The 56819-nt window shown below is 73.7% G+C and carries 51 protein-coding genes, 1 pseudogene and 1 riboswitch (2 of these 53 only partly in view); of the genes and pseudogenes, 32 read left to right on the top strand and 20 right to left on the bottom strand.

From position 1 onward, the window contains the following. Nucleotides 1–65, top strand: the end of a protein-coding gene (locus tag AB0K92_RS15415; protein ID WP_365922991.1) for a VOC family protein. The gene continues 349 nt to the left of window position 1, outside the view; the window shows 65 of its 414 coding nt (coding positions 350–414); its start codon lies off the left edge, out of view; the stop codon is at nucleotides 63–65. A 64-nt stretch (nucleotides 66–129) separates the two neighbouring features. On the opposite strand, the gene AB0K92_RS15420 is transcribed toward AB0K92_RS15415, so the two are convergent. The 3 genes from AB0K92_RS15420 to AB0K92_RS15430 form a co-directional block, all read right to left on the bottom strand. Further along, nucleotides 130–1566 (bottom strand): hypothetical protein, encoded by a 1437-nt coding sequence (locus AB0K92_RS15420; RefSeq protein WP_365922993.1) that lies wholly within the window; start codon nucleotides 1564–1566, stop codon nucleotides 130–132. Between the two features lie 229 nt (nucleotides 1567–1795). After that, nucleotides 1796–2923, bottom strand: coding sequence for a hypothetical protein (locus AB0K92_RS15425; RefSeq protein ID WP_365922995.1), 1128 nt, complete (start codon nucleotides 2921–2923; stop codon nucleotides 1796–1798). 234 nt (nucleotides 2924–3157) lie between these two features. After that, a complete protein-coding gene (locus AB0K92_RS15430; RefSeq protein WP_365922997.1) occupies nucleotides 3158–3913 on the bottom strand; it encodes a class II aldolase/adducin family protein in 756 nt (251 codons plus the stop codon). A 377-nt stretch (nucleotides 3914–4290) separates the two neighbouring features. On the opposite strand from AB0K92_RS15430, the gene AB0K92_RS15435 reads away from it, so the two are divergent. Then, nucleotides 4291–5550, top strand: coding sequence for an inorganic phosphate transporter (locus tag AB0K92_RS15435; RefSeq protein WP_365922999.1), 1260 nt, complete (start codon nucleotides 4291–4293; stop codon nucleotides 5548–5550). A gap of 35 nt (nucleotides 5551–5585) precedes the next feature. Further along, complete coding sequence (locus tag AB0K92_RS15440; RefSeq protein WP_365923001.1) at nucleotides 5586–5807, top strand: hypothetical protein; 222 nt, start codon at nucleotides 5586–5588, stop codon at nucleotides 5805–5807. Between the two features lie 111 nt (nucleotides 5808–5918). Here AB0K92_RS15440 and AB0K92_RS15445 read toward each other — a convergent pair whose 3' ends face one another. Beyond that, nucleotides 5919–6800 (bottom strand): serine protease, encoded by an 882-nt coding sequence (locus tag AB0K92_RS15445; protein ID WP_365923003.1) that lies wholly within the window; start codon nucleotides 6798–6800, stop codon nucleotides 5919–5921. Between the two features lie 233 nt (nucleotides 6801–7033). After that, nucleotides 7034–7109: riboswitch (cobalamin riboswitch) on the top strand. 121 nt (nucleotides 7110–7230) lie between these two features. On the opposite strand from AB0K92_RS15445, the gene AB0K92_RS15450 reads away from it, so the two are divergent. The 7 genes from AB0K92_RS15450 to cobI are packed head-to-tail and all read left to right on the top strand — an operon-like array spanning nucleotide 7231 to nucleotide 18093. Next, nucleotides 7231–8226 (top strand): cobalamin biosynthesis protein, encoded by a 996-nt coding sequence (locus AB0K92_RS15450; RefSeq protein WP_365923005.1) that lies wholly within the window; start codon nucleotides 7231–7233, stop codon nucleotides 8224–8226. Continuing rightward, on the top strand, nucleotides 8223–9767 hold the full coding sequence (locus tag AB0K92_RS15455) for a cobyric acid synthase (RefSeq protein ID WP_365923007.1): 1545 nt from the start codon (nucleotides 8223–8225) through the stop codon (nucleotides 9765–9767). Before AB0K92_RS15450 ends, AB0K92_RS15455 begins: the two co-directional genes overlap by 4 nt. After that, nucleotides 9764–13426 carry a cobaltochelatase subunit CobN gene (gene cobN, locus AB0K92_RS15460; protein ID WP_365923009.1) on the top strand — a complete coding sequence of 1221 codons (3663 nt, stop codon included), beginning with the start codon at nucleotides 9764–9766 and terminating at the stop codon, nucleotides 13424–13426. Before AB0K92_RS15455 ends, cobN begins: the two co-directional genes overlap by 4 nt. Continuing rightward, nucleotides 13423–15414 (top strand): putative cobaltochelatase, encoded by a 1992-nt coding sequence (locus AB0K92_RS15465; protein WP_365923011.1) that lies wholly within the window; start codon nucleotides 13423–13425, stop codon nucleotides 15412–15414. Before cobN ends, AB0K92_RS15465 begins: the two co-directional genes overlap by 4 nt. Further along, nucleotides 15414–16013 carry a cob(I)yrinic acid a,c-diamide adenosyltransferase gene (cobO, locus tag AB0K92_RS15470; RefSeq protein ID WP_365760607.1) on the top strand — a complete coding sequence of 200 codons (600 nt, stop codon included), beginning with the start codon at nucleotides 15414–15416 and terminating at the stop codon, nucleotides 16011–16013. Before AB0K92_RS15465 ends, cobO begins: the two co-directional genes overlap by 1 nt. Then, nucleotides 16010–17365 carry a cobyrinate a,c-diamide synthase gene (locus AB0K92_RS15475; RefSeq protein WP_365923113.1) on the top strand — a complete coding sequence of 452 codons (1356 nt, stop codon included), beginning with the start codon at nucleotides 16010–16012 and terminating at the stop codon, nucleotides 17363–17365. The genes cobO and AB0K92_RS15475 overlap by 4 nt, the downstream gene beginning before the upstream one ends. Continuing rightward, nucleotides 17362–18093, top strand: a complete 732-nt coding sequence (cobI, locus tag AB0K92_RS15480; protein WP_365923013.1) for a precorrin-2 C(20)-methyltransferase — start codon at nucleotides 17362–17364, stop codon at nucleotides 18091–18093. Before AB0K92_RS15475 ends, cobI begins: the two co-directional genes overlap by 4 nt. 20 nt (nucleotides 18094–18113) lie before the next feature. Here the strand turns inward: cobI and AB0K92_RS15485 are convergent, their stop codons facing one another. Beyond that, entirely contained in the window at nucleotides 18114–18842 is a 729-nt protein-coding gene (locus AB0K92_RS15485; protein ID WP_365923015.1) for a ZIP family metal transporter, read from the bottom strand. Nucleotides 18843–19011: 169 nt separating this feature from the next. Between AB0K92_RS15485 and cobM the strand changes: the two genes are divergently transcribed. The 7 genes from cobM (at nucleotide 19012) to AB0K92_RS15520 (ending at nucleotide 26227) form a co-directional block, all read left to right on the top strand. Further along, complete coding sequence (gene cobM / locus AB0K92_RS15490) at nucleotides 19012–19830, top strand: precorrin-4 C(11)-methyltransferase (protein ID WP_365923017.1); 819 nt, start codon at nucleotides 19012–19014, stop codon at nucleotides 19828–19830. Further along, nucleotides 19827–21065 carry a precorrin-6y C5,15-methyltransferase (decarboxylating) subunit CbiE gene (cbiE, locus tag AB0K92_RS15495; RefSeq protein WP_365923019.1) on the top strand — a complete coding sequence of 413 codons (1239 nt, stop codon included), beginning with the start codon at nucleotides 19827–19829 and terminating at the stop codon, nucleotides 21063–21065. The genes cobM and cbiE overlap by 4 nt, the downstream gene beginning before the upstream one ends. Beyond that, the gene (gene cobJ, locus AB0K92_RS15500; protein WP_365923021.1) at nucleotides 21062–22753 is read left to right on the top strand and encodes a precorrin-3B C(17)-methyltransferase; all 1692 of its coding nucleotides are present in this window, start codon (nucleotides 21062–21064) and stop codon (nucleotides 22751–22753) included. The genes cbiE and cobJ overlap by 4 nt, the downstream gene beginning before the upstream one ends. After that, nucleotides 22750–23340 (top strand): precorrin-8X methylmutase, encoded by a 591-nt coding sequence (locus tag AB0K92_RS15505; protein WP_365923023.1) that lies wholly within the window; start codon nucleotides 22750–22752, stop codon nucleotides 23338–23340. Before cobJ ends, AB0K92_RS15505 begins: the two co-directional genes overlap by 4 nt. Continuing rightward, nucleotides 23337–24278, top strand: coding sequence for a sirohydrochlorin chelatase (locus tag AB0K92_RS15510; protein WP_365923025.1), 942 nt, complete (start codon nucleotides 23337–23339; stop codon nucleotides 24276–24278). The genes AB0K92_RS15505 and AB0K92_RS15510 overlap by 4 nt, the downstream gene beginning before the upstream one ends. After that, nucleotides 24268–25326 (top strand): Rv2231c family pyridoxal phosphate-dependent protein CobC, encoded by a 1059-nt coding sequence (gene cobC, locus AB0K92_RS15515; RefSeq protein WP_365923027.1) that lies wholly within the window; start codon nucleotides 24268–24270, stop codon nucleotides 25324–25326. Before AB0K92_RS15510 ends, cobC begins: the two co-directional genes overlap by 11 nt. A gap of 163 nt (nucleotides 25327–25489) precedes the next feature. After that, nucleotides 25490–26227 carry a dienelactone hydrolase family protein gene (locus AB0K92_RS15520; protein WP_365923029.1) on the top strand — a complete coding sequence of 246 codons (738 nt, stop codon included), beginning with the start codon at nucleotides 25490–25492 and terminating at the stop codon, nucleotides 26225–26227. 68 nt (nucleotides 26228–26295) lie between these two features. On the opposite strand, the gene AB0K92_RS15525 is transcribed toward AB0K92_RS15520, so the two are convergent. The 5 genes from AB0K92_RS15525 to AB0K92_RS15545 all read right to left on the bottom strand — a co-directional run bounded on the left by AB0K92_RS15525 (nucleotide 26296) and on the right by AB0K92_RS15545 (nucleotide 30925). After that, nucleotides 26296–27159 carry an SCO1860 family LAETG-anchored protein gene (locus tag AB0K92_RS15525; protein WP_365923115.1) on the bottom strand — a complete coding sequence of 288 codons (864 nt, stop codon included), beginning with the start codon at nucleotides 27157–27159 and terminating at the stop codon, nucleotides 26296–26298. A 162-nt stretch (nucleotides 27160–27321) separates the two neighbouring features. Then, nucleotides 27322–28413 carry an amidohydrolase family protein gene (locus AB0K92_RS15530; protein ID WP_365923031.1) on the bottom strand — a complete coding sequence of 364 codons (1092 nt, stop codon included), beginning with the start codon at nucleotides 28411–28413 and terminating at the stop codon, nucleotides 27322–27324. Between the two features lie 21 nt (nucleotides 28414–28434). Further along, nucleotides 28435–29226 (bottom strand): amino acid ABC transporter ATP-binding protein, encoded by a 792-nt coding sequence (locus tag AB0K92_RS15535; RefSeq protein ID WP_365923033.1) that lies wholly within the window; start codon nucleotides 29224–29226, stop codon nucleotides 28435–28437. Next, complete coding sequence (locus AB0K92_RS15540; protein WP_365923036.1) at nucleotides 29223–30083, bottom strand: amino acid ABC transporter permease; 861 nt, start codon at nucleotides 30081–30083, stop codon at nucleotides 29223–29225. Before AB0K92_RS15540 ends, AB0K92_RS15535 begins: the two co-directional genes overlap by 4 nt. Then, the gene (locus AB0K92_RS15545) at nucleotides 30080–30925 is read right to left on the bottom strand and encodes a transporter substrate-binding domain-containing protein (protein ID WP_365923038.1); all 846 of its coding nucleotides are present in this window, start codon (nucleotides 30923–30925) and stop codon (nucleotides 30080–30082) included. Before AB0K92_RS15545 ends, AB0K92_RS15540 begins: the two co-directional genes overlap by 4 nt. A gap of 228 nt (nucleotides 30926–31153) precedes the next feature. On the opposite strand from AB0K92_RS15545, the gene AB0K92_RS15550 reads away from it, so the two are divergent. The 5 genes from AB0K92_RS15550 to thpD all read left to right on the top strand — a co-directional run bounded on the left by AB0K92_RS15550 (nucleotide 31154) and on the right by thpD (nucleotide 35968). Continuing rightward, nucleotides 31154–32254 carry an aminotransferase class V-fold PLP-dependent enzyme gene (locus AB0K92_RS15550; protein ID WP_365923117.1) on the top strand — a complete coding sequence of 367 codons (1101 nt, stop codon included), beginning with the start codon at nucleotides 31154–31156 and terminating at the stop codon, nucleotides 32252–32254. Between the two features lie 409 nt (nucleotides 32255–32663). Next, on the top strand, nucleotides 32664–33206 hold the full coding sequence (ectA, locus tag AB0K92_RS15555) for a diaminobutyrate acetyltransferase (protein ID WP_365923040.1): 543 nt from the start codon (nucleotides 32664–32666) through the stop codon (nucleotides 33204–33206). Between the two features lie 13 nt (nucleotides 33207–33219). Further along, complete coding sequence (gene ectB, locus AB0K92_RS15560) at nucleotides 33220–34491, top strand: diaminobutyrate--2-oxoglutarate transaminase (RefSeq protein WP_365923042.1); 1272 nt, start codon at nucleotides 33220–33222, stop codon at nucleotides 34489–34491. A gap of 133 nt (nucleotides 34492–34624) precedes the next feature. Then, nucleotides 34625–35029 (top strand): ectoine synthase, encoded by a 405-nt coding sequence (locus tag AB0K92_RS15565; protein ID WP_165997302.1) that lies wholly within the window; start codon nucleotides 34625–34627, stop codon nucleotides 35027–35029. A gap of 6 nt (nucleotides 35030–35035) precedes the next feature. After that, entirely contained in the window at nucleotides 35036–35968 is a 933-nt protein-coding gene (thpD, locus tag AB0K92_RS15570; RefSeq protein ID WP_365923044.1) for an ectoine hydroxylase, read from the top strand. A 67-nt stretch (nucleotides 35969–36035) separates the two neighbouring features. On the opposite strand, the gene AB0K92_RS15575 is transcribed toward thpD, so the two are convergent. From AB0K92_RS15575 to AB0K92_RS15585, 3 genes are all read right to left on the bottom strand, one after another. Next, a complete protein-coding gene (locus AB0K92_RS15575; RefSeq protein ID WP_365923046.1) occupies nucleotides 36036–37097 on the bottom strand; it encodes an aminotransferase class V-fold PLP-dependent enzyme in 1062 nt (353 codons plus the stop codon). 135 nt (nucleotides 37098–37232) lie between these two features. Beyond that, a complete protein-coding gene (locus AB0K92_RS15580) occupies nucleotides 37233–37949 on the bottom strand; it encodes a DsbA family oxidoreductase (RefSeq protein ID WP_365923048.1) in 717 nt (238 codons plus the stop codon). Nucleotides 37950–38111: 162 nt separating this feature from the next. Then, nucleotides 38112–39641, bottom strand: coding sequence for an aldehyde dehydrogenase (NADP(+)) (locus AB0K92_RS15585; protein WP_365923050.1), 1530 nt, complete (start codon nucleotides 39639–39641; stop codon nucleotides 38112–38114). Nucleotides 39642–39757: 116 nt separating this feature from the next. On the opposite strand from AB0K92_RS15585, the gene AB0K92_RS15590 reads away from it, so the two are divergent. The 10 genes and pseudogenes from AB0K92_RS15590 to AB0K92_RS15635 all read left to right on the top strand — a co-directional run. Continuing rightward, entirely contained in the window at nucleotides 39758–40531 is a 774-nt protein-coding gene (locus AB0K92_RS15590; protein WP_165997308.1) for an IclR family transcriptional regulator, read from the top strand. A gap of 2 nt (nucleotides 40532–40533) precedes the next feature. Next, the gene (locus AB0K92_RS15595) at nucleotides 40534–41007 is read left to right on the top strand and encodes a GNAT family N-acetyltransferase (protein WP_365923052.1); all 474 of its coding nucleotides are present in this window, start codon (nucleotides 40534–40536) and stop codon (nucleotides 41005–41007) included. 350 nt (nucleotides 41008–41357) lie between these two features. Then, nucleotides 41358–42269 (top strand): hypothetical protein, encoded by a 912-nt coding sequence (locus AB0K92_RS15600; RefSeq protein ID WP_365923054.1) that lies wholly within the window; start codon nucleotides 41358–41360, stop codon nucleotides 42267–42269. After that, complete coding sequence (locus AB0K92_RS15605; protein ID WP_365923056.1) at nucleotides 42266–43516, top strand: histidine kinase; 1251 nt, start codon at nucleotides 42266–42268, stop codon at nucleotides 43514–43516. Before AB0K92_RS15600 ends, AB0K92_RS15605 begins: the two co-directional genes overlap by 4 nt. Before the next feature lie 56 nt (nucleotides 43517–43572). Continuing rightward, nucleotides 43573–44181, top strand: coding sequence for a response regulator transcription factor (locus AB0K92_RS15610; protein ID WP_365923119.1), 609 nt, complete (start codon nucleotides 43573–43575; stop codon nucleotides 44179–44181). 53 nt (nucleotides 44182–44234) lie between these two features. Then, nucleotides 44235–45686, top strand: coding sequence for a penicillin-binding transpeptidase domain-containing protein (locus tag AB0K92_RS15615; RefSeq protein WP_365923121.1), 1452 nt, complete (start codon nucleotides 44235–44237; stop codon nucleotides 45684–45686). Nucleotides 45687–45838: 152 nt separating this feature from the next. Beyond that, nucleotides 45839–46405: a SigE family RNA polymerase sigma factor gene (locus tag AB0K92_RS15620; RefSeq protein ID WP_365923058.1), complete on the top strand. Its 567-nt coding sequence runs from the start codon at nucleotides 45839–45841 to the stop codon at nucleotides 46403–46405. Beyond that, complete coding sequence (locus AB0K92_RS15625; RefSeq protein ID WP_365923060.1) at nucleotides 46402–47268, top strand: hypothetical protein; 867 nt, start codon at nucleotides 46402–46404, stop codon at nucleotides 47266–47268. Before AB0K92_RS15620 ends, AB0K92_RS15625 begins: the two co-directional genes overlap by 4 nt. A 161-nt stretch (nucleotides 47269–47429) precedes the next feature. Next, complete coding sequence (locus AB0K92_RS15630; protein ID WP_365923062.1) at nucleotides 47430–48263, top strand: pectate lyase; 834 nt, start codon at nucleotides 47430–47432, stop codon at nucleotides 48261–48263. A 163-nt stretch (nucleotides 48264–48426) separates the two neighbouring features. After that, nucleotides 48427–48758: pseudogene (locus AB0K92_RS15635) on the top strand (family 43 glycosylhydrolase); the annotation flags it as partial. Nucleotides 48759–48761: 3 nt separating this feature from the next. Here AB0K92_RS15635 and AB0K92_RS15640 read toward each other — a convergent pair. From AB0K92_RS15640 to AB0K92_RS15670, 7 genes are all read right to left on the bottom strand, one after another. Continuing rightward, on the bottom strand, nucleotides 48762–49799 hold the full coding sequence (locus AB0K92_RS15640) for a dienelactone hydrolase family protein (protein WP_365923064.1): 1038 nt from the start codon (nucleotides 49797–49799) through the stop codon (nucleotides 48762–48764). A gap of 43 nt (nucleotides 49800–49842) precedes the next feature. After that, nucleotides 49843–50976, bottom strand: coding sequence for a pectinesterase family protein (locus tag AB0K92_RS15645; protein ID WP_365923066.1), 1134 nt, complete (start codon nucleotides 50974–50976; stop codon nucleotides 49843–49845). A 122-nt stretch (nucleotides 50977–51098) separates the two neighbouring features. After that, nucleotides 51099–52421, bottom strand: coding sequence for a pectate lyase (locus AB0K92_RS15650; RefSeq protein ID WP_365923068.1), 1323 nt, complete (start codon nucleotides 52419–52421; stop codon nucleotides 51099–51101). A gap of 39 nt (nucleotides 52422–52460) precedes the next feature. Next, entirely contained in the window at nucleotides 52461–53258 is a 798-nt protein-coding gene (locus AB0K92_RS15655) for a rhamnogalacturonan acetylesterase (protein ID WP_365923070.1), read from the bottom strand. Nucleotides 53259–53332: 74 nt separating this feature from the next. Next, nucleotides 53333–54676: a sugar ABC transporter substrate-binding protein gene (locus AB0K92_RS15660; protein WP_365923072.1), complete on the bottom strand. Its 1344-nt coding sequence runs from the start codon at nucleotides 54674–54676 to the stop codon at nucleotides 53333–53335. A gap of 93 nt (nucleotides 54677–54769) precedes the next feature. Further along, on the bottom strand, nucleotides 54770–56392 hold the full coding sequence (locus AB0K92_RS15665) for a right-handed parallel beta-helix repeat-containing protein (protein WP_365923074.1): 1623 nt from the start codon (nucleotides 56390–56392) through the stop codon (nucleotides 54770–54772). A gap of 34 nt (nucleotides 56393–56426) precedes the next feature. Then, nucleotides 56427–56819, bottom strand: partial view of a family 43 glycosylhydrolase gene (locus AB0K92_RS15670; protein ID WP_365923076.1) — the end only. The gene runs 1122 nt beyond the window's last position; 393 of the gene's 1515 nt are visible here — the last part of the coding sequence; its start codon lies off the right edge, out of view; its stop codon occupies nucleotides 56427–56429.

The raw sequence follows: 56819 nt of genomic DNA on the forward strand, positions 1-56819 counted from the left end.
TGGCCCGGGACCTGGAGGGCAACATCTGGTCCTTCGGCACCTACGCCCCGCAGATACCGGCCTGAGCGACCGCCCCGGCCGCCGCCCGGGCCGGCACCGGTCACCGCCCGGGCCGGCCCGGTCACCGTCTCAGCTGCCCCCGGTGTGCACCTGGAAGGCCGCCCGCCGCACCGCCTTGGCCAGGGCCGGGTCGGGGTGGGCGGCGGCCAGGGCGACCAGTACCTGCACGGTGCGGGGGTGGCCGACGGCGCGCACCTCGTCGAGCAGCGCGGGCACGGTGGGCTGTACGGCGGACTCCAGATGCCGGACGAGCAGCGGGGCCTCGCCGTGGTCGGCCAGCGCGGCGGCCGTGTCGACCCACAGCCAGGTGGCCTCCTCGCGGGTCAGCACCTCGTGGGCGTCCTCGGGGTCCTTGCCCTCGTGCTCGGCGAGCCACAGCAGCGCGTAGGGGCGCAGCGTCGGCTCGTCCAGTACCCCCCGTACGTCGGGCTCGGCGGGGGCGCCGACCACGCGCAGCGCCTCGAAGGCGAGGCCGCGCAGCAGGGCGTCGTCGCCGCGGGCGGCGTCCAGCAGCTCGGTGACGGCGCTGCCCACCGGCCGGGCGGCGAGCCAGGCGCGGTACTCGGCGCGGGCCGCGTTGGGCCGCAGCTGGGCGCAGCCGCGCAGCATGTCCTCGGCGGCGGCCTCGATGTTCCCGGCGGGGCTCTGCGCGGCGACGCAGATCTGCTCCAGCTTCACCCACACCGCCCAGCTGCCCAGCGGGGTGAGGGTGGCTTGTCCGTCGCCGCAGGTGAGGGCGCCGACGGAGGCGAGGGCGTGCAGGGCCCAGTCGAGCAGCGGGGCGAGTTCGGCGTCGGCGGGATCGGCGGGGGCGGCGGGTTCCGTGACGCCGGGGGCGGGTGCGGGGCAGGCGGGTTCGCGCTGCGGGCCGTAGGGGACCTCGCAGCGCGCGGTGCGCAGTTCCCGCACCCGCTGCTGGAGCAGGTCGAGCAGCTGCTCGACGGGGACCGGTCCGGCGGACAGCTGGAGGAAGGAGAGCACCTGCGGCATGGCCGAGACGACCTCGGCGACGGCGGCGGGCTCGTGGTCGGCGGGCTCCGGATAGGCGAGCGACCAGGCGTCGAACAGGGCGACCCAGCCGCGCAGCACGGCGGTGTCGTCGCGGTCCCAGGCGCGCAGCCGCCAGCCGGAGCGGGCGCTGTCGCCGTGCACCTCGACGAGGCCGGCCAGCCGGGCCGTGTCCCAGTCGGCACGGACCTGGGCGGGTGTGAGGCCCAGCTCGGCGGCCGCGCGTTCGGCGGTCGCGTCGGCGAGGGTGGCCTTTCCGTCGGAGCTGCCGACGGATCTGCCGGGGCGCAGGGCGGTGTCGGCCCAGCGCGCCACGCGGGCGGCGCCGGCCAGCCTGGAGCGTGCCATTCCGGCCAGTGCGGAGGGGGCCGGGGTGCCCTCCGGAGGGCGCGGTGCGGGGCGGCGCGCGGGCCGCTGGTTCATCGCTCGGGGGGCGGCGGCCAGGGGTCGCGGGCGGACGAGTCGAAGCCTGGAGTCGCGCGGGATACGGGACGTCACGGGTGCAGTCTTCCGGTTGACGGTCCGAAAACCCAAACGGAATGTCACGGGGGGCTACGGGACTGGCCAAGGGGCTGGGGCCTTCAGGGGCGGAAGGCCGTGAACCGGACAGTGGTACGGCGTTAAACGGAATCTCCGCGACCGGATGGCGAAGGGGGCGTTTCAGACAGATGGCCGAAGAGTGTCGGGCAGGTGGCCGGGGCCGCGCGGCGGTCCCGCGGCGGCGGTCTCACATCAGGGGGGTGAGGAAGCGGCGGAGGGCTTCCTCGTAGGCCGTGGGGTCGGCGTTCCACATGGCGCCGTGCGGGGCACGCGGGACCGTCTGGAGGGTGACCAGGCCGGGGCGGCGCGCGGCGAACCGCCGGGAGAACTCCCAGGGGGCCACCGCGTCGTCCGGGCCGTGGAAGATCAGCACCGGGATCGTGAGGCCGTCGGCCCGCGCGGCCTCGCCGACGCGGTCGCCGAGCAGGCCGGTGCGCCCCTGGGCGGCGCGCACCGCGAGCGGCAGGAGGGCGCCCGGGGTGCGGCGCGCGGAGGCCAGGGCGCGCAGGGTGGACTCCCAGTGCAGCACCGGGGAGTCCAGGACGAGCCCGGCGATCCGGTCGCGGACGGCGGAGTGGGCGGTGGCGCGCAGGGCCATGGTGGCGCCGGTGGACCAGCCGTGCAGGACGACGCGTGCGGCGCCGTAGCGGGTGGCGTAGCGGATCGCGGCGTCCAGGTCGCGCCACTCGCTCTCGCCGAGGTGGCTCAGGCCGTCGGCGGGCCGGGGCGCGCCGAGGTCGCCGCGGTAGGCGACGTCGAGGACCGGGAAGCGGTGGCGGTGCAGGAACTCCATGACGTTCATGGGGTGTTCCCGGGTGGTGCCGAGGCCGTGCACGGTGATGACCCAGGTGTCCCGGTCGCCGGGCACGAACCAGGCGGGCAGGCCTCCCAGCTCGCCGGGGATGTCCACGTCGGCGTGGTCGAGGCCGAGGGCGGAGTGCGGGTCGCCGACGTAGGCGTTCGGGGTCAGCCAGACCTTGTCGCCGGGCTCAAGGGTGCCGTGGGTGACGCGGTGCAGCCGTCGTACGACGGTGTCGGCGGGGTGCGGGGTGGCGTCCAGGACGGGGCCGACGACCGCGTGCGTTCCGTCGCCGGCCAGGCCGTAGATGCCGGGGCGCAGGGAGGCGAGGTCGCGGGTGAGGGTGATCTGCCCGGCGGCCGTGCCGTGCACGGTGAGCCGGGGTTCGGTGGGCAGCGGGCGGCCCGGCGGCGCCTTGAGCGCGGCGTCGCTGGCGAACCGGCTGGCGGCCACCGCGGCGGCACCGGCGACTGTCAGGGCGGTGACGGCAGCGGCCGTCGCTGTGACAGGGCGCACGGGTCCAGTGTCCGGGCGCGGAGGGCGCAGGGCCAGTGGGCGGCGGGTTCCGGGTGACGGGCGTGGCCGTTTCACCGCCGGGACGCCGCCCGGCCGGCCCGCGGTCACGCGGCGGCCGCGGCCGTGCCCCACCCGCGGTCGTCCGTCGCCACGCCCTACCCGCGGTCGTCCGTCGCGCCGCACCCGCCGTGGCGCCGCGCCCGCCGTGGCTCCGCGCCCGCCGTCGCGCCGGCGTCAGCTCCGCTGGCCGTAGCCCCGCAGTCGTTCCGTGACCTCGTCGAGCCGGCTTTCCGACAGCAGGGTCGGGGTCAGGCCCGGCACGGAGGAGGCGGTGAGCCAGAGGCGGCACATCCACTCCAGCTGGGCGGTGCGGTCGTAGGCCTGGTCGAGGGTGGCGCCGTAGGTGATCGTGCCGTGGTTCTGGAGGAGGCAGCCGGAGCGGCCGTCGAGGGCGCGGAGCATGTTCCCGGCCAGCTCCTCGGTGCCGTAGGTGGCGTACGGGGCGACGCGGATGGGTCCCCCGAGCGCGGCGGCCATGTAGTGGATCAGGGGCAGCTCGGGGACGAGGGTGGAGACGGCCGTCGCGTGGACCGCGTGGGTGTGGACGACGGCGCGGGCGTCGGTGTGGCGGTAGACGGCGAGGTGCATGGGCAGTTCGCTGGTCGGGGCGAGGGTGCCGCGGACCTGCCGGCCGTCGAGGTCGACGGCGGTGAGGTCGGCGGGCGTCAGCCGGTCGTAGGGCACGCCCGACGGCGTGACCAGGACGATGTCCCCGGTCCGTACGGACACGTTGCCGGAGGTGCCGACGACCAGCCCGTCGGCGACGGTCCGCCGGGCCGTCGCGACCAGCGCGTCCCAGGCGCGGGCCTCCTCCTCGCCCGTGCCGCTCCCCCGCGGCCACGCCCCCTCTCGCGCGCCCTCGGTTGCGTCCTCCGGTGCGCCCTCGTGGCCGCCTCGTCCGTCCTGCCGGTCCTCTCGCTGCTCAGCCATGGCGCGATCCTGCCAGGCGGAGCCGGGGCGGGCGCCGGGCCGGGACACGGCAGGCCGAAAGCCGACGGTGGCGGCGGCAGCGACAGCAGAGATGGGGAAGAAGGCGGCGACCCGCGGGTGACAAGAATCTCTTCGGCGGGTCCGCGGACCGGCCGAGGGGATCCGCGGAACGGCTGCCCTCAGCAGCACCGGCCGCCCGGGGGCCGTGCGGCGCAAGGCACCGGGGCCCCAGGGGAGCTGATCGTTCCGCCGACGAATCGACGGCGGAACCACAGTCCCCCTTCAGTGACACCGTGATGCCCTTCCCAGTTCACCTTTCGTTCACCTGGGTTACCTACGTTCGACCAGCCAACGACCTCGAACGATTGCCTGGGTAAATGGAAGGCATCTCGCTGATCCTCGCGATTGTGGTGATAACCGCTCTCGCGTTCGATTTCACGAACGGTTTCCACGACACCGCCAACGCGATGGCCACCACCATCTCGACCGGTGCGCTCAAGCCGAAGATCGCGGTGGCCATGTCCGCCGTCCTCAACCTCGTCGGCGCCTTCCTCTCGGTGGAAGTCGCCAACACCATCTCCAAGGGCCTGGTCGACGAGAGCGGCATTCGTCCCGAGGTCATCTTCGCGGCACTGGTCGGCGCCATCCTGTGGAACCTGCTGACCTGGCTGGTGGGACTCCCGTCCTCCTCCTCGCACGCCCTGATGGGCGGCCTCATCGGCGCCACCGTCGCCTCGGCGGGCTTCGGCGCCGTCCACGGCGACGTCCTCGTCACCAAGGTGCTCATCCCCGCGATCGCCGCCCCGCTGGTGGCCGGCATCGCCGCGATGATCGCGACGCGGCTGACCTACACCCTCGGCAAGAAGGCCGACGGCCAGGCCTCCGCCAAGGGCTACCGGGCCGGGCAGATCGCCTCCGCGGGCCTGGTCTCCCTCGCCCACGGCACCAACGACGCCCAGAAGACCATGGGCATCATCACCCTCGCCCTGGTCGCCGGCGGCACCCTCGCCCCCGACTCCGACCCGCCCATGTGGGTCATCCTCTCCGCGGGCATCGCCATCGCCCTCGGCACCTACCTCGGCGGCTGGCGCATCATCCGCACCATGGGCAAGGGCCTCACCGACCTCCAGCCGCAGCAGGGCTTCGCCGCGCAGACCAGCGCCGCGACGGTCATCCTGGCCTCCTCCCACCTCGGCTTCTCCCTCTCCACCACGCACTCGGTCTCCGGTGCGGTGATGGGCGCCGGTCTCGGCCGCAAGGGCGGTGTGGTCCGCTGGTCCACCGCGACCCGCATGTTCGTCGCCTGGGGTCTGACCCTGCCGGCCGCCGCGCTGGTCGGCGCGCTCGCCGAGTGGGTGACGAACTTCGGTGACTGGGGCACCGCGCTCGTCGCCGTCTTCCTGGTGACCTCCAGCTTCGCCATCTGGAAGATCTCCCGGCGCGAGATCGTCGACCACACCAACGTCAACGACGTGGACGACACCGACGACGCGGAGTCGCCCGGCGTGGTCACCACCGCCATGGCCGCCGTGACCCCGCCGCCCACCGCGGCCGTGGCCGAGGAGCTGGCCGCCACCATCCCGGCCCCCGCCGGGGCCACCGACCCGGACCCGAAGCCCACCCAGGCCGCGGTCTGAGCCCCGCGCACCCAGGTACGTAAGGAATCAGCAGCATGAAGATCGACTGGGCGGCCCTCGGTTCCGTCTTCGGCGTGAGCCTCGTGGTCACCGTGGCCCTCGTGGCCCTCTTCACCCTCGGCATCACCGGCCTCTCCCGCCGCGAGCGGGCGGCGGAGCGGGGCGGCACGGCGGTCCTCGCGGTCACCGGCGCGTACGCGTGCTTCGCGGCGTGCGCGGCGGCGGTGGCGTACGGGATCTACCTGATCGTGGCCTGAGCCGCCGCGCTCCGGCACACGGCGACACGTACGGCAGCACCACACACGGCACGGCGACGGGCGGTGCGGGGGCGAGGTTCCCCGCACCGCCCGTCGCCGTTTCCGGCCCGGTCAAGGGCAGGGTGAGTCGGTGACCGCTCCCGCGTCGCGGAGGATGCGCAGTTCCTCCGGGGTGTACGCGGTCCAGCGGCGGCACAGGGTGTCGTGCCAGGTGCCGGGGTCCAGGGGGATGGCCAGCCGGGAGTCGGCCTGGTGGACGGTGAGGCGGTCGGCCCTGAGCCGGAGGTCCTCCGGTTCGGCGGTGAGGGGGAGCGTGAGGTAGGGCTCCTTCGTGTCCTCGGACCGCCACAGGGTGAGTCCGTTGTCGCCCAGGGCCCTGGTCAGCAGGGTTCCGTCGTCCGCCAGCGTCACCAGCCACACGGGTCCGGCCGGCTCGACGGCCGGTGCCAGGCGCTCGCCGGTGTCCACATCCCAGCGCTTGCAGCCGGGCCCGATCCGGTGTCCGGTGCCGTCGGTCTTCATGGAGATCCAGCCGTGGCCGACCTCCCCGGGCAGCCGTCCGCCGATCCAGGCGCCGTGCTCGGCGGCGGCGGGGAAGCCGAGCAGGCGGAAGCGGTGGTGCCAGACGTCGGCGGCGCCCGCGAGGGGAACCGCGCCGCCGGGCGCGCCCTCCGGCAGCCGCAGCAGGGCGATGTCCCCGCCGCCGTCCGGCCCGACCGGCCGCCACGCCGTCACCGACGCCTCGTACGTCAGTGCGCCGGGCAGCAGCGGGAACTCGACCGTCACGGGGGACGCGGGCGGTGTCGGCGAGTCCGCGTCGGTGCACAGCGCGTCCGCGACGGCATGGGCGCAGGTGGCCACCGTGCCGGGCGCCAGGAGGAAGCCGGTGCCCACGCGGCGCCCGTCACCGGCGCACACCCGGTCCACCGCCGCGCCGAGCCCTTCCGGGGACCGCGTGGACGCCCCCGGTACGCCCGTTTCGTCAATGCTCATACTTTTTCGCCGAGTTCCCCATGTCCGGTCCGTCTCGTGCCACTTCGCACGTCGTATGGGAGACAGCCCCCGCCTCCCCCGCAACCGGCTTCACGGAAGGCCACCCGCACGGGGAGGAGCGGGGCGGGGACCGGCCATGTGGGGTTCTGCACACTCCCCCCTCGCAGGTCAACGGCAAGTTGACGGCTGTTCCGGCCCCGTGGTGGACTGCCGGAGCCATGTACGGCGGCAGGAGAGGAAGCCCGGTGTGAATCCGGCGCGGTCCCGCCACTGTGACCGGGGAGGAACGGCCCCGGGAGCCAGGAACTCTCACCGCCGGTCTCGTCGAACCAGGGCGTGGACACCCTGAGTGAGGACATAACGCGATGCTCGGCTGCCGATCGAGGAACTCCAGAAGGCTCCTGCCCGTCCCCGCGGCCGGCTGAGTCCCATGCGTGCCGACCGCGTCCACGCGTACGGCGCCGCCGCCGGTCTTCTCGGTGATCTGCTCCTCGGCGATCCGCGCCGCGGGCATCCGGTCGCCGCGTTCGGGCGGGCCGCGGCCGCCGTCGAGCGTGTCCTGTACCGGGACGACCGGGGCCGGGGCGCCCTGCACACCGTGGTGTGCGCCGGTGGCGCCCTCGCCGTCGGGGCTCTGGCCGCCCGTGCCGTACGGTCCTCCCCCGCCGCTTCCGTCGCGCTGACCTCCGTCGCCACCTGGGCCGTCGTCGGCGGGACGTCGCTCGCGCGCGAGGCCACCGCGATCGGGCGGGCGCTGGAGGCGGGCGATGTCGAGGCCGCCCGGGCCCGGCTGCCGCATCTGTGCGGGCGCGATCCGCAGGCGCTGGACGCCGACGGGATCGCCCGCGCGGTCGTCGAGTCGGTCGCCGAGAACACCTCCGACGCCGTCGTGGGCGCCCTGGTGTGGGGTGCCGTCGCGGGGGTGCCCGGGCTGCTCGGGTTCCGGGCCGTCAACACCCTGGACGCCATGGTGGGCCACAAGTCGCCCCGCTACCGCCGCTACGGCTGGGCCTCCGCCCGCCTCGACGATGTCGCCGGGTGGCCGGGCGCGCGGCTGACCGCCGTGCTCGCCGCGCTGTCGGGTGACGACCCGCGCGGTGCCGTGCGCGCGTGGCGGGCCGACGCCCACCGGCATCCGAGCCCCAACGCCGGTCCCGTGGAGGCCTCGTTCGCGGGGGCGCTCGGGGTGCGGCTGGGCGGCACGTTGTCGTACGGGGGGCGCGTGGAGCACCGGCCGGTGCTGAACGGGCAGGGGCGCGCCGTCCAGGTCACCGACATCCGGCGGGCCGTACGGCTCTCCCGGCGCGTGAGCTGGCTGGCGCTCGGCGTGTGCGCGGGCGCACGCCTCATCGGCAAGGGACGTGAGCCACGTCCCGTCGGGAAGGGACGTGGCTCACGTCCCGTCGGAAAGGGGCGCAAGCGATGAACGGCGGTCTCCTCGTCGCCGGTACCACCTCCGACGCCGGCAAGAGCGTCGTCACGGCCGGGATCTGCCGGTGGCTGGTGCGGCAGGGGGTCAAGGTCGCGCCGTTCAAGGCGCAGAACATGTCCCTCAACTCCTTCGTCACGCGCGAGGGTGCCGAGATCGGCCGGGCTCAGGCCATGCAGGCGCAGGCCTGTCGGGTCGAGCCGACCGCGCTGATGAACCCCGTGCTGCTCAAGCCCGGTGGCGAGCAGAGCAGTCAGGTGGTGCTGCTGGGCAAGCCGGTGGGCGAGCTGAGCGCGCGCGGGTATCACGGCGGGCGGCAGCAGAAGCTGCTCGGCACGGTGCTGGACTGTCTCGCCGAACTGCGGGGCACGTATGACGCGGTGATCTGTGAGGGGGCCGGTTCGCCCGCCGAGATCAATCTGCGGCGGACCGACATCGTGAACATGGGCATCGCGCGGGGTGCCGGGCTGCCCGTGCTCGTCGTCGGCGACATCGACCGGGGCGGTGTGTTCGCCTCCTTCTTCGGGACCGTCGCCCTGCTGTCGCGGGAGGACCAGGAGCTGGTCGCCGGGTTCCTCGTCAACAAGTTCCGCGGGGACGTCTCCCTGCTGGAGCCCGGCCTGGACATGCTCCACGGCCTGACCGGGCGGCCCACGTACGGCGTGCTGCCGTTCCGGCACGGCCTCGGCATCGACGAGGAGGACGGGATGGGGGTGCCCCCGCGCGAGCGAAGCCGAGCGTGGGGGAGGGTCTCGCTGCGCGGGACGGTCCGCGAGTCGAACACCGCGCCGCCGGTCGGCGAGGACGTGCTGCGGGTCGCCGTGTGCGCGATCCCGCTCATGTCCAACTTCACCGACGTGGACGCGCTCGCCGCCGAACCCGGCGTCGTGGTGCGGTTCGTGGACCGGCCCGAGGAACTGGCGGACGCGGACCTGGTGGTCGTGCCGGGCACGCGCGGCACCGTGCGCGCCCTGGAGTGGCTGCGCGAGCGCGGGCTGGCGGACGCGCTGCTGCGCAGAGCGGCCGAGCACCGGCCCGTCCTCGGCATCTGCGGCGGCTTCCAGCTGCTCGGCGAGCACATCGAGGACGACGTCGAGAGCCGCCGTGGCCATGTCGACGGGCTCGGGATCCTGCCCGTGCGGGTGCGGTTCGCCCGCGAGAAGACCCTCACCCGGCCCGAGGGGGAAGCCCTCGGCGAGCGGGTGGCGGGCTACGAGATCCACCACGGCGTCGCCGAAATCCTCGGCGGGGAGCCCTTCCTGGACGGCTGCCGGGTCGGCCAGACCTGGGGCACCCACTGGCACGGCTCCCTGGAGTCGGACGGCTTCCGCCGCGCCTTCCTGCGCGAGGTGGCCGCCGCCGCGGGCCGCCGCTTCGTGCCGGCCCCCGACACCTCCTTCGCCGCGCTGCGCGAGGAACAGCTCGACCGGCTCGGCGACCTGATCGAACAGCACGCGGACACGGACGCGCTGTGGCGGCTCATCGAGTCCGGTGCGCCGCAAGGACTGCCCTTCATTCCCCCGGGAGCGCCCGCATGACCACTGGCACTGGCACTGTGTTGTTGTTGTCGACCGCCGATACCGATCTGCTGGCGGCCCGTGCCTCCGGCGCGCCCTACCGGATCGGCAACCCGACGCGCGTCGACGTCGCCGAGGACCTTCCGGCGCTGCTCGACGGCTCCGACATCGCCGTCGTACGGCTGCTCGGCGGCAAGCGCGCCTGGGAGGACGGGCTCGCCGCGCTGAAGGCGTCCGGCATCCCGACCGTGCTGCTGGGCGGCGAGGCGGTGCCGGACGCCGAGCTGATGGCCGAGTCGTCGGTGCCCGCCGGTGTGGTGGCCGAGGCGCTGAAGTACCTGGTCGAGGGCGGGCCCGCCAACCTCACCGAACTCGCCCGGTTCCTGTCCGACACGGTGCTGCTGACCGGCGAGGGCTTCGCGCCGCCGCAGCGGATGCCGGAGTACGGCGTGCGCGGCGAGCGTCCCCTGGCCGAGGGCCGCCCGACCGTCGGCGTGCTCTTCTACCGGGCCCACGAACTGAGCGGCAACACCGCGTTCGTCGACACCCTCTGCGACGCGATCGAGGCGCAGGGGGCGAACGCCCTGCCCGTGTACTGCGGTTCGCTGCGCGGTGCGGACCCCGGGCTGTACGAGATCCTGGGGCGGGCCGACGCCCTGGTCGCGACCGTCCTCGCCGCGGGCGGCACCCACGCCTCGCAGGCCTCGGCGGGCGGTGACGAGGAGTCCTGGGACGTGGGCGCGCTCGCCGAGCTGAACATCCCCGTGCTGCAGGGCCTCTGCCTCACCTCCTCGCGGGCCGCGTGGGAGGAGTCCGACGCGGCGCTCTCCCCGATGGACGCGGCGATGCAGGTCGCGATCCCCGAGTTCGACGGCCGGCTGATCACCGTGCCGTTCTCGTTCAAGGAGCAGGGCGCGGACGACGTGCCCGTGTACGTCGCCGACCCGGAGCGGGCCGCGCGGGTGGCCGGGATCGCCGTACGCCACGCCCGGCTGCGGCACAAGCCGAACGCGGACAAGCGGATCGCGCTGGTCTTCACCGCGTACCCGACCAAGCACTCGCGGGTCGGCAACGCGGTCGGCCTCGACACGCCGGCGTCGGCGGTCCGGGTCCTGGACGCGCTGCGGGACGCCGGTTACGTGGTCGAGGGGTACCCCGACAACGGCGACGAGCTGATCCACCGGCTGATCGAGGCCGGCGGCCACGACGTGGAGTGGCTGACCGAGGAGCAACTGGCCGCGGCGCCCGCGCGGGTGCCGCTCGCCGACTACCGGGCGTGGTTCGAGAAGCTGGACCCGGAGTTGCGCGAGGCCATGCGGGAGGCGTGGGGCGAGCCGCCGGGCTCCCTCTACGTCGACGGCGACGACATCGTGCTGGCGTCGCTGCGGTTCGGGAACGTCATCGTCATGATCCAGCCGCCGCGCGGCTTCGGCGAGAACCCGATCGCGATCTACCACGACCCGGACATGCCGCCGTCGCACCACTACATGGCGGCCTACCGCTGGCTGGAGAACAGCTTCGGCGCGGACGCGATCGTGCACATGGGCAAGCACGGCACGATGGAGTGGCTGCCGGGCAAGGGCCTCGGCCTCAGCGGCGGCTGCGCGCCGGACGCCGTCCTCGGCGACCTGCCGCTGGTCTACCCCTTCATCGTCAACGACCCCGGCGAGGGCACCCAGGCCAAGCGGCGCGGCCACGCCACGGTGGTCGACCACCTGGTGCCGCCGATGGCCCGCGCCGACACCTACGGCGACCTGGCGAAGCTGGAGCAGCTGCTCGACGAGTACGCGCTGGTCTCCGACCTGGACCCGGCGAAGGCCCCGGCGGTCCGCGCGCAGATCTGGACCCTCGTCAAGGCCGCCGAACTGCACCACGACCTGCACGTGGACGAGCAGCCGGACGACGACGAGTTCGACGAGTTCGTCATGCACATCGACGGCTATCTGTGCGAGATCAAGGACGTGCAGATCCGCGACGGCCTGCACATCCTCGGCGGCGGCCCGGTCGGCGAGCCGCGCGTGAACCTGGTGCTCGCCGTGCTGCGCGCCTCGCAGGTGTGGGGCGGGCAGGCGAACGCGCTGCCGGGCCTGCGGGCCGCGCTCGCGGCGCACTTCGGGCTGGACGAGAAGGAGCTGCTGGCCGAGCCGGGCGCGCCGGTGAAGGTGCCGGTGGAGCTGACGGACCTGGTGGACGGTCCGGCGCGGACGGCCTCGGACGCGATCGACCTGCTGGAGCAGTTGTGCCGGCGGATCGCGGAGGGCATGGAGGAGCGCGGCTGGGACGTCTCCGAGAGCACCGCTCTCGTCCGGGACGTGCTCGGCACCGCACTGCCCGATGCCGTCGCCGTGCTGGAGTTCGCCTGCACGGAGGTCGTGCCGCGCCTCGCCCGCACGACGGACGAGATCGGCCACATCCTCCGGGCGCTGGACGGCGGTTACGTCCCCGCGGGCCCCTCCGGCTCCCCCACCCGCGGCCTGGTCAACGTCCTCCCCACCGGCCGGAACTTCTACTCCGTCGACCCGAAGGCGATCCCGTCCCGGCTGAGCTGGGAGGTCGGGCAGTCGCTGGCGGACTCGCTCGTGCAGCGCTACCTCGCGGACAACGGGGAGTACCCGAAGTCCGTGGGCCTCACGGTGTGGGGCACCTCGGCCATGCGCACCCAGGGCGACGACATCGCCGAGATCCTGGCGCTGCTGGGCTGCCGCCCGGTGTGGGACGAGGCGTCCCGGCGCGTGACCGGCTTCGAGGTCATCCCCCTGGCCGAGCTGGGCCGGCCGCGCATCGACGTCACGGTGCGCATCTCCGGCTTCTTCCGGGACGCGTTCCCGCACGTGGTCGGGCTGATCGACGACGCGGTGCGGGCGGTGGCCGAGCTGGACGAGCCCGCCGAGTCCAACTACGTGCGCGCGCACGTGGACGAGGACACCGCCGGACACGGCGACCGGCGGCGCGCCACGGCCCGTATCTTCGGCTCGAAGCCGGGGGCTTACGGCGCCGGTCTGCTGCCGCTGATCGACGCGCGGAACTGGCGCAGCGACGCGGACCTCGCCGAGGTGTACGCCGTCTGGGGCGGCTACGCCTACGGGCGCGGGCTCGACGGGCGGGCGGCGCGCGGGGACATGGAGACCGCGTTCCGGCGGATCGCCGTCGCCGCGAAGAACGTGGACACCCGCGAGCACGACCTGGTCGACGCGGACGACTACTTCCAGTACCACGGCGGCATGGTCGCCATGGTCCGCCATCTGACCGGCGCCAACCCCGAGGCGTACGTGGGCGATTCGGCGACCCCGGACCAGGTGAAGACCCGCACCCTGGGCGAGGAGACCCACCGGGTCTTCCGCGCCCGCGTGGTCAACCCGCGCTGGATGGCGGCCATGCGGCGCCACGGTTACAAGGGCGCCTTCGAGATGGCGGCGACCGTGGACTACCTGTTCGGCTACGACGCCACGGCCGGGGTCGTGGACGACTGGATGTACGAGAAGCTGAGCGCGGAGTACGTCTTCGACCCGGAGAACCGGGACTTCATGAAGAAGTCCAACCCGTGGGCGCTGCGCGGCATCACCGAGCGGCTGCTGGAGGCGGCGGACCGGGGGCTGTGGGCGGAGCCGGACGCGGACACGCTGGAGCGGCTGCGCGCCACCTATCTGGAGCTCGAAGGCGACTTGGAGGGCGACCGGTGACCACCCCCTTTCCTTTCACGGCCGTGGTCGGCCAGGACGATCTGCGGCTCGCGCTGCTGCTGAACGCCGTCTCCCCGGCGGTCGGCGGAGTGCTCGTGCGCGGCGAGAAGGGCACCGCGAAGAGCACGGCCGTGCGGGCCCTGTCCGCGCTGCTGCCCGAGGTCGCCGTCGTGCCCGGGTGCCGGTTCTCCTGTGACCCGGCCGCCCCGGACCCCGGCTGCCCGGACGGGCCGCACGAGGCGGGCGCCGGGACGACGCGTCCCGCGCGCATGGTCGAACTCCCCGTCGGCGCCTCCGAGGACCGGCTCGTCGGCGCCCTCGACATCGAGCGGGCGCTCGCGGAGGGCGTGAAGGCGTTCGAGCCCGGTCTGCTCGCCGACGCGCACCGCGGGATCCTCTACGTCGACGAGGTCAACCTGCTCCACGACCACCTGGTCGACCTGCTGCTGGACGCGGCGGCGATGGGCGCGTCGTACGTGGAGCGCGAGGGCGTGTCCGTGCGGCACGCGGCGCGGTTCCTGCTCGTCGGCACGATGAACCCGGAGGAGGGCGAGCTGCGTCCGCAGCTGCTCGACCGGTTCGGGCTGACCGTGGAGGTCGCCGCCTCGCGGGAGCCGGAGCAGCGGGTGGAGGTCGTCCGCCGGCGGCTCGCCTACGAGGACGACCCGGCCGCCTTCGCCGCGCGCTGGGCCGACGAGGAGGCCGCCGTACGGGAACGGATCGTCGCCGCGCGGCGGTTGCTGCCGCAGGTGCGGCTCGGCGACGGGGCGCTGCGGCAGATCGCGGCGACCTGCGCGGCGTTCGAGGTGGACGGGATGCGCGCCGACATCGTGATGGCGCGCACGGCGACGGCGCTGGCCGCGTGGGCGGGCCGCACGGACGTGCTCGCCGAGGACGTGCGGCAGGCGGCGCTGCTGGCGCTGCCGCACCGGCGCCGGCGCAATCCCTTCGACGCGCCGGGGCTCGACGAGGACAAGCTGGACCAGACCCTGGAGGAGTTCTCCGGGGAGGACGACCCGGATCCGGACCAGGACCCGGACGGGCCCGGCGGGGGTGGCGGTCAGCCGGCCCCCGACGACGCCGGCCCGCAGGGCGGTGACACCGCCGCGCGCCCCGAGGCCGGGGAGGGCGGCGAGCCACAGCCGTCGGGGGCGGGTGAGCAGTCCCCCGCGCGGGCGGCCGAGCCGTTCCGGACGCGCGTGCTGAGCGTGCCCGGCATCGGCGAGGGCGCCGCCGGGCGGCGCTCGCGGGCACGGACCGAGCACGGGCGCACGACCGGCGCGCGGCGCCCCCGGGGTGCGCTGACCAAGCTGCACCTGGCGGCGACCGTGCAGGCGGCGGCCCCGCATCAGCGGGCGCGCGGGCGGTCCGGGCCGGGGCTGGTGGTCCGCCGGGACGATCTGCGGCAGGCGACCCGTGAGGGGCGTGAGGGCAACCTCGTGCTGTTCGTGGTCGACGCCTCCGGTTCCATGGCCGCGCGGCAGCGGATGAGCGCCGTGAAGGGTGCCGTGCTGTCGCTGCTGCTGGACGCCTACCAGCGGCGGGACAAGGTGGGGCTGGTGACGTTCCGCGGCACGTCCGCGGAGGTCGCGCTGCCGCCGACGTCATCCGTGGACGCCGCCGCGGCGCGGCTGGAGTCGCTGCCGACGGGCGGCCGTACGCCGCTGGCGGCGGGGCTGCTGAAGGCGCACGACGTGCTGCGGGTGGAGCGGCTGCGGGACGCCGCGCGCCGGCCGCTGGTCGTGGTGGTGACGGACGGGCGGGCGACGGGCGGACCGGAGCCGGTGGCGCTGGCCGGGCGGGCCGCGCGGCTGTTCGCGGCCGAGGGCGTGGCGTCGGTGGTCGTGGACTGCGAGTCGGGGCCGGTGCGGCTGGGGCTCGCGGGGCAGCTCGCCGCCGAGCTGGGCGGTACGGCGGTGACGCTGGACGAGCTGCGCGCGGACAGCATCGCCGGGCTGGTGAAGGACGTGACGAGGAGGGCCGCGTAATGCCGCAGGGACAGCCGAGTGTCATTCCCGACGATGGTCTGACGACCCGTCAGCGGCGCAACCGGCCGCTGGTGGTCGTGCACACCGGGGTCGGCAAGGGCAAGTCGACGGCCGCCTTCGGGCTGGCGCTGCGCGCCTGGAACCAGGGGTGGCCGATCGGGGTGTTCCAGTTCGTCAAGTCGGCGAAGTGGAAGGTCGGCGAGGAGCGGGCGCTGCGCGTGCTCGGCGACTCCGGCGAGGGCGGGACCGTCGCCTGGCACAAGATGGGCGAGGGCTGGTCCTGGGTGCAGCGCGACGCGCAGATGGACAACGAGGAGAAGGCCCGCGAGGGCTGGGAGCAGGTCAAGCGGGACCTGGCGAACGAGACGTACAAGCTGTACGTGCTCGACGAGTTCGCGTACCCCATGCACTGGGGCTGGGTCGACACGGACGAGGTCGTGCAGGTGCTGCGGGACCGCCCCGGCACCCAGCACGTCGTCATCACCGGGCGGAACGCGCCGGAGAAGCTGGTCGACTTCGCCGATCTCGTGACCGACATGTCCAAGGTGAAGCACCCCATGGACGTCGGGCAGAAGGGGCAGAGGGGCATCGAGTGGTGAACCCCTCCTCGTCCGTCCCCCGGCTGGTGGTCGCCGCGCCCTCGTCGGGGAGCGGCAAGACCACCGTCGCCACGGGGCTGATGGCCGCGTTCGCCGCGCGGGGGCTCGCCGTGTCCCCGCACAAGGTCGGGCCGGACTACATCGACCCCGGCTACCACGCGCTCGCGACCGGGCGGGTGGGGCGCAACCTCGACGCGTACCTGTGCGGTCCGGAGCTGATCGGGCCGCTGTTCGCGCACGGCGCGCGCGGCTGCGACCTCGCGGTCGTCGAGGGCGTGATGGGGCTGTACGACGGGGCGGCCGGGGAGGGCGAGCTGGCGTCCACCGCGCAGGTGGCGAAGCTGCTGCGGGCGCCGGTGGTGCTGGTGGTGGACGCCTCGTCGCAGTCGCGGTCGGTGGCCGCGCTGGTGCACGGCTTCGCGTCCTGGGATCCCGAGGTGCGGATCGGTGGCGTGATCCTCAACAAGGTCGGCTCCGACCGGCACGAGGCGCTGCTGCGGGAGGCGCTGGACGCGTCCGGGGTGCCGGTGCTGGGGGTGCTGCGGCGGGCGCCGCAGGTGGACACGCCGTCGCGGCACCTGGGTCTCGTGCCGGTCGCCGAGCGGCGTACGGCCGCGGTGGAGGCCGTGGCGGCGATGGCCGCGCAGGTCGAGGCGGGGTGCGATCTTCAGGCGCTGGCGGGGCTGGCGCGCAGTGCGGGCCCGCTGTCGTGCGAGGAGTGGGAACCGCCGGTGATCCCCGGCCGGACCCGCCCCGTGGTCGCGGTCGCCGGCGGTGCGGCGTTCACGTTCTCGTACGCCGAGCACGCCGAGCTGCTGAGCGCCGCCGGGGCCGAGGTGGTGCCGTTCGACCCGCTGCGGGACGAGGCGCTGCCGGAGGGCACGGCGGGGCTGGTGATCGGCGGCGGGTTCCCCGAGGTGTACGCCGGTGAGCTGGCCGCCAACGAGCCGCTGCGCGAGGCGGTCGGCGAGCTGGCGCGCTCGGGTGCGCCCGTGGCCGCCGAGTGCGCGGGGCTGCTGTATCTGTGCCGGGAGCTGGACGGGCAGCCGATGTGCGGGGTGCTGGACGCCTCCGCGCGGATGAGCGAGCGGCTGACGCTGGGCTACCGGGACGCGGTGGCCGTCGGCGACAGTGTGCTGGCGGCGGCCGGGACCCGGATGCGGGGGCACGAGTTCCACCGCACGGTCGTCGAGCCCGGCGCGGGAGCCGCCCCGGCGTGGGGGGTGCGGGCGCCCGAGCGGCGCGTCGAAGGTTTCGTACAGCGCGGTGTGCACGCGAGTTATCTGCACACGCACTGGGCGTCCGAGCCCGGTGTCGCCCGTCGGTTCGTGGAGAGGTGCCGGACGTCATGAGCAGCAGGCTGATCGGGGTCGGGGTCGGTCCGGGCGACCCGGAGCTGGTGACCGTGAAGGGCGTGAACGCGCTGCGGGCCGCCGAGGTCGTCGTCGTGCCCGTGATGGACACCGGCGAGCGCGGGCGCGCGGAGGCGACCGTGCTGCACTACGTGCCCGAGGACAAGGTCGTCCGGGTGGTGTTCGCGCTGAACGAGCGGACGGACCGGGGGCGGCGGGAGGCCGCCTGGGACGCGGCCGGCGAGCGGGTCGCGGAACTGCTGCGGGCGCGGGGCTCGGTGGCGTTCGCGACCATCGGGGACCCGAACGTGTACTCGACGTTCACGTATCTCGCGCAGACCGTGGCCGCGCTGGTGCCGGGCACGGTGGTCGAGACGGTGCCGGGGATCACCGCCATGCAGGACCTGGCGGCGCGCTCGGGTGCCGTGCTGACGGAGGGCACCGAGCCGCTGACGCTGGTGCCGGTGACGGCGGGGGCGGCCGTGCTGAAGGACGCGCTGAACGGGCCGGGGACGGTCGTGGCGTACAAGTTCGGGCGGCAGGCCGCCGAGGTCGCCGAGGCGCTGCGCGAGAGCGGGCGGCTCGGGGGCGCCGTGTGGGGGTCGGCGCTGGGGCTGCCGGAGGAGTCGATCCGGCCGGCCGCCGAGCTGGACGGGGCGCCGCTGCCGTATCTGTCGACGCTGATCGCGCCCGCGCCGCGGGACGGCGGACGGGGCGGGAAACTGTGAGCCGCCGGCCGGGCGGGCCGTCACTCGGCGATGCCGACCACCAGCCAGATGAACGCGGCGCCCGCGACCGTGCACAGCAGGGTCGGGCGGGCCGGGTGCTCGTGGTGGGCCTCGGGCAGGATCTCGGCCGCCGCGAGATACAGCAGCGCGCCGCCGAAGAACCCGAGATAGCCGCCGAGCAGCGGCTCGGGCAGGGTGAACAGCAGCGTGGAGGCGGCGCCGGCGACGGGGGCGACGGCGTCCGCGACCAGCATCGCGACGGCGCGGCGGCGGGCATTGCCGTAGACGGTCGCGAGCGTGAAGGTGTTGAAGCCGTCCGCGAAGTCGTGGGCGATGACGGCGAGCGCGACGGCGACGCCCATGCCGTGGCCGACCTGGAAGGCGGCGCCGATGGCGACGCCGTCCATCGCGCTGTGGCCGACCATCGCGGCGGCGGCGGTGAGACCGACCTCGGGGGTCCGCCCGTCGTGTTCCTCCGCGCCGTGCGCCGCCTGCCGGGCGGCCAGCAGACGTTCCACCAGATGGGCTACGAGGAAACCGGTCACGAAGAGCAGCAGGGCCGCCGGGACGCCGTGCACCTCGGTGCCCGCCGCGGCCAGCGCCTCCGGCAGCAGGTCGAGGCCGACGACGCCCAGCATCAGGCCGCCGGCCAGGCCCAGCACCAGGTGGCGGCGGTCGGTCACGCGCTGCGCCGTCCAGCCGCCGGCCAGCGTCATCAGGAACGCGCCGAGCGCGACGAGCACCGCCATGTGCCCTTGCTACCGGATCGGCGGCGGGTCGCGCACGTACGACCCGGCCCGCGGTGACCCCGCGTCGCCCGCACCCGTTCGACACGTCCTGCGACACCCCTGCGACACCTTGCGCGACAGCTCCCGCGACAACTGCCACGACAACTCCTGTACGAGAGGAACCGACCCCATGGCCGACACCCCCGCCGGCAAGGTGACCTTCGTCGGTGCCGGCCCCGGCGCCGCCGATCTGCTGACGTTCCGTGCCGCGCGCGCGATCGCCGAGGCCGACATCGTGATCTGGGCGGCGAGCCTGGTCCAGGCGGAGGTGCTGGAGCACGCCCGGAAGGACGCGGAGGTCCTGGACTCGGCGACGATGTCGCTGGAGGACGTGGTCGCCGTCTACCGGCGGGCGCACGCCGAGGGGCTGAGGGTGGCCCGCATCCACTCCGGCGACCCCGCCCTGTGGGGCGGCACCCAGGAGCAGCTGGACCGCTGCCAGGAGATCGGCATCGCCACGGAGATCGTGCCGGGTGTGTCGTCGTTCTCCGCGGTGGCCGCGCTGGCGCAGCGGGAGCTGACGATCCCGGAGGTCGCGCAGTCGGTGGTGCTGACCCGGCTGGGCGGCGGCAAGACGCCGATGCCGCCCGGCGAGGAGGTCCGCGAGTTCGCCAGGCACGGCACCACCATGGCCATCTTCCTGTCGGCGGCGCGCAGCGGGCAGCTGGTGCGGGAGCTGCTGGAGGGCGGCTATCCGACGACGACGCCGGTGGTCGTGGCGTACCAGGCGACCTGGCCCGAGGAGCTGGTCGTGAAGTGCACGATCGGCACGCTGGAGGAGACGGTCAAGGAGCACAAGCTGTGGAAGCACACGCTGTTCCTGGTCGGCCCGGCCCTCGACGCGCACGGCACCCGCTCGCACCTGTACCACCCGGGTCACTTCCACGGGTACCGCAAGGCCGACCCGGAGGCCCGCAAGGCGCTGCGCGCGCGGGGTGCCCAGCAGTGATCACCGTCGTCGGCACGGGGACCGGGGCGCCCGTGCCGCGGGAGGCGGTGGCCGGGGCGGAGCTGGTCGTCGGCGGGCGGCGCCATCTGGACGCCGTACGGCTGCCGGAGGGCGCCGAGCGGATCGTGCTCGGGCCGCTGGCGCCCGCGCTGGACGCCATGGAGCCGTACGTCGAGAAGGGCCGGCCCGTGGTGGTGCTGGCCTCCGGCGACCCCGGCTTCTTCGGGATCGTGCGGGCACTGGCCGAACGGTTCGGGCCCGAGCGGCTGGACGTGCGGGCCGGGGTGTCCTCGGTGGCCGCCGCGTTCGCGCGGGTCGGACTGCCCTGGGAGGACGCGGTGGTGGTCAGCGCGCACGGGCGGGAGCCGCGCACGGCGGTGAACGTGTGCCGGGCGCACCCGAAGGTGGCGGTGCTGACCGGGCCGGGCGCCGGGCCCGCCGAGCTGGGCGCGGCGCTGCGGGACACCGGGCGGGTCCTGGTCGTCGCGTCCGCGCTGGGCGATCCGGAGCGGGAGCGGGTGGAGCGGGTGACGCCCGCCGAGGCGGCGGCCCGGGACTGGGGCACGGCGGTCAGCGTCGTGCTGTCCCTCGATCCCGGGCGGGCGCTGGGCGCGGTGCGCACGGTGGCCGGTCCGGCCGTACGGCCCGCCGGATGGGCGCTTCACGAGGGCGACTTCGCGCACCGCGACTCGATGATCACCAAGTTCGAGGTGCGGGCGCTGGCCCTGGCCCGGCTCGGACCCCGGCTCGGCGACCTGGTGTGGGACGTCGGCGCGGGCTCCGGCTCGGTGGCCGTGGAGTGCGCGCGGCTCGGCGCGGCAGCGGTCGCCGTGGAGAAGGCGGCGGACGGGGTGGAGCGGATCCGCGCCAACGCCGCCGCGCACGGTGTGGACGTGCGGGTGGTGCACGGGGCGGCGCCGGACGCGCTGGCCGGTCTCGACGACGACCCGGACGCGGTGTTCGTCGGCGGCGGGGGGCGCGAACTGCCCGCCGTCGTCACCGCGTGCGCGCGGCGCGCGCGGCGCACAGTGGTCGTCGCCATGGCCGCGCTGGACCGGGTGCCGGCCGCGCGTGAGGCCCTGACGAGCGCCGGGTTCTCCTGTGACGGGGTGCTGTTGCAGTCGTCCCGGCTCGCGCCGCTGCCCGGGGACGTGACCCGGCTCGCGGCGACCAATCCGGTTTTTCTGCTGTGGGGTGTCAGAAGCCCCGTGATCGAAGAGGGAGTTGCCCAGTGATCGGCCTCATTTCCGCCACCGCGGCGGGAGCGGCGGCGCGGGACCGGCTGGCCGCGGCGTGGCCGGACCGTACGCGCGTGTACGACGGACCCGTCAAGGACGCCGTGCGGCGGGCGTTCGCCGAGTGCGAGCAGCTGGTGTGCTTCCTGGCCACGGGCGCGGTCGTCCGGCTGCTCGCGCCGCTGCTGGACGACAAGGCGTCCGACCCGGGTGTGGTCTGCGTCGACGAGGGCGGGCGGTACGCCGTGTCGCTGGTCGGCGGGCACGGCGGCGGCGCCAACGAGCTGGCCCGCGCGGTGGGTGCGGTGCTGGGCGCGGAGCCGGTGGTGACGACGGCGACCGACGCCGTCGGCATCGCGGGCCTCGACACGCTCGGGCTGCCCGTGGAGGGCGAGGTCGCGGCGGTGTCGCGGGCGCTGCTCGACGGGGAGCCGGTGGCGCTGCGCGCGGAGGTGGCGTGGCCGCTGCCGCCGCTGCCGGTCGCCGAGGACGGGCCGTACACGGTCCGGGTGACGGACCGGCTGGTCGAGCCCGCCGCGCGGGAGGCGGTGCTGCGTCCGCCGACCCTCGTCGTCGGGGTGGGCGCCTCGAAGGGCGCGCCCGTCGAGGAGGTGCTGGGGCTGGTCGAGGAGGCGCTGCGGGACGCGGGGCTGTCCGCGCGCAGTGTCGCCGAGCTGGCCACCGTGGACGCCAAGGCGGAGGAGCCCGGCATCGTCGGGGCCGCCGCCCGGCTGGGCGTGCCGCTGGTGACGTACCCCGCCGAGGAGCTGGCCGCCGTCGAGGTCCCCAACCCGTCCGACGCGCCGCTGGCCGCCGTGGGCACGCCGTCGGTGGCGGAGGCGGCGGCGCTGGTGCGCGGCGGTGAACTCCTCGTACCGAAGCGGAAGTCGGCGGCCAGCCCGGCGATGGCGACCTGCGCGGTCGTACGGCGGCCCGGGCGCGGGCGGCTCGCGGTGGTCGGGCTCGGGCCGGGCGCCCGCGACCTGCTCACGCCCCGCGCGAAGGCCGAGCTGGAGCGGGCGTCGGTGCTGGTCGGACTGGACCAGTACGTCGACCAGATCCGCGACCTGCTGCGGCCCGGCACCCGGATCCTGGAGTCCGGGCTGGGCGCGGAGGAGGAGCGGGCGCGCACGGCGGTCGCCGAGGCCCGCAAGGGGCAGGCGGTCGCGCTGATCGGCAGCGGGGACGCGGGCGTGTACGCCATGGCCTCCCCCGCACTCGCCGAGGCGTCCGACGACATCGACGTGGTCGGGGTGCCGGGCGTGACCGCGGCGCTCGCGGCGGCGGCGATCCTGGGCGCGCCGCTCGGCCACGACCACGTCTCGATCAGCCTGTCCGACCTGCACACGCCGTGGGAGGTCATCGAGCGGCGGGTGCGGGCGGCGGCCGCGGCGGACATCGTCGTGACCTTCTACAACCCTCGGTCGCGCGGCCGTGACTGGCAGCTGCCGAAGGCGCTCGCGATCCTCGCCGAGCACCGGGACCCGGCCACGCCGGTCGGTGTCGTGCGCAACGCGTCGCGGGCCGACGAGTCCAGCCGGCTCACCACGCTGGCGGAGCTGGACCCCGCGACGGTCGACATGATGACGGTCGTGACGGTGGGCAACACCGCGACCCGCGCGATCGCGGGCCGCATGGTCACGCCGCGCGGCTACCGCTGGCAGGCATCGCAGGAGGACCCGAAGTGAACCGCGTCGTCCACCCCATCGAGCAGGAGTCCTTCCGGCGGCTGCGCGCCCGCCTGGACACCTCGCACTTCCCGCCGCTGACCCGGGCGGTGGTGGAGCGGGTCATCCACTCCGCCGCCGACCTCGACTACGCCGACGACCTCGTCATGGACGAGGCCGCGCTGGAGAAGGCGTACGCCGCGCTGCACGCCGGGGCGCCCGTCGTCGTGGACGTGGAGATGGTCGCCGCCGGGATCACCCGGCGGGAGACCGTCTGCCGGCTGAAGGACGCGAAGGCCGGTCCGGGCCTCACCCGTTCCGCGCACGCCGTGCGGCTGGCCTACGAGCAGGTCGGGCCGGGCGCGCTGTGGGTGATCGGCTGCGCGCCGACCGCCCTGGAGGAACTGCTCACGCTGGACGCCGATCCGGCGCTCGTCATCGGTCTGCCGGTCGGTTTCGTCGGCGCGGCCGAGTCCAAGGCCGCGTTGCGCGAGAGCGGGCTGCCCGCCGTGAGCAACGTGTCCGAGAAGGGCGGGTCGGCGGTCGCCGCCGCCGCGCTCAACGCCCTGCTGTACCACCCCACCGCGTACTCCGAGGAGACATCGTGACCACCCCGCCGCCCGCCCTGCTCATCGCCGGCCACGGCACCCGGGACGACGCCGGAGCCGAGGCGTTCCGCGACTTCGTCCGGGAGCTGGGGCGCCGCAACCCGGACCTGCCCGTCGCGGGCGGCTTCATCGAGCTGTCCCCGCCGCCGCTCGGCGAGGCCGTGACCGAGCTGGTGGAGCGGGGCGTGCGCCGGTTCGCGGCGGTGCCGCTGATGCTGGTGTCCGCCGGGCACGCCAAGGGCGACATCCCGGCCGCGCTGGCCCGCGAGAAGGAGCGCCACCCCGGCATCTCGTACACCTACGGCCGTCCGCTCGGCCCGCACCCGGCGCTGCTGTCCGTGCTGGAGCGGCGGCTGGACGAGGCGCTGGGCGGCACGGCCCGCACTCCCGAGGACCGCGCGGACGTCACCGTGCTGCTGGTCGGGCGCGGTTCGACGGACCCCGACGCCAACGCCGAGGTGCACAAGGCGGCGCGGCTGCTGTGGGAGGGCCGCGGCTACGCCGGGGTGGAGACGGCGTTCGTGTCGCTGGCCGCGCCGGACGTGCCGAGCGGGCTGGACCGGTGCGCGAAGCTGGGCGCGAAGCGGATCGTCGTGCTGCCGTACTTCCTGTTCACCGGCATCCTGCCGGACCGGGTGCGGCAGCAGACCGAGGGCTGGGCGGCGGCGCACCCGGAGATCGAGGTGCGCTCGGCGGACGTCATCGGGCCGGAGCCGGAGCTGCTGGACCTGGTGATGGAGCGGTACGAGGAGGCCCTGAAGGGCGACCTGCGGATGAACTGCGACTCGTGCGTGTACCGCATCGCGCTGCCCGGCTTCGAGGACAAGGTGGGCATGCCGCAGCAGCCGCACTACCACCCCGACGACGACGGCCACCACCACGGGCACGGCCACGGGCATCACCATCACGGGGGGCACGCACACACCCATGCGCACTGAGGACGGGCACGATCTGCGGCATCACGGTGACGCGGAGGTCCGCGACGACGGCTCCGCCCTCACCGACCTGGCGGTGAACGTACGGTCCGGCACTCCCCCGGTGTGGCTGCGGGAGGTGATCGCCGGCTCGCTCGACGGGCTCGCCGCCTACCCCGACGGGCGGGCCGCGCGGGCGGCCGTCGCCGCGCGGCACGGGCTGCCGGTGGAGCGGGTGCTGCTGACGGCGGGTGCGGCGGAGGCGTTCGTGCTGCTGGCGCGCGCGCTGAAGGTGCGCCGGCCGGTGGTCGTGCACCCGCAGTTCACCGAGCCGGAGGCGGCGCTGCGAGACGCGGGCCACACGGTGGACCGGGTGCTGCTGCGCGAGGAGGACGGGTTCCGGCTGGATCCGGGGCTCGTCCCGGAGGACGCCGACCTCGTGGTGATCGGCAACCCGACCAACCCGACGTCGGTGCTGCACCCGGCCGCCGCGATCGCCGCGCTGGCCCGGCCCGGGCGGACACTCGTCGTGGACGAGGCGTTCATGGACGCGGTGCCCGGTGAGCGGGAGGCGCTGGCCGGGCGGACGGACGTGCCCGGCCTGGTGGTCCTGCGCAGCCTGACGAAGACGTGGGGGCTGGCGGGGCTGCGGATCGGGTACGTGCTCGCCGCGCCGGAGACCGTCGCCGAGCTGGAGCGGGCGCAGCCGTTGTGGCCGGTGTCCACGCCCGCGCTGGCGGCGGCCGAGGCGTGTGTGGCGCCGCGGGCGCTGGCGGAGGCGGCGCACGCGGCGCACCGGATCGCGGCGGACCGGGCGTATCTGGTGGCCGGGCTCGGCTCGTTCGAGGAGGCCGGGCTGCGGGTGGTGTCCCCCGCGGAGGGGCCCTTCGTGCTGGTCCGCCTGCCCGGGGCCGCGGCCGTACGGCACCGGCTGCGGGAGCTGGGCTTCGCGCTGCGGCGCGGGGACACGTTCCCGGGGCTGGGTGAGGAGTGGCTGCGGGTCGCGGTGCGGGACCGGGGGACGGTGGACCGGTTGCTGGGGGCGTTGCGGGTGGCGCTGGGCGGGGGCTGAACCGGGGGCCGGGCGGGGGTTTTCGCCCCCGCCGTGTCAGGCGCCGTGTCAGACAGCGTGTCAGGCGCCGCGTCAGGCGCCGTGTCAAAGGGACACCCACGCTGTTCTGCCGGCGGCAGAACACCGGCCCGACCGGGCTCGACGATCACTACAGTCCGGTCTCATGACGGCGATGACGACGCGTACGGTCGAGTACCCGGCCGACGGTCTGACGATGATCGGGCACCTCGCGCTCCCGGCCGGTGCCGGCCGCCGGCCCGCGGTGCTGCTCGGACCGGAAGGCATGGGGCTCAGCGACGTCGAGCGTCGCCGCGCCGATGCGCTCGCCGAGCTGGGATACGTGGCGCTGGCCTTCGACCTCCACGGCGGGCGCTACTTGAGCGACCCCGAGGAGATGCTGGCCCGTTGCCTGCCACTGCTCGCCGATCCCGACCGGATGCGGCACATCGGCCAGGCGGCACTCGACGTGGTGCGCGCCGAGCCCCGGACCGACCCCGGCCGGATCGCCGCCATCGGCTACGGCACCGGGGGCGCCATCGCACTGGAACTCGGGCGAGCCGGCGTCGACCTGCGCGCGATCGGGACCGTCAACGCCACCACCACGGGCCGGCCGGGCGAGGCGGCGCGCATCCGCTGCCCGGTGTGGGCCGGGGTCGGATCGGAGGACCCGATCATGCCGCCCGCGCAACGCGAGGCGTTCGCCGCCGAGATGCAGGCCGCGGGCGTCGACTGGCGCCTCGCGGTCTATGGCGGCGCCCTGCACGGCTTCCACCACCCGACGGTCGACCACCCCGTGGTCCCCGGTGTCGGCTACCACCCACAGCACGCGCGGCGCGCCTGGCGCGATGTCGTCGCCCTGCTCGCCGAGTGCCTGCCCGTGACGGAGGACCCGGGGGCCTGACCCGGCCAGGCGGGGCTCCCTTCCCCGCACCCCTGTCGGCCCGAACGGCCTCGTCCTCGATCCCCCTCTCAGCCGCGGCGGCGGGCCCGTGCCGCCACCGCCGCTCCTGCCGCCGGCAGGGCGACCGCCCCTGCCGCGAGGTACGGCGTCGTCGCGCTGCCGCCGGTCTCGGCGAGATCCGCCCCGGCCGGGCCGCCCTGCGGTTCGATGCCGGGGGCGGGGCTCGGGGCGGTGGTCCGCGGGGTCTCGCAGGTGGCCTGTGCCAGGGTGACCGTGCCCTGGACCTCCGCCACGTTGAGCTTCAGCGGATTGACCGAGACCGCCAGTTCGAGCGCGGTGGCGGCGGCCGTGCGGGAGGTGGTCTCGCGGTGGGAGAGGTCGAGGCGGACCTCACCGACGCCCGGTATCCGGACGTTCGTGGTGCCGCCGGGGGTGAGCGTGACCCGCTTGCCGAGGACGGTGACGGCGCCCAGCAGGTTCGACTCGGCCACCGGGGCCTTCCCCGCCTCGCACGTCGCGGTGGCGGTGACCTGTTCGACCTCGATCAGGGAGAGCAGGGGGAGGCCGGGGACGTGCACCTTGGCGTGGGCCAGGCGGGCGCTGCCCCGGGCGGTGCCGTTCTCCACCGTGGCCTTCGACCGGGCCGCGTCCGCGCTGAGCACGCTGAACGGCTTGCCGCCGTCCACGCCGTCCAGTCGTACGGTCAGCGCGGTCTTCTCCGCGCTCCGCGGCGCCCGGACGTCGTTGAGGGAGGCCGTGAGGGGGACGTTCACGGTCTTGTTCAGCAACGAGACGTCGAGGCCGGTGCGCAGGACCACCGCGGTCGCCCGGCCCTCGCCGCCGGGGCCGGGGGTCGCGTGCGCGAGGGCCGCGGGTCCGGCGGCGGCCAGGGCGGTGGCGGTCGCCACGGTGACGAGTCCGCGTACGGGCATGCCGAAGCGGGGGGTGGTGTTCAAGGCGGGACTCCCTGAGGACCTGAAGAGACGTGCTCGGGACGCGGAAAGACTGTCGTACCGCGTCCCGGCAGTCAGCGATCCGACGGGAGTTCACCCCAACGGGAGTTCGGTGTATGCCTTTTCGAATCCGAAGGGGTCTCAGCCGACGACGCGGCCGTTCAGCACCACCCGTCGCGGCGCCGTCAGCACGCGTACGTCCGCGCGCGGGTCCTCCTCGTAGACGACCAGGTCGGCGGGGGCGCCCTCGTCCAGGCCGGGGCGGCCGAGCCAGGCGCGGGCCGCCCAGGTGGCGGCGGAGATCGCCTCCACCGCCGGGATGCCGGCCGTGACCAGTTCGGCGATCTCGGCGCCCGCGAGGCCGTGCGGGAGGGAGCCGCCGGCGTCGGTGCCGACGAAGACGGGGATGCCGGCGTCGTGGGCGGAGCGGACGGTGTCGTAGCGGCGGGCGTGCAGGCGGCGCATGTGGTCGGCCCAGCGGGGGAACTTGGCCTCGCCGCCCTCGGCGAGCCGGGGGAAGGTGGCGATGTTGACGAGGGTGGGGACGATGGCGACGCCCCGCTCGGCGAAGAGCGGGATCAGGTCCTCGGTGAGGCCCGTCGCGTGCTCGATGCAGTCGATGCCCGCCTCGACCAGGTCGCGCAGCGAGTCCTTTGCGAAGCAGTGCGCCGTCACGCGGGCGCCCAGGCGGTGGGCCTCGGCGATGGCCGCCTCGGCCGCCTCGCGGGGCCAGCACGCCGACAGGTCGCCGAGGTCGCGGTCGATCCAGTCGCCGACCAGCTTGACCCAGCCGTCGCCGCGCCGGGCCTCCTGGGCGACGTAGGCGACGAGGTCGTCCGGTTCGATCTCCCAGGCGTAGTTGCGGATGTAGCGGCGGGTGCGGGCGATGTGCCGTCCGGCGCGGATGATCTTCGGGAGGTCGTCGCGGTCGTCGACCCAGCGGGTGTCGGAGGGCGATCCGGCGTCGCGGATCAGCAGGGTGCCCGCGTCCCGGTCGGTCAGCGCCTGCCGCTCGGCGACCTCCCGCGGCACCGCGCCGTGCGCGTCGAGGCCCACGTGGCAGTGGGCGTCGACCAGGCCGGGCAGCGCCCAGCCGGTCACCGTGCGCACCTCGCGGGCGCCGGCGGGACGGTCGTAGGTGATCCGCCCGCCGACGACCCACAGTTCGTCGCGGACGTCGTCGGGTGAGACGAGCACCCGGCCCTTCACGTGCAGCACCGCTCCATCGCTCATGCACCGCACCCTAGTGAGCCGCTAGTCGGACTTCCCCACCTGGTCCGAGATCTCCTCCTCGACGTCCGCCATCGCCGGGTCGAGCAGGCGGGACAGGAAGTGCCGGGTGCGTTCGTGGGCGGGGCGGGTGATGACCTGCTCGGGCTCGCCGTCCTCCACGATGACGCCGCCGTCCATGAAGACGACCCGGTCGGCGACCTCGCGGGCGAAGGTCATCTCGTGGGTGACGACCATCATCGTCATGCCCTCCTGGGCGAGCATCCGCATCACCGCGAGGACGTCGCCGACCAGCTCCGGGTCGAGCGCGGAGGTCGGCTCGTCGAACAGCATCACCTCGGGGCCCATGGCGAGGGCGCGGGCGATGGCGACGCGCTGCTGCTGGCCGCCGGAGAGGGAGGACGGGTAGGCGTCCGCCTTCTCCGCGAGGCCGACGCGGGCCAGGTTCTCGGCGGCGATCCGGGCGGCCTCCGCCTTGTCCCGCTTGAGCACCCGGCGCTGCGGCAGCGTCAGGTTCTCGGTCACGGTGAGGTGCGGGAAGAGGTTGAACTGCTGGAAGACCATGCCGATGCGGCGGCGTACGGCGTCGATGTCGACGTCGGGGTCGGTGACCTCGGTGCCGCCGACGAACACCCGGCCCTCGGTGGGCTCCTCCAGCAGGTTCACGCACCGCAGCAGTGTGGACTTGCCGGAGCCGGACGGGCCGATGACGCAGACGACCTCGCCCTGGCGGATCTCCAGGTCGATGCCGCGCAGCACCCGGTTGTCGCCGAAGGACTTGTGCAGGCCGTGGATCTCGATCTCGGGGCGGCTCATTTCACGGCCTCCTGGGCCTTCGCCTCCATGCGGCGTACGACGAAGCCGAGCGGGATCGTGACCAGCAGGTAGCACAGGCCGGCGACGAGGATCGGCGTGGAGTTGGCGGTCTGGCTGGCCAGGTCGCGGCCGAACTTGGACAGCTCCCGCTCCTCCAGGGTGACCCCGAGGAACAGCACCAGCGAGGAGTCCTTGAAGAGCAGGACCAGTTCGTTGGTGAGCGGCGGCAGGATGACCCGGAGGGACTGCGGCAGGATGATCGAGATCATCGCCCGCGCGTGGGAGAAGCCCAGTGAGCGGGCGGCCTCCATCTGGCCCTTGGGGATGGCCTGGATGCCCGCGCGGAAGGTCTCCGCCATGTAGGCGGCGGCGACCAGGCCGAGCGCGAGGGCCACCTTGCCGTAGGTGCCGCCGACGATCTCCGTGCCGGGGAAGGCCAGCGGGACGGCCACCCCGATGAAGATGAAGATCAGCAGGGCGGGCAGGCCGCGGAAGATCTCGATGTAGACGCCGGCGAGCCAGCGGTACGGGCCGACGGAGGACAGCCGCATCAGCGCGATGACCATGCCCAGCACCAGGCCGACGGCGAAGCCGGAGACGGTGTAGAGCACGGTGTTCTTCAGCGCCAGCGTGATGACCTCGGGGAACATCTGCTCCGCGAGGTCGGCTTGCGCGAACTGGTTGGCCAGCCGGTCCCAGTCGGCCGTGACCGCGAAGGCGATCACAGCCGCGACGAAGACGGCGTACTGGACGCCGCGCGAGAGGCTGCGCTTCTGCCGCCGCGTCAGGCGCTTTTTCTTCGGCTGCTTCGGCTGGTTCGGCTGGAGTGCGGTGTCCGGGGTGTCCGGGTTCGTCATGAGGCGGACGGGGAGGCGGCGGACGCGTCGTACGGACCGATCCACTGCTCGTACAGCTTCTTGTACGTCCCGTCGGCCTTGGCGTCCGCGATGGCCTTGTTGATGGCCTCGCGCAGCTTGTCGTTGCCCTTCTTCACCGTGAAGCCGTACTGCTCGCCGGTGTGGAGCTGCTCGGCGACCTGGAAGGCGTCGGCGTTGGCCTTGTCCTTCAGCCAGCCCTGGACCACCGGGTAGTCGATGACGACCGCTTCGACCTGGCCGGTGCGCAGGCCGTTGAGGACGGCGTCGGAGGACTCGAAGGAGACCGGGTCCAGACCCTTGCTCTTGGCGTAGTCCTCGCCGGTGGTCTGCGCCTGGGCGCCGACCTTCTTCCCCTTGAGGTCCGCGAAGGACGAGATGCCGCTCTTCTTGTCGGCGAGGACGGCCTGGGTGGCCTCGAAGTACGGGTCCGAGAAGTCGACGTTCTTCTTGCGCTCCTCGGTGATGGTCATGCCGGCGGCGGCGAGGTCGCACTGGCCGGCGTTGAGGGAGCCACCCGTCTTGAAGTTCTCGAAGGGCTGGTCGAGGATCTGCTGCTTCACGCCCAGGTCGTCGGCGACCAGGTCGATCAGCGCGACGTCGAAGCCCTGCACCTTGCCGTCGATCTCCGACTGGAAGGGCGGGTACGGCAGGTGGGTGCAGGTGGTGAGCTGCCCGGCCTTGACCAGCTCGACACCGCCGGCGGCGGTCTTCTCGCCGCCGGCGCCGTTGTCGCTGGAGGTGCAGCCGGCTACGAGGACCAGCCCGGCCGTCGCGGTGGCGGCGACCAGGAGACGGGCCCGGCGCCCGAGGACGGTGTTCACGGGGGACCTCCTAAGGGAACAGTGAGTTCCGATTATAAGGAAATGTTTGGGTCACTCAAATAGAACTGATGCCAGTGGGGCGGTTCGGCCTAAGAAGTCGCGCCACGACGGGTGCGGCGGAAGGGCTGCGCGCCCCGCCGGCCGCGGCGCGGCGGGGGCCGGGCGGGCGGCCGGCGCGGCCCCGCTACCCTCGACGTCGTCCGCCCCGTGAGCGAAGAGAGCACCGCAGTGACCCACCCCTTCCTCGACCTGCCCCCGCTGACCGCCGCGCGCTTCGCCGCGATCGAGGACCGGGTCGCCCGGCTGCTGGACACCCGGCAGGACGTCGTGATCATGCAGGGTGAGGCGCTGCTGCCGCTGGAGGGGGCCATCCGCGGCACCGCCGGGCCGGGCACGGTCGCACTGAACGTGATCACCGGGCCGTACGGGCAGACCTTCGGGGACTGGCTGCGGGACTGCGGGGCGACGGTGTACGACCTCGCCGTGCCGTTCCACACGGCGGTGACCGCCGGGCAGATCCGGGAGGCGTTCGCCGAGCACCCGGAGATCGACTTCGTCTCCCTGGTGCACGCGGAGGCGGCGACCGGCAACACCAACCCGGTCGCGGAGATCGGCGAGGTGGTCCGCGCGCACGGCGCGCTGTTCTACCTGGACGCCGTCGCGTCCGTCGGCGCGGAGCCGGTGCTGCCGGACGCCTGGGGCGTGGACCTGTGCGTGATCGGCGCGCAGAAGGCGATGGGCGGCCCGGCGGGCGTGTCGGCGGTGTCGGTGAGCGAGCGGGCGTGGGCCCGGATGGCGGCCAACCCGCGCGCGCCGCGCCGCTCCTACCTCTCGCTCCTCGACTGGAAGGAGCGCTGGGTCGACGGCGGCCGCAAGGCGCTGCTGCACGCGCCGGCGCAGCTGGAGATGCTGGCGCTGGAGGCGTGCGTCGAACGGATCGAGGCGGAGGGCCTGGAGACGGTCATGGCCCGGCACCGCTCCGCCGCGGCGGCGACCCGCGCGGGCGCGGTGGCGCTCGGCGGGGGTCTGGAGCCGTACGTCCACGACCCGGCGGAGGCGGCGCCGGTGGCGACGACGCTGCGCGCCCCGGCGGGCGTGCCGGCCTCCGACCTGGTCGCCCGCGCCCTGGCGAGCGACCCGGCGCTGCCCCTGGCCGCGGGCGGCGGCGCGCTGGCCAAGGAGATGATCCGCGTCAACCACTACGGCCCCGACGCGACCCCGGGCACCGTCCAGGCCTCCCTCGCGGCGCTGGGCGCCGCGCTGGCCGAGCAGGGTGCGGCGGTGGACCTGGAGTCGGCCCGCCGCGCCGCGGAGACCGCCTGGAACTGACGACCGCGCGGGCCCACCGGCCCCCCGGGGGCCGGTGGGCGGGCTCGATTCCGGACTGCGCTGGGTTCTCATTCGCGTACTGCATTTCCCTGGTTGCCCGTGAATGAATTCGGAACCCTTTACGACTCTATATGTAAAACAATTCAGCGGTAGCTTCCCGTATTCTTCTGCCCCGTTTCACCGACCCTAAACGCGAAGATTTTGCAAACGTCGAACGAGTAATTCGGGCGGATCTCACAGGGGTGACATGGTTGTGACGCGTTACACAACGCGTCCGATTTGTGGTGGATTTTCCGGGCGAACTAGCATCATTCGCCTCGCAGGCACCCGCGTGATAACACAGATGGCCCGGACACCCAACCCCTAGCGGCCATGCAATTTCGAATTCCGCTCGCTAAATTCGATCCGCATGACTGCCGCACCAGCAGACACACCGACAGAGACATCAGCAGACCTGTTCATCGACCGCCCGTCGGTGGCGGACGGGGCCGCTCTGTGGCGGCTCGCCAAGGAATCCGGAACGCTCGACCTGAACTCCTCCTACAGCTATCTGCTGTGGTGCCGGGACTTCGCCGAGACCTCCGCGGTGGCGCGCGACGGCGACGGGGAAACCGTCGGGTTCGTCACCGGGTACCTGCGGCCGGACCGTCCGCGGACCCTGCTCGTGTGGCAGGTGGCCGTCGACCCCCGCCACCGCGGCCGCGGCATCGCGGCCCGGCTGCTCGACGCGCTGGCCGCACGGGTCGCGGCCGACCTGGAGGTGATCTGCGTGGAGACCACGATCACCCCGGACAACACCGCCTCGGAGCGCCTGTTCACCTCGTTCGCCACCCGGCACGGCGCCCGGGTCGAGCGGGAGGTCCTGTTCGACACCCCGCTGTTCCCGGACGGCCCGCACGACCCCGAAGTCCTCTACCGCATCGGCCCGTTGACCCCCCACCTCTCGCACTGAGGAGCGATTCGCCGTGACCATCACCCAGCCCGACCTGAGCGTCTTCGAGACCGTGGAGTCCGAGGTGCGCAGCTACTGCCGCGGCTGGCCCACCGTCTTCGACCGGGCACACGGCAGCCGTATGTACGACGAGGACGGCCACGAGTACCTCGACTTCTTCGCCGGGGCCGGTTCGCTCAACTACGGCCACAACAACCCCGTGCTGAAACGCGCGCTGCTCGACTATCTGGAGCGGGACGGCGTCACCCACGGCCTCGACATGTCGACCACCGCCAAACGCCGCTTCCTGCAGACCTTCCAGGACCTGGTGCTGCGCCCGCGCGACCTGCCGTACAAGGTCATGTTCCCGGGCCCGACGGGCACCAACGCCGTGGAGTCCGCCCTGAAGCTGGCGCGGAAGGTGAAGGGGCGCGAGGCGATCGTGTCGTTCACCAACGCCTTCCACGGCATGTCGCTGGGCTCGCTCGCCGTGACCGGCAACGCCTTCAAGCGGGCCGGTGCCGGTATCCCGCTGGTGCACGGCACGCCGATGCCCTTCGACAACTACTTCGACGGCACGGTGCCGGACTTCCTGTGGTTCGAGCGGCTGCTGGAGGACCAGGGCTCCGGGCTGAACAAGCCGGCCGCCGTGATCGTCGAGACGGTGCAGGGCGAGGGCGGCATCAACGTGGCGCGCGCGGAGTGGCTGCGGGCGCTCGCCGACCTGTGCGCGCGCCAGGACATGCTGCTCATCGTCGACGACATCCAGATGGGGTGCGGCCGTACCGGCGCCTTCTTCTCCTTCGAGGAGGCGGGCATCACCCCGGACATCGTCACCGTCTCCAAGTCCATCAGCGGCTACGGCCTGCCGATGTCGCTGACCCTGTTCAAGCCGGAGCTGGACATCTGGGAGCCGGGCGAGCACAACGGCACCTTCCGCGGCAACAACCCGGCCTTCGTCACGGCCAGCGCCGCGCTGGAGACGTACTGGACCGACGGCTCCGCCATGGAGAAGCAGACCCGGGCGCGCGGCGAGCAGGTCGAGCAGGCGCTGATCGCCGTCACCGAGGAGAACCTGGCCGACGTCAAGGAGTACCGGGGCCGCGGCCTGGTGTGGGGCCTGGAGTTCCACGACAAGAGCCGGGCCGAGCGGGTCGCGCGCCGCGCCTTCGAACTGGGGCTGCTGATCGAGACGTCCGGCCCGGAGAGCGAGGTCGTCAAGCTGCTGCCCGCCCTGACCATCACCCCGGACGAGCTGGACGAGGGCCTGACGACGCTGGCCCGCGCCGTCCGCGAGACCCGCTGATCCCTGAGTCCCTGAGTCCCTGACTACCTGAGTCCCTGAGTACCTGTGTCCTGAGCCCTCGGCCGGCCTGTCGGCCCGCCGGCTCACCGGACACCCGTACGCCCGACCGCCATCCAGGAGGTATCGCTCCACCGTGATCGTCCGTTCGTTCAAGGAGATCGAAGGCACCGACCGGCACGTGAAGGCCGCGTCCGGGACGTGGGAGAGCAAACGCATCGTCCTCGCCCGGGAGAGGGTCGGCTTCTCGCTGCACGAGACGGTCCTCTACGCCGGCACGGAGACGTCGATGTGGTACGCCAACCACATCGAGGCCGTGGTCTGCGTCGAGGGCGAGGCCGAGCTGACCGACCACGAGACCGGGCGGACGTACACCATCACGCCCGGGACCATGTACCTCCTCGACGGGCACGAGCGGCACACGCTGCGCGTCAAGGAGGACTTCCGCTGCATCTGCGTGTTCAACCCGCCGGTGACCGGACGGGAGGACCACGACGAGAACGGCGTCTACCCGCTGCTCACCGAACCCGAGGAGGTGTGACGACCCATGACCACCACCACGACCACCACCGCCGCGACCACCACCACCGCGCAGCCGACCGTCACCGACCTCTACCCGACCCGGGGCACCAGCGAGGTGCTGATCCCGCGCCAGGACCCGGTCGTCTGGGGCGCTCCCGACGCGCCCGGTCCGTTCGGTCCGGCCGATCTCGAGGCGTTCGAGCGCGACGGCTTCCTCGCCATCGACCAGCTGATCACCGAGGCCGAGGTGGCCGTCTACCGGCGGGAGCTGGAGCGGCTGGTCACCGACCCGGAGATCCGCGCCGACGAGCGCTCGATCGTCGAGCCGAAGTCGAAGGAGATCCGGTCCGTCTTCGAGGTGCACCGGATCAGCGAGGTGTTCGCGAACCTGGTGCGCGACGAGCGGGTCGTCGGCCGTGCCCGGCAGATCCTCGGCTCGGACGTCTACGTCCACCAGTCGCGGATCAACGTCAAGCCCGGCTTCGGCGCAAGCGGCTTCTACTGGCACTCGGACTTCGAGACCTGGCACGCCGAGGACGGCCTGCCGAACATGCGGACGGTGTCCGTCTCGATCGCCCTGACCGAGAACTTCGACACCAACGGCGGGCTGATGATCATGCCCGGCTCGCACAAGACGTTCCTGGGCTGTGCGGGCGAGACGCCCAAGGACAACTACAAGAAGTCGCTGCAGATGCAGGACGCGGGCACCCCGTCCGACGAGGCGCTGACCAAGCTGGCCTCCGAGTACGGCATCCGGCTGTTCACCGGCAAGGCCGGCTCGGCGACCTGGTTCGACTGCAACGCCATGCACGGCTCCGGTGACAACATCACGCCGTTCCCGCGCAGCAACGTCTTCATCGTGTTCAACAGCGTGGAGAACACGGCGGTCGAGCCGTTCGCGGCGCCGGTGCGGCGGCCCGAGTTCATCGGGGCGCGCGACTTCACGCCGGTGCGCTGACGCGGCAGGCGTACGGGATACGGGAGCGGGCGGTGTCCTCGGGACGCCGCCCGCTCCCCTGTCGTGCTCAGCCGGCCAGCACGTCCAGCAGCCGGTCCACGTCCGCGGCCGTGTTGTACAGGTGGAAGGCGGCGCGCAGGTTGCCCGCGCGGTCGGACACCTCGATCCCCGCCTCGCTCAGCTCGGGCTGGCGGGAGCCGAGGCCCGGCACGGAGACGATCGCCGACCCGGGAGCGGGCACGGGCTCGTGGCCGAGGCGCGCGAGCCCGGCCCGGAACCGGTCGGCGAGCGCCACGTCGTGGGCGTGCACGGTGGCCACTCCGGCCTCCTCGATCAGCTCCAGGGAGCGGCGCAGACCGGCGAAGGTGAACAGGGCCGGGGTGAGGTCGAACCGCCGGGCGCTGCGGGCGTACTCGGTCACCGGGCCGTAGGTGCTGTCCCACGGGCGCTCCCCGGCGACCCAGCCCGCCAGCAGCGGGGTGAGCCCGCCGAAGTCCTCGGGGACGACGAGGAAGGCGGCGCCGTGCGGGCCGAGCAGCCACTTGAAGGAGACGGAGGCGCCGAAGTCGTCGGCGGCGGCGTCCATCGGGAGCCAGCCGGCGGCCTGGGAGTAGTCGACGTAGGTGCGCGCCCCGTGGGCGCGGGCGGCCTCCCGCAGGGCGGTGAGGTCGGCGATCCGTCCGTCGGCGGACTGGACGGCGCTGACCGCGACGAGCGCGGTGCCGGGGCGGACGGACTCGGCGATCCGCTCCAGCGGGACGGTGCGGACCTTGAGGTCGCCGCGGACGTGGAACGCGTTGAGCACGGAGGTGAAGTCGTCCTCCGCGGTGATGACTTCGGCGCCGGCGGGCAGGGAGGCGGCGATCAGTCCGGTGTGCGCGGCGACCGACGCGCCCAGGGCGACCCGGGTCACCGGGACGCCGGCCAGCCGGGCGTAGGCGGCCCGGCACGCCTCGACGTCCTCGTACAGCGGGGTCAGCGGCCGGCCCTCGGCCCGCAGCAGTGCCGCCTCGTGCAGGGCGGTGACGGCGCGGGCGGGCAGCAGGCTGTTGCTCGCGGTGTTCAGGAAGGTGGTCGCGGGGCTGAACTCGGCATGGACGAGGGCGTCGAGGGCGCTGGTGGTCTCCATGAGTCCACTCTGGGCCCCCGGCCTTCCCTCGTCCATTGCGTCTTTTTACGCGGTTTCTCTAAGCGTTCCTTATGAGTCCGCGCCGACCTGCGGCTTTCGCCGGTCGGCCAGGACAGCTGGGGGCAGCCAGGACCGCTAGGACGGCTGGGGCACGGCGCAGCCGTCCGGGCCGCACGCGTCGGCGTCCCCCCGGTCGAGCAGGGTGAGCGGCGAGCGCTCGCCCCAGGCCTGGCGGAGCGCCTGGGCGAAGACCTCGGCGGGCTGCGCGCCGGAGATGCCGTACTTCCGGTCGAGCACGAAGAACGGCACCCCGGTGGCGCCGAGCCGGGCGGCCTCCTGCTCGTCGGCGCGGACCTCGTCGGCGTAGGCGTCGGGGTCGGCGAGCACGGCACGGGCCTCGGCGGCGTCCAGGCCGGCGTCGGCGGCGATCGCGACTAGCCGCTCGGTGTCCGCGAAGACGGACTCCTCCTCGGCGAAGTTCGCCTCGTACAGCCGCTGGATCAGCTCGCCCTGGCGGCCGTACCGCTTGGCGTGGTGGAGCAGCCGGTGCATGTCGAAGGTGTTGCCGTGGTCCCGGCCGCGGGTGCGGTAGGCCAGGCCCTCGGCCGCCGCCTGGGTGCCCAGGTTGTCCTCGGCGGCCTGGGCCTGCTCCTCGGAGATGCCGTACTTGCGGGCCAGCATCGGGACGACGGGTCCGGTGTCGCCCTTCGGGCGGTCGGGGTCCAGCTCGAAGGAGCGGTGCACCACCTCGACCTCGTCGCGGTGCGGGAAGGCCGCCAGCGCCTTCTCGAAGCGGGCCTTGCCCACGTAACACCAGGGACAGGCGATGTCGCTCCAGATCTCGACGCGCATGTTCTCGGCTCTCCAGCTCAGTGGTTCACGGAGGACGGATGTCCCCCGCGAAGTACGTGAACATTCAAACGCCGGGATCCATTCCGCCGAGCAGGGGCGCGGGGAACTGCGCGAGCGACCGCACACGACCGGCAGCCCGGATCCCGCCGCACCCCCACGGCGCTACCGCTCCAGCACCCCGTTGAACCGCCGGGGCAGCCCGAGCGGATTCTCGTCCCGCAGCTCCGGCGGCAGCAGCGCCTCCGGCGCCCCCTGGTAGACCACGGGCCGCAGCCACCGCTCGATGGCGGTCCCGCCCACCGACGTCGAGGTCGACGTGGTGGCGGGGTAGGGCCCGCCGTGGTGCTGCGCAGGCGCGACGGCGACCCCGGTCGGCCACCCGTTGACCAGGACCCGTCCGGCGAGCGGCGTCAGCTCGGCCAGGATCTCCGGACCCCGGCCCTCCCCCGCCGCCTCGGCCGAGGACAGGTGCACGGTCGCCGTGAGGTTGCCCGGCAGCCGCGACAGCACGGTCTTCGCCTCGGCCTCGTCCCGGTAACGGGCGACGACGGTCACCGGCCCGAAGCACTCCTCCAGCAGCAGGTCGTGCTCGCCCTCGGCGGCCAGCCGGCTCGCCGGCACGGTCAGGAAGCCGGGGCTGACGGTGTGCTCCCCGCCCTCGCCCGGCGTCACCGGCGCCTCCACGTCCGGCAGCTGGGCCCGCTCGGCGACGCCCGCGACGAAGTTGTCCCGCATCCGGTGGTCGAGCAGCACCCCGGCGTCGACGGCGCTCACGGCCTCGGCGAGCGACTTGACCAGCTGGTCGCCCGCGTCGCCCGCCGGGGCCAGGACCAGTCCGGGTTTCACGCAGAACTGGCCGACACCGAGGGTCATCGACCCGGCGAGCCCGCTGCCGATCGCCTCGGCGCGCTCGGCCGCCGCGGCCTCGGTGACGAGGACCGGGTTGAGGGAGCCCAGCTCGCCGTGGAAGGGGATGGGCACGGGACGCGCGGCGGCCGCGTCGAAGAGGGCACGGCCGCCCCGTACGGATCCGGTGAAGCCGGCCGCGGCGATCAGCGGGTGCTTGATCAGCTCGACGCCCACCTCGAAGCCGTGCACCAGGCCCACCACCCCGGCGGGGATGCCGTGCTCGGCGGCGGCCTCCCGCAGCACCGCGGCGACCTGCTCGGACAGCGCCGGGTGGTCGGGGTGGGCCTTGACGACGACGGGGCAGCCCGCGGCGAGCGCGCTCGCGGTGTCGCCGCCGGCGACGGAGAACGCGAAGGGGAAGTTGGAGGCGGAGTAGACGGCGACGACACCGAGCGGGACCTTGTAGCGGCGCAGGTCCGGGATGGGCGGGGTGGCGGTGTCGTCGGGGTGGTTGATGACGACGTCGAGGTAGGCGCCCTCGTCGACGATGTCCGCGAAGGCGCGCAGCTGGTAGCAGGTGCGGGCGAGTTCGCCGGTGAGCCGGACGGGGCCGAGCGCGGTCTCGGCGTCGGCGGTCCCGACGAGCCGGTCCCGGGCGGCGTCGAGGCGGTCGGCGGCGGTGCGCAGGAAGGCGGCGCGGACCGTGCGGTCGGTCAGGGCGCCGCGGGCCTCGTGCGCGGCGCGGACGGCGGTGTCCACCTCCTGGGCTGTGGCCTCCACCGCAACCTGTTCCCGCTGCTTCCCGGTACGGGGGTCGACACTCCAGACTGGTGCTGCTGCCACCACGGGTCCCTCCCAGTATGTCTCCCGCCCGGCAGGGGCGTTCGATATACTGAACACTGTCTCTGATGATGAACGATCGAGAGACTATTTCCCGTCCAACGAAGGGGTCAAGGGCGATGTCGGCAGGCGAGACGGGCGGCGGAGCGCAGGTCAAGTCGGCGGTGCGGACGGTGGAGCTGCTGGAGTACTTCGCGGCCCGCCCCGGTATGCACTCCCTCGCGTCGGTCCAGGAGGCCGTCGGGTACCCGAAGTCCAGCCTGTACATGCTGCTGCGCACCCTGGTCGAACTCGGCTGGGTGGAGACCGACGCGACCGGCACCCGGTACGGCATCGGGGTGCGCGCGCTGCTGGTCGGCACCTCCTACATCGACGGCGACGAGGTCGTCGCGGTCGCCCGGCCCACCCTGGACCGGCTCTCCGACGACACCACCGAGACCATCCACCTGGCCCGCCTCGACGGCACCAACGTCGTCTATCTGGCGACCCGTCAGTCCCAGCACTACCTGCGCCCGTTCACCCGGGTCGGCCGGCGCCTGCCCGCCCACTCGACCTCCCTCGGCAAGGCGCTGCTGAGCACCTACAGCGACGAGCAGGTCCGCAAGATGCTCCCGGAGACGCTGCCCGCGCTCACCGAGAACACCATCACCGACCGCGAGAAGCTCATCGAGGAGCTGCACCAGGTGCGGGAGCAGGGGTACGCCGTCGACCGCGAGGAGAACACGCTGGGCCTGCGCTGCTTCGGCGTGGCGATCCCCTACCGCACCCCGGCCCGCGACGCGATCAGCTGCTCCATCCCGGTCGCCCGGCTCACGCCCGCGCACGAACAGATGGTGAAGGACGCCCTGTTCGACGCCCGGGACCGGCTCACCCTGGCGACGCGGAGGCTCTGACCGTGCAGGTGGCGCTCCGGCCCGTCCACGACAGCGACCTGCCGGTCTTCTACCGGCAGCTGAACGACCCCGAGTCCCTGCGGATGGCCGCGTTCACCCCGCCGGACCCGGCCGACCGGTCCGCCTTCGAGGAGCACTGGCGGCGGGTGCGCGCGTCGGCCGACGTGCACGCCCGCACGGTGCTGCTCGACGGTGACGTGGTGGGCAGCGCGGCCGTCTACGGCGTGCCCGGCGAACGCGAGGTCACCTACTGGGTGGACCGCGCCTACTGGGGCCGCGGCGTGGCCACCGCCGCGCTGCGCGCCCTGCTCGCCGAGGTCCCCGAACGCCCGCTGTACGCCCGCGCGGCGGCCGACAACGCCGGGTCGCTGCGCGTGCTGGCCCGCTGCGGCTTCCGGGAGACCGCCCGGGAGCGGGGGTACGCGGCCGCGCGCGGCGAGGAGATCGAGGAAGTGGTGCTCCGGCTGGCGGAGTGACCCCGCGGCGCGGTTCTCCCCCACGCGGCGGAGGCGGATCGTCGCGGGGCAGGAGGCGGGCGGCGCGCTCCGCGCGGGAGCGTGGCGGCATGACGCACACAGTCGCCGATTCCGCCCGGAGCGCCGGCTCCCCCGGCTCGTCCGGCTCGTCGGGCCCCCCGGCCTCGTCGGACTCCGCCGCCTTGTCAGGCCCCCCGGCCTCGTCGGACTCCCCCGCCTTGTCGACCGATTCGGCCTCGACCGCCTCGCCTGCCTCGAAAGGCTCTTCGGCCTCGCCCGCCTCACCGGCGTCCCCCGCCGTCCTCGGCCGGCCGCGCCGGATCCTGCGCGCCGTCGCCGTGGTCTCGTGCGTGCCGTATCTGAGCCTCAAGATCGCCTGGCTCGCGGGGAGTCACGTCGGCATCCCGGACGGCAGCCCCCTGCTGGAGCACCGCACCGCCGTGGCCGTGGCGAACGGCGTCACCGTGCTGATGGACGCGTGCGTGATCGTGCTGGCGCTGGTGCTGACCCGGCCGTGGGGACTGCGGCTGCCCGCCTGGCTGCTGACGGTGCCGATGTGGGTGGCGACCGGGCTGCTCACGCCGATCATGACGGGCTTCCCGGTGCAGCTCCTCGTCACCGCGTTCGGCGGCGCCGTGCGGACCACGGACGACGGCGGCCGGACCTTCCTGGACTCCTGGGTGTTCGTCGTGGTCTACGGCGGTTTCCTCGTCCAGGGCCTCGCCCTCGGGACGCTGTTCGCGCTCTACGCCCGCGACCGGTGGGGGCGGCTGTGGCGGGGCCGGCTGTGGGACCTGCCGCGGGCGGTCCTCGGCACCGCCGCGCAGAAGACGGTGGCCGTCGCCGCCGCCGTCCTCGCCGTGCCGCCGCTGGCCGCGCACCTGTTGTGGGCCTGCGGCGCCACCACCGGGCTCAACGCCGACCGGATCGCCGACCGCACCAGCGACTTCCACATCGTGGAGGCCCAGTCCGCCGTGTTCCTCGCCGTGGCCGTCGCCGCCGGTCTGATGCTGGCCTTCCGCCGCGGCCGCGCGCTGCCGGTGAGGGTGCCGCTCGCCCTGGCCTGGACCGGGTCCGCCGCCGCGGCCTGCTGGGCGGGCTGGCAGGCGGTGGCCTCGCTGGTCGTCACGGAGAGCGCGGCGGAACGGCCCACGGCGCTGATGAACCTCACCTACGCTTGCGGCATGATCGTCGGCTTCCTCGTCGCGGGCCTGGCCGCCCGCCTCCTCGTCGCGCGCGCGGCGGGCCGGCGCACGGCGTGAGCGCGTTCACCCGGGCCCTGTTCGGGCGGCGGGCGCGCCGGCGCTGGATCCATCTGATCCTCGGCGGCGCGCTCGCCATGCCGTACGTCTTCGTCGGCCAGCTGATCGTCGGGCCCGCCACCGACTCCCGGTACGTCTTCCAGGACCTGACCCTGCAACTGGCGTCGTTCGCCGTGGGACTGCCGCTCGCCGCCGTCACCGCCCTGTTCCCGCTGACCCGGCCCCTGGAGTCGGGCGCGGTGCGCTGGCTGTGCGGGGTGGCCGAGGACCGGCTCGCCTACGACCCCGCCCGCGGGCGCGCCGCCAAGGGCCGTACGGCGGCCTGGTTCACGCTGCATCTGGGGCTCGGCGGGATCGTCTCCGGGATGTCACTGGCGGTACCGCCGTTCGCGGTGTTCCTGATCCTGCTGCCCGCGCTCGCCCGGTTCCGCCCGGACCTGGTGGACCTGCCCGGACCGCTCGGTGGGACCTGGGCGCCGGCCCTGGCGCCGCTCGCCGGGGTGGCGTGTCTGGTGGCGCTGGCGGCCTGCGCGGCCGGGTGCGGCGCGCTGCTCGCCCGCTGGGCGCCCGCGCTGCTCGGGCCGGCACCCGAGGACCGGCTGGCCGCGGCCGAGCGGCGCGCCGCCGACCTGGCGGTGCGCAACCGGCTCGCCCGCGAGCTGCACGACTCCGTCGGCCACGCGCTCAGCGCGGTCACCCTCCAGGCGAGCGCCGCCCGCCGGGTGCTGGACAGCGACCCGGAGTTCGTCCGCGAGGCGCTGGCCGCGATCGAGGACACCACCCGGCGCACGGTCGGCGAACTGGACGCCGTGCTCGGTGTGCTGCGGGACGGCGACGCGCCCGGCACGGCGCCCGCGCCGACCCTCGGCGCCGACCTCGGCGCCCTTGTGCGCCGCACCCGCGCGGGCGGGCTGCGGGTCGACTGCGACCTGGGGGTCGACCCGGCCGCGCTGCCGCCGCTGGTGTCCCGCGAGGCGTACCGCATCGTGCAGGAGGGACTGAGCAACGCCCTGCGGCACGGTGGCGCGGGCGCGCGGGTCGCGGTGCGGATCGCGCGGGCCGGTGACCGGGTGGAGATCACCGTCGAGAACCCGCTGACCGGCTCCGCCCCGGGCCGGCCCGGCGGCGGGCACGGCCTGCGCGGCATCGCCGACCGGGCCCGGCTGCTGGGCGGCACCTCCGAGGCCGGTCCGGCCGGCGACCGGTGGCGGCTGTGCGTACGGCTGCCGATGAAGGGATGCGCGTGAACGACACCACGCAGACGGCCCGAGCGGTGCGGATCGTCCTCGCCGACGACGAGCGGATGGTCCGCACCGCGCTGCGCGCGATCCTCTCCGCCGAGCCGGACCTGGAGGTCGTCGGCGAGGCGGCGACCGGCGCCGAGGCGGTGTCGGTGGTGCGGGAGCTGCGGCCGGACGTCGTCCTGATGGACGTGCGGATGCCGGAGACGGACGGCATCCGCGCCACCGAGCGGATCCTGGGCACGATGGACGCGCCGCCGCGGATCGTGGTCGTGACCACGTTCGAGAACGACTCCCATGTGTACGACGCGCTGCGCGCCGGCGCCGCCGGGTTCCTGCTGAAGCGGGCCGACGCCGAGGCGCTGGTGCAGGCGGTGCGGCTGGTGGCGCGCAGCGACACCCTGCTGTTCCCGTCGGCCGTGCGGGCGCTGGCCGTGCGGCACGCGGACCCGGCGCCCGCGCCGTGGGTGACGAGGCTCACGGCCCGGGAGAGCGAGGTGCTGCGGCACATGGCGACCGGGCTCACCAACGCGGAGATCGCCCGGCGGATGGAGGTCGGCCCCGCGACGGTGAAGTCCCATGTGGCGGCCGTCCTCGCGAAGACGGGGGCCCGCGACCGCACCCAGGCGGTGATCGCGGCGTACGAGGCGGGGTTTCTGAGGAGCGGATGAGAAAACGGACGGACGGGAACGTTCCGGCCGATCCGCTCGTCTGTCCGGGCGCGATGAACAAGACGATCAGGCGCGCGTCGGTGCTCGTTCTGCTCCTGGTGCTCGCCCTGCTGGTCAGGGCGACGTGGGTGCAGTTCTACGAGGGCAAGGCGCTGGCGGAGGACAAGCACAACCGGCGGAACGCGATCGCGCTGTACAGCGAGCCGCTCGGCGACATCGTCGTGGCCGGGGAGGCGGTCACCGGCTCGGCGCGGACGAAGAGCGGCGACCTCAGATACCAGCGGACGTACAAGAACGGCGCGCTGTACGCGGCGGTGACCGGCTACAGCTCGCAGGTCTACGGCGCCACCCAGCTGGAGGGCATCTACCAGGACCTCCTGGACGGCACGGACAACCGGCTGAAGACCGTGCTGGGCACGGTCACCGGCGAGCGCGCCGAACCCGGCGACGTGATCACCACGATCGACCCGGCCACCCAGAAGGCGGCGTACGAGGCGCTGGGCGGCAAGAAGGGCGCCGCCGTCGCCATCGACCCGGAGACCGGGCGGATCCTCGCGGTCGTCTCCACCCCGTCGTACGACCCGACGGCGATCACCGCGGGGGACTCGGAGGCCTGGACGGGGCTCACCGAGGACCCCGGCAAGCCCATGACGAACCGTGCGCTGCGCCGGCCGCTGCCGCCGGGCTCCACGTTCAAGCTGGTCGTGGCGGCGGCCGCGCTGGAGGACGGGCTGTACACGTCGGTGGACGAGCGGACGGACAGCCCCGACCCGTACGACCTGCCGCAGTCCTCCGACGTGCTCACCAACGAGAACCCGGACGCGCCCTGTGAGAACGCCTCGATCCGGGTGGCGCTGCAGTACTCGTGCAACAACGTCTTCGGGAAGATGGCCGTCGACCTGGGCCAGGACAAGGTCCGGGCGATGGCGGAGAAGTTCGGCTTCAACGACGCCGAGCAGGACGTCCCGGTGCGCGCCTACGAGAGCGTGTACCCGAAGGACATGGACGAGCCGCAGACCGCGCTGTCCGGCATCGGCCAGTTCGACGTGACCGCGACTCCGCTCCAGATCGCCATGGTGTCCGCGGCCCTGGCCAACGACGGCAAGCTGGTCCGGCCGCACATGGTGTCGCGGATCACCGACCACAGCGGCGACGTGCTGGAGGACTACGACGACAACGCCTCCACCGAGGAGGTCGTCGGCCCCGGCACCGCCGAGCAGCTGCGGTCGGCGATGCGGACGGTCGTCGAGGAGGGCACGGGCACCAACGCGCGGATCGACGGGGCGACGGTCGGCGGCAAGACCGGTACGGCCCAGCACGGCGAGAACAACAGCAAGACGCCGTACGCCTGGTTCACCTCGTACGCCACGTCCGGCAGCTCCGGCGAGCAGGTCGCGGTGGCGGTCGTCGTCGAGCAGTCGGACGCGGCGCGTTCCGAGGTCAGCGGCAACGGGCTGGCCGCCCCGGTGGCCAAGGCCGTGATGGAGGCGGCACTGCGGGGCTGAGCGGGCGCCTCACCCGACGCCGGGCAGCGGAGACGGAGTTCGGTCCGCCATACGCCATTCGAAACCTCGTACGACTCACTGGTACAGTGCCGGATCTCGTCCCGGCGTACGGCTGTTCGACGCCGGGGAATCGCTGCGAGGAGAGACCGCTCGTGGGGACAGTCGTCGACGACGCCGCCTCCGTGGAGTTCCATGCCTTCTTCGAGCGCCACTACGCCGAACTCGCGCGTCTCGCCCATCTGCTGACCGGTGAGGCGGACGCCGCCGACGACCTCGCGGCGGACGCGCTGCTGGCGCTGTGGCACCGCTGGGACCGGGTGCGCGCGGCCGACCACCCGGTGGCGTACGCGCGCGGGGTGGTCGCCAACCTGGCTCGCACCCGGATCCGCAGCGCGGTGCGCGAGCGGCGCCGGATCGCCCTGTTCTGGTCACCGCGCGAGGAGCGGACCGAGAACCCGGACGTGGCCGGCGTCGTCGACGTCCAGGAGGCGCTGCGCAGGCTGCCGTTCCGCAAGCGGGCCTGTGTGGTGCTGCGGCACGCCTTCGACCTGTCGGAGAAGGACACGGCGCTCGCCCTCGGTGTGTCGGTGGGTACGGTGAAGAGCCAGACCTCGAAGGGAATGGCCGAGCTGCAGAGACTGCTCGGCACACGGCAGGCCTCGCAGCGGGTGCGTGCCGCGATGGCGCGGACCGGCCAGGCCGCGGGAAGGGACCGATGATGCGGCGGGACGTGCACGAGGAGCTGCGCGCCCGGCTGCGGGAGGCGGCCGAGGCGCATCAGCCGGACCGGGCGCGGATGCTGGCCCGGATCGAGCGCGGCATGGCCGAGGAGGTCCGCCCGGCCGGTCACCGGGCCACGCGTCCGCCGGTGTTCGGCTGGCTGCGGGTGGCGGGGGCGACGGCCGCGGTCGCGGGCGTGCTCGCCGCCGGAGGGCTCACGGTGGCGTCGGCGGTGAAGTCGGACGACGCTCCCCCGCAGGGCACGGTCGCGGTCACCGCGACGCCCACGCCGTCACCGGAGGCGACCCGCACGCCGCCCGCCTTCCCCGCGGAACCGTCGCCGAGCACCCCGCCCACGCGCGGTGAGCGGTCCAGCGCGCCGCCGTCGGCCACGGCGACGGCCGGCCCGGCGTCGTCGGCGCCCGCGCTGCCGTCCGCGGGTGCCGGGGTCGAGGACGGCCCGCTGTGGTCGGACGGCTCGGTGGACCCGCACAGCAACGAGTTCTGGGCGCAGAGCAACGTCACCCTGAAGACCGCCGAGCGACTGACCGCGCTGACCGTGGAGTTGCGGGTGGCGCAGACCGGAGGGGTGTCCTCGACGGGCGCCTGGCGGTCGCTGCCCGAGGACGACTTCGAGCTGACGGTCGGTGAGCGGGACGGCTTCCTCGTCTACACCTGGCGGCTGAAGGAGGGCCGTACGGTGCCGGCGGGCGAGTGGGTGTTCGCGGGGCAGTACGACCACGAGCGCGGCGGCCGGGACGCGAAGGACGACCGCTACGCGGCGGCGGCCCGCACCGCCTCCCAGACCCTCCAGGTGGCGGGCGACTTCGCGCCGCGGGACGACGACGAGGACGACGAGTAGCCGGCCGCGGGACGGCCCTGAGCGGTCCGTCCCGGGTGGCTCGGGGCACCCGCGGACCGCCTCCGGCGGACGCCGGGAAAAAAATTCCGGGAACGCGGCAACCCTTTCCCCGCCGGTGGCGACCAGGAGACGCAAGGATCCCCCACCACGCAAGGAATGGCATGACAGCACGAGCCGAACAGCGCGTCCGCCACCGCCGCCGCGTCACCAAGCGACGCGCGGCGATCGCCGGCGCCACCGCCCTGGGCATCACCGGGGCGGCGATCGTCACCACGACGATGCTGTCCACCGCGGGCGCGGCCTCCGCCTGGCCGACCGCCCAGGGCACCAAGGCCGTCAGCAGCACCATCCCCGTCTCCGGCACCTACGACGGCGGCTACCAGCGCTTCTACGGAAGCGGCGAACTCGGCGGCACCGGCCAGGACGAGGGCCAGGACCCGATCTTCAAGCTCGCCGACGGCGCGGTCCTGAAGAACGTCATCCTGGGCGCCCCGGCCGCCGACGGCATCCACTGCGCGGGCAGCTGCACCCTGCAGAACGTCTGGTGGGAGGACGTCGGCGAGGACGCCGCCACCTTCAAGGGCAAGTCCTCCTCGGCCGTCTACACCGTGCACGGCGGCGGCGCGCGCAAGGCCGACGACAAGGTCTTCCAGTTCAACGGCGCGGGCAAGCTGGTCGTGACCGAGTTCCAGGTCTCCGACTTCGGCAAGTTGGTGCGCACCTGCGGCAACTGCTCGACGCAGTACAAGAACCGCCAGGTGATCATCAACGACGTCGACGTCACCGCGCCCGGCAAGTCGATCGTCGGCATCAACGCCAACTTCGGCGAGACGGCCTCCCTGCGCAACGTGCGCATCCACGGCGACGCCAAGAAGAAGATCAAGCCGTGCACCCGCTTCCAGGGCAACAACACGGGTGCCGAGCCCAAGGAGCTGGGCACCGGCCCGGACGGCACGCACTGCCGCTACACGGCCTCCGACCTGACCTACGAGTAGCCCCCAGCCGCCGGTCCGAGCCCCCCTCGGCCCGGCCCCCGGTGCCGGCGCGAGCCCCCCTCGCCCGGCACCTCACGCCCCCGCCGGTGACGACCGGCGGGGGCGTCCCCGTACCCGGAGGGCGGCGGGCAGGCGCCCCGGGACCGGGCGAAACCGTGGGAAACTGTGGTCCGAGGACGACACCCGCATCGAGACCTACCACGTGGCCTACGCGACCGGCCCGGGTCCGCTCGCCCGTGGACGAAGCGGGGCACGATCCTCGTCAAGCGGCCCGAGTACGGCATCCTCGGCACCGGCCACCACTCGGTGGTGAACGCCCCCGGCACCGACGACTGGTACCTCGTCTGCCACCGCTTCGGCCTGAACGGCCCCGGCCGCCCGGGCGGGGACGGCACCCACCGGGAGACCACGGTCGACCGCATGGAGTTCGCGGCCGACGGCACGATCAAGCCGGTGGTGCCGACGCTGGAGTCGGTCCGCCCGGTACGGCGGTGAGCCTCACAGCACGCGGTCCAGCCAGGCGAACACCTCGTCCTGCATCCGCTCGTCGAAGACGTGGCCGGCGTCCGGCCACGTCCTCAGCAGCAGCCGCTCCGCCGCGCCGCACGACCGCCACACGGCCCGCAGCCTGTCGTACGCGACGCGCACGCCGTCCGCGGTGAACAGCCGGTCCCGGGCGCCGTGGAAGAAGAGCATCGGACGCGGCGCGGCGATGCTCGCCACGTCCGGGATGTCCAGGAACCGGGCCAGCCCGGGATGGAGCAGGTAGTACGCGGACTGCCCGCGCAGGGCGTTGTTGCCGGGCACCAGCATCTCCTTCAGGCCGGTCATCCAGCACACGCTCGCCGCGGCGGCGATGTCGTCGCTGAGCGCGGCCGTCTGCCAGGCCCGGTAGCCGCCCATCGAGAAGCCGACGGCGGCCACCCGGCGGGCGTCCACCCGGTCGAGCCCGGCGAGGAACCCCGCGGCGCGGGCGTCCTCCCGGGCCATGAGCCCGGCCAGGGAGGAGCCGAGCTGGAAGAAGTGGGCGGCCAGGGCCTGCTGACCGGTGTAGGCGAGCGGCCCGCGGTCGCCCCAGCCCGGCGCGTCCAGGCACAGCACGACATAGCCGCGCCGGGCCAGTTCGTCCCCGACGAACCGTCCGCCGTAACACCGCCGCGCCCACTGTGCCGCGGAAGCCCGCCGGGCCTCGTCGTCCCGGGGGCGGACCAGTTTCTCCTTGCCGATGTCGAACCGGGACCCGTGGTCGTGCAGCAGCAGCACCGCCGGGAACGGGCCGCGCCCGTGCGGGGTGAGCAGGGCACCGCCCACGCGTGCCCAGCGGGTGAGGGAGACGGTGACCGGCTCGCGCGTCACGCCGTCGTCCCCGGCGGCCGGCTCCCCGAACTCGGGCGCGTACGGCGTCCCGTCCTGCCGCCCGACCAGCAGGTGCTCCTCGACCACCGCCCGTGCCGCCCGCCGCCAGCCGGGGAAGTCCCGGACGGGCGAGGTGCCCCAGGCGAGCGGGAAGGACAGCTCGTCTGTGAGGGCGGCCAAAGGCCCGGTCATGCCGGCCCTCACGCGGACCGTCGCCTGATGCTCAGCACGTCTGCTGCTTCCACGGCCGCCAGTCGCCGAGGTAGGCGGCGCGGGAAGCCGACTCGGCCTGCTCGTCGGTGAGCTGGGGCCGGTTGCCGGGGACGGTGACGCGGGCGCCGGGACCCAGGTTGCGGTACTCGGCGAACCGCTGCTCCTGCCACGGGAAGGCGTTCGACATGTTCGCGTAGGGCGCGGCCGCGTCGATGCCGGTGCCGAGCCAGGTGTCCCGCACGACGAGGGACGGGCGGGCGGTGGGGTCGGAGCTGGGCACCCAGGGGCGGGCCAGCTTGTAGTACGCGTCCGGGGCCTCGCTGGTGATCCGGCCGCGGGTCACCAGGTAGCCGCGCGGGTTGGCGCCCGCCGTCGACGGGGCGAAGACGAAGCCGTACGGGGCGCCGGACAGGTCGGTGCGGTTCAGGGTGCGGAAGTGGCAGTGCTCGAAGACGGCGGTGGCGCGGCCGAAGACGAAGTCGACGTCGCCCTCGGCGTAGCAGTGCGAGAAGTACTGGCGGGCGAAGACGGTCAGCGCGGTCGTGTCGGCGTAGAGGGTGTCCTGGTGGCCGAGGAAGCGGCAGTGGTGGAAGGCGGAGCGGTCGCCCATGACCTTGAGGGCGACGGCCTGGGTGCCGGTGACGCCGGGGTGGTCGGCGCGCAGCCAGTCGTTGGCGAAGGTGATCCGGTGGGCGGTGAAGCCGTCGGCGCGGATCGTGGTGGTGGCCGAGCCGGAGGTGCCGTGGGTGCCGCCGCCGGGCTTGGGGGTGCCGGCCGCGTTGTCGTACACGATGACGACGGCGCGCGGGTCGTCGGCGGCGCCGATCCAGGTCATCTCCGTCCGGGTGGCGTCGACGGAGACGGTCTCGCGGTAGACGCCGGGCGCGAGGACGAGGGTGCGGCCGGTGCCGTCGGCGGCGTGCACGGCGGCCTGGACGGTGGTGAAGTCGCCACGGCCGTGCGGGTCGACGTACAGGGTGCCGGGGGTGCGGCGGGCCGCCGGGGAGCCGTACCGGCCGAACGGGCGGGGCTCGTGCGCGGCCCGCGCGGGGAAGGCGGTCAGGCCGAGCGCGGCGGCCGCGCCGGCGCTCGCCAGCAGCAGTCCCCGCCGCGACAGGGGGGAACGGAGGTGGGGCGAGGGCATGCGGGTGCTCCTTCGGAGTGCGGCGGCTCCGGCCGCGCTCGCGCGGGGCCGGGGCGGCGGTGCGCCCCGGCCCCGGCGAGCGGACGGGCCGGTCGGTGGTGCGGTGCCCTGGGCGGGAGGCGTCAGCAGACGCGGCCGGCGCCGGCGCGGTGGTCGACGATGCCGGGGACGGCGCGGGGGTGGTCGACCCGGGTGCGCAGGGTGGGCGTCCAGCCGGCGCCGGACTGGAGGGTCTCGGCGGGAATCTCCGCGTTGTGCACGGCGATCAGGTCGGTGAGCTTGCCGTTGACGTGGTTGTGCTCGGCGGTGAGCGGCGCCTCGCTCCACTTCTTCAGCACCTTCGCGGTGCTGACGCCGGGCGCGAGGGAGAAGGCGTTGTGGGTGGCGTACAGCCGGGAGTTCGCGCCGATGCCGAAGACGTAGCCGAACTTCTGGCCCTTGGTGACCACGAAGTGGTTGTTGTACGCGTCGACCTGACCGAACCGCACGCGCGGGGCCCGCTCGACGATGCCCTCGAAGCGGTTGTGGTGGAGGGTGACCCGCAGCTTGCCGGAGTCGGTGGCGCCCGCCCCGTCGCTGTTGCCGATGAGCATGGTCTTGTCGTGGTCCTTGAAGGAGTTCCACGACACGGTGACGAGGTCGCCGCCGCGCACCACGTCCACCAGTCCGTCGTGCTGCTGGTAGACCTTGCCGAAGTGGACCGGCAGGGAGCTGTCGGGGTAACGGCCGTCGGTGAGCGTGTTGTGGTCGATCCACACGTGGGTGGAGCCGTACACCACGACACCGTCGTACTCGGAGTTCCAGGCGCCGGTCCCGTTGTCGTCGGTGGGGTCCCACTGCGGGAAGCAGTCGACCGGGGCCTCGATGGTGAGGTTGCGGATGATGACGTTGTCGACGCCGCGGATCTGGAGGCTGCCGCCGCGGATCGCGGCGTCCCGGCCGACGCCGACGATGGTGGTGTCGGCGGGGATGTTCGCCTTGATGACCTTGTCCTGGTTGGCGGCGGACGCGGCGCGCAGGTCCTCCTGTTCGCCGCTGACCGGCTTGTCGTTGCCCCAGACGGCCGGGTCGTAGTCGGCGAGGTACTGCCGGAAGTCGTAGCCCTCGGCGGCGAAGGCGGCGCAGCCCTCGGAGACGGCGTCGATGACGCCCTTGACCTTGATGATCCTGGGCGCGCTGCCGCCGTCCGCGAGGGCGGCCTTGAACTCGGCCCAGGTGGTCACCGTGTAGACGTGCGCGGCGTCGGCGGCCGATCCTCCGGTCGTGCCGGTGCCGTGGGAGGCCCACCCGTCCCCGGCGGCCAGCACCTCACGGCCGAGGTCGCGGGGCCCGGCGTGGGCGGTGGCGGTCCCGGTGACGCCGAGGACCAGTGCGGCGCACCCGGTGAGCGCGACGCCCTTCACCATCGTGCCTGTGACATGCTCATGCCATCTACGTGCATCCATGCTGCGGCTCTCTCTTCTGCCATCTGACGGTCGGACGGATCACACGGCGGCCGGCGGCCAGCTGATCCAGGACTCGGGGATCTCCTCGTCGAGCCGGCGCACGTCCCGCGGGCCCAGCACCCGCGTGCGCAGCAGCTCCCGCACCACCAGCCGCGCCACGGCGATCGCGCCCGGCGGGTTGAAGTGCGTGTTGTCCTGCTCGGTCGCCGTCCAGTTGAAGTACGTCTTGCTCTCCTCGACGCCCAGCTCCTGCCACAGCGCCAGCGACAGCGCCTGCACGTCGAGCAGTGCCACGCCCTCCTCGCGGGCGAGCGCGCGCATCGCCGCCGGATAGTCGCCGTGGCTCGGCAGCGCCCTGCCGCCTGCGTCGAACCGGCGCCGCTCCACCGCGGTCGCCAGCACGGGCCGGGCGCCCCGGGCACGGGCCCCGTCGATGTACAGCCGCAGGTAGTCCTGGTACGTCGTCCAGGGCTCGGTGTACCGGGCGGGGTCGGCGCTCTTCTCGTCGTTGTGGGCGAACTGCACGATCAGGACGTCACCCGGCCGGATCTCCCCGAGAAGGACATCGAGCCGGCCCTCGTCCACGAAACTCTTCGAACTGCGCCCGTTCACCGCGTGATTGGCCACGGGCAGGTCCTTGCGCAGGAAGAAGGGGAACGCCATCCCCCACCCGGTCTCCGGCGCCGCGTCCGCGTACTTCTGCGCGGCGGTGGAATCCCCGGCGATGCAGATCGTCCGCCGCCGCCCGGAAGAGGCCTGCGCGACACCGTTCGCCGCGAAGGCGAGGGGAACGGCGGCGAGCGCGGCGGAGGCGACCTGTCTACGGGTCATGGACACGGTGGCACCTTTCGGAACAAGGGACGGCCCGCGGCCCGAAACCGACAGGCCGCCCCACGGCGAATCCGGAACCCTTACTGATTGCGCTGCTTCCACTCGGCCTGGGCCTCGTTCAGCTGCTCGGCCAGCGTGTCCAGGAACTCCTTCGCGCTCAGGTCACCCAGCAGCACCTTCTGGAAGTTCGGCTCGTTCTCCGCCTTGGAGATCGTGTTCCAGTCCGGCAGGTAGTACGGCAGCTGGACGATCGTGGTGGAACCGTCGCTCAGCGCCTCGGCCGCCAGCTTCGTCGGCTCCGCCTTCGACACCCACGCGTCCTTCGCGGCGTCCGTGTTCGCCGGCACCTGGCCCGCCGACTCGTTGAACTTCGAGTTCTCCTCGTGCGAGAGCGCGAACTCGATGAACTTCCAGGCGGCTTCCTTGTTCTTGGAGCTCTTGAACAGGCCCAGCCCGTCCACCGGGTTGGACACCTGCACCCGCTTGCCACCGGGCCCGGTCGGCTGCGGGATGCCCCGGAACTTGTCGGTGCCGAGCGCCGTCACGTGGTCCTGGTACGACCCCAGGTTGTGGTTCAGCATGCCGATCGTGCCGGAGTCCCACTGCGCGACCATCTTGGTGAAGTCGTTGTTGAGGTCGGCGGACGGTGTGACCTTCTTGTACAGCGCCGCGTACTTCTCCAGCGCCTCGACGTTCTTCGGGTCGTTGACCGTGGTCTTGTCGCCGTTCCAGAACGAGGTGATCCCGCTCTGCCCGTACATCGCGTCCAGGGCCTGGGCGATGGATCCGGCGCCGCCGCGGATGGTGTACCCGAACTCGTTCTTCTTGGCGTTCGTCAGCTTCTCGGCCGCCTCGAAGAAGCGGTCCCAGGTGGTCGGCTCCTCCAGGCCGGCCTTCTCGAACAGGTCGGTGCGGTAGTACAGCACACCGTTGTTCGCGGAGGTCGGGATCGAGTACAGGGTGCCGTCGCCGCCGCCCGCGGCCTTCATCGACTCGACCATGTCCTCGTTGAGTTTGCCCTTGAGCGAGGACCCGGCGAGCCGCTCGTCCAGCGGTTCCAGCGCGCCCTGCGCGGAGAACCCGGCGAGCATGGCCGCGCCGACCCCGCCGACGTCCGGCAGCCCGCCGCCCTGGATGGCCGTGTCGACCTTGGACTGGTACTCGGTGGAGGAGATGCCGACGTACTCGACGTCGATCTGCGGGTTCGCCTTCTCGAAGTCGGCGATGATCTCCTTCCAGATGTCGGTGCGGACACCGCCGTTGTTGTCCCAGAAGACGATCTTGCCCTTGCCGCTGCCCTCGGAGCCCTCGCCGCCGCCCCCACCGCTGCCGTCGTCGCCGCAGGCGGTGGCGGTGAGCGCGAGAACGGAGCCCAGGGCGACGGCGATGGCAGCGCGCCTGCTTCTGCGGATATTGATCTTCATTGATCGGCTCTCTTCTTCGGGTTGTTCGGGTAGTTCGGGGTTCTTCGGGATTTCGGGTTCTTCGGGTTCAGCGGGATATGAAGTTGTGGGGGGTCAGTGACGGGCGTGCGGCGCGTCCTGCCGCGGGAAGCCGCCCATGCGGGTCGGCGGGGAGGCCCTGGTCGCGGCGGGCGGCTCGAAGTCGCGGACGCCCTGCCCGGCCGGGGCGGCCGGGCCGCAGCCGTCGCCGGTCGCCGGCCGGCTGCCGAGCGCCCGGATCGCCGGCCGTTCGACGACCGTGACCGGCTCGGGGCTGTCGGTCGTCGGGGTGTCCTGGTCACCCTGGGAGGCGGTGTCCTCGGGGACGGTCCGGTCACCGGCCGAACGCGCCGCCGGCGCCTGCCCGCCGTCCGGCTCGTGCGCGGCCCCGTCGGAGCCGTTGCCGAAGGGGAGGTCGCGCGCCGTGGCGTCCCCGGCGGAGTTCCGCACCGTGGCGCCGCCGTTCGAGCCGCCGTGCGCGGCGGGCGTGTCGTAGACGATGACGGTGCCGGAGCGGTGCTGTCCAGTCCCCTGCGGCACGATCTTCGGCTCGTCCGCGGGACGGTGGGCCCCGGTACGGCAGGTGCCGGGCGCGACGGCGGTCGTCACGGGCCCGTCGTCGCCGTCCGGCACCACGCCGATGCCCTGCTGCGGCCCGGAGAAGCGCCTGACGAGCGCCGGCACGGCGCGCGCCGGGTCCAGCCGGTAGGCGTAGAAGTCCCGCGGGTCGAAGGCGGCACCCCGGGTGTCGTGCCGCCCGCTCGTGTTCTTCAGGACCGACCCGCGCTGCACCAGTTCGGCGGTCGCGTCGGCCTGGTAGGGATGCTGGACGTCCTCGTAGTACGAGTTCTCGATGACCATCCTGGTCCTGCCGCGCGACCAGTTGCCGTACGTCCACACCGGATCGCCCGGATCGGCCTGGGCGGTCAGGTAGTTGTTGTAGAGGTGGGCGTAGGCGGCGTTGTCGACCGAGGGGTTGCGCTGTTTGGTGCCCCGGAACCAGTTGTGGTCGACGGTGATCTGCGTCCTGACGTCGGCCGTCCAGCCCACGCCGAAGGTCTTGTTGTTGTTCTCGAACCGGTTGTGGGAGACGGTCACGTACTCGCTGTTCTTGCGGATGTCGAGCTGGCCGTCGCAGATGCGCGAGAAGCGGTTGTGGTCGATCCAGACGTGGTGGACGGTGTCCATCTGGATGCCGTCGAAGTCGGTGTCCTTGCAGTCCCAGTCGCCCTCGACGGCCGAGTCGCGGATCGTGAGATTGCGGATGATCACGTTGTGGGTGCCGGGGCTCAGGTGGAACTCGCCCTGCACCAGCTCGCCGGTCGTCCCGACGCCGACGATGGTCTTGTCGGAGGCGACCTCGACGCTCGCGCCGAACGGCTGCGCGGTGATGCGGCCCGCGACCCGGATGACGTACGGCCCGGGCGCGGCGGCGTACCTCGCCAGCGCGGCCTGGTCCGTGACGGTGACGACCTCGCCGCCGGCGCCTCCGGTGGTGCCGCCGGCGAGCGAGGCGAAGCCGTGCGGGCGGTCGGGCCAGCGGGACGGGGCGGCGGGGGTGCCCGCCCCGGTGGCCGGCGGGGCGGCGTGGGCCTCCCCCAGGGTCCCGAGGCCCAGCGCGGCGACGAGGCCGGCGACGGCGGCCACCACCTTGCCGTGCCCCGGTCTCGGCAAGCGCTTGCCAGGGGGGTGCGTCATTGCGGCTCCCAACAGGCGTACGAGGAAAGGGGGTTCAGATCGCGGTGATGCGGAACTGCGTGAACGTGGCGGCGCCCGCGTGTCCCTGCCCGTCGTCGCCGGGGGCGAGCGCGAACAGGCCGAGCAGGGCGCCGACCCAGCGCCACGGGGTGGCGGCGAAGACCTGGCCGGAGGGGCGCAAGCCGTCCCCGGTGTCGGCGAGGAACCGGCAGCGCGCGCCGGGCCGGATCTCGATGCGCAGCCTGGCCGTCCCGTCCGGGGCGAGCCGGGCGTGCTCGGCGTCCCGTTCGTGCTCGGCGACCGGCTCGGCGTACCGGTGCACCAGGTGGACCGTGCCGTCGGCGCCCCGCTGGAGCCCGATCCAGCTGAACGCGTCCCCGAGCACGGCGAGTCCGGCCCGCGCGCCCGGTTCCCCGCTGTCCAGGCG

The organism is Streptomyces sp. NPDC052687 (genome assembly GCF_040678395.1).
Classification (GTDB): Bacteria; Actinomycetota; Actinomycetes; order Streptomycetales; family Streptomycetaceae; genus Streptomyces.

Coding starts and splice junctions, on each gene's coding strand:
- thpD (WP_365923044.1), top strand. CDS start 35,036: ATGACCACCACCACGACCACCACCGCCGCGACCACCACCACCGCGCAG.
- AB0K92_RS15590 (WP_165997308.1), top strand. CDS start 39,758: ATGTCGGCAGGCGAGACGGGCGGCGGAGCGCAGGTCAAGTCGGCGGTG.
- AB0K92_RS15665 (WP_365923074.1), bottom strand. CDS start 56,392: ATGACGCACCCCCCTGGCAAGCGCTTGCCGAGACCGGGGCACGGCAAG.
- AB0K92_RS15455 (WP_365923007.1), top strand. CDS start 8,223: ATGAACGGCGGTCTCCTCGTCGCCGGTACCACCTCCGACGCCGGCAAG.
- AB0K92_RS15520 (WP_365923029.1), top strand. CDS start 25,490: ATGACGGCGATGACGACGCGTACGGTCGAGTACCCGGCCGACGGTCTG.
- AB0K92_RS15630 (WP_365923062.1), top strand. CDS start 47,430: ATGACAGCACGAGCCGAACAGCGCGTCCGCCACCGCCGCCGCGTCACC.
- cobN (WP_365923009.1), top strand. CDS start 9,764: ATGACCACTGGCACTGGCACTGTGTTGTTGTTGTCGACCGCCGATACC.
- AB0K92_RS15615 (WP_365923121.1), top strand. CDS start 44,235: ATGAACAAGACGATCAGGCGCGCGTCGGTGCTCGTTCTGCTCCTGGTG.
- AB0K92_RS15445 (WP_365923003.1), bottom strand. CDS start 6,800: ATGAGCATTGACGAAACGGGCGTACCGGGGGCGTCCACGCGGTCCCCG.
- AB0K92_RS15580 (WP_365923048.1), bottom strand. CDS start 37,949: ATGCGCGTCGAGATCTGGAGCGACATCGCCTGTCCCTGGTGTTACGTG.
- AB0K92_RS15625 (WP_365923060.1), top strand. CDS start 46,402: ATGATGCGGCGGGACGTGCACGAGGAGCTGCGCGCCCGGCTGCGGGAG.
- AB0K92_RS15530 (WP_365923031.1), bottom strand. CDS start 28,413: ATGAGCGATGGAGCGGTGCTGCACGTGAAGGGCCGGGTGCTCGTCTCA.
- AB0K92_RS15575 (WP_365923046.1), bottom strand. CDS start 37,097: ATGGAGACCACCAGCGCCCTCGACGCCCTCGTCCATGCCGAGTTCAGC.
- AB0K92_RS15660 (WP_365923072.1), bottom strand. CDS start 54,676: ATGAAGATCAATATCCGCAGAAGCAGGCGCGCTGCCATCGCCGTCGCC.
- AB0K92_RS15540 (WP_365923036.1), bottom strand. CDS start 30,083: ATGACGAACCCGGACACCCCGGACACCGCACTCCAGCCGAACCAGCCG.
- AB0K92_RS15435 (WP_365922999.1), top strand. CDS start 4,291: ATGGAAGGCATCTCGCTGATCCTCGCGATTGTGGTGATAACCGCTCTC.
- AB0K92_RS15430 (WP_365922997.1), bottom strand. CDS start 3,913: ATGGCTGAGCAGCGAGAGGACCGGCAGGACGGACGAGGCGGCCACGAG.
- cobM (WP_365923017.1), top strand. CDS start 19,012: ATGGCCGACACCCCCGCCGGCAAGGTGACCTTCGTCGGTGCCGGCCCC.
- AB0K92_RS15485 (WP_365923015.1), bottom strand. CDS start 18,842: ATGGCGGTGCTCGTCGCGCTCGGCGCGTTCCTGATGACGCTGGCCGGC.
- AB0K92_RS15535 (WP_365923033.1), bottom strand. CDS start 29,226: ATGAGCCGCCCCGAGATCGAGATCCACGGCCTGCACAAGTCCTTCGGC.
- ectA (WP_365923040.1), top strand. CDS start 32,664: ATGACTGCCGCACCAGCAGACACACCGACAGAGACATCAGCAGACCTG.
- AB0K92_RS15610 (WP_365923119.1), top strand. CDS start 43,573: ATGGTCCGCACCGCGCTGCGCGCGATCCTCTCCGCCGAGCCGGACCTG.
- AB0K92_RS15525 (WP_365923115.1), bottom strand. CDS start 27,159: ATGCCCGTACGCGGACTCGTCACCGTGGCGACCGCCACCGCCCTGGCC.
- AB0K92_RS15645 (WP_365923066.1), bottom strand. CDS start 50,976: ATGCCCTCGCCCCACCTCCGTTCCCCCCTGTCGCGGCGGGGACTGCTG.
- AB0K92_RS15440 (WP_365923001.1), top strand. CDS start 5,586: ATGAAGATCGACTGGGCGGCCCTCGGTTCCGTCTTCGGCGTGAGCCTC.
- cobI (WP_365923013.1), top strand. CDS start 17,362: ATGAGCAGCAGGCTGATCGGGGTCGGGGTCGGTCCGGGCGACCCGGAG.
- cobC (WP_365923027.1), top strand. CDS start 24,268: ATGCGCACTGAGGACGGGCACGATCTGCGGCATCACGGTGACGCGGAG.
- cobO (WP_365760607.1), top strand. CDS start 15,414: ATGCCGCAGGGACAGCCGAGTGTCATTCCCGACGATGGTCTGACGACC.
- AB0K92_RS15450 (WP_365923005.1), top strand. CDS start 7,231: ATGCGTGCCGACCGCGTCCACGCGTACGGCGCCGCCGCCGGTCTTCTC.
- AB0K92_RS15650 (WP_365923068.1), bottom strand. CDS start 52,421: ATGGATGCACGTAGATGGCATGAGCATGTCACAGGCACGATGGTGAAG.